The sequence below is a fragment of the Caulobacter sp. P1_D6 genome, assembly GCF_056406095.1.
Genome location: NZ_JBFUAW010000018.1, coordinates 1 through 56,133 on the forward strand (window position 1 = coordinate 1; position 56,133 = coordinate 56,133).

General features: G+C 68.4%; 49 protein-coding genes (1 of these 49 only partly in view). 23 read left to right on the forward strand and 26 right to left on the reverse strand.

Translation table 11 applies throughout. The annotated features are described in order from the left end of the window. Nucleotides 1–4,652 (reverse strand): beta strand repeat-containing protein (locus tag AC1DYP_RS11690; protein ID WP_477046471.1); only part of this gene is annotated, 4,652 nt, incomplete at its 3' end. 297 nt (nucleotides 4,653–4,949) lie between these two features. Here AC1DYP_RS11690 and AC1DYP_RS11695 point away from each other — a divergent pair. Together AC1DYP_RS11695 and AC1DYP_RS11700 are read left to right on the forward strand one after the other, a co-directional pair. Beyond that, on the forward strand, nucleotides 4,950–6,500 hold the full coding sequence (locus AC1DYP_RS11695; RefSeq protein ID WP_477046472.1) for a hypothetical protein: 1,551 nt from the start codon (nucleotides 4,950–4,952) through the stop codon (nucleotides 6,498–6,500). A gap of 29 nt (nucleotides 6,501–6,529) precedes the next feature. Further along, a complete protein-coding gene (locus AC1DYP_RS11700) occupies nucleotides 6,530–7,009 on the forward strand; it encodes a hypothetical protein (protein WP_477046473.1) in 480 nt (159 codons plus the stop codon). Between the two features lie 71 nt (nucleotides 7,010–7,080). On the opposite strand, the gene AC1DYP_RS11705 is transcribed toward AC1DYP_RS11700, so the two are convergent. From AC1DYP_RS11705 to AC1DYP_RS11735, 7 genes are all read right to left on the reverse strand, one after another. Then, entirely contained in the window at nucleotides 7,081–7,896 is an 816-nt protein-coding gene (locus tag AC1DYP_RS11705) for a DUF1521 domain-containing protein (protein WP_477046474.1), read from the reverse strand. Nucleotides 7,897–8,013: 117 nt separating this feature from the next. Then, nucleotides 8,014–8,823, reverse strand: coding sequence for a type III secretion system export apparatus subunit SctT (gene sctT / locus AC1DYP_RS11710; protein WP_477035589.1), 810 nt, complete (start codon nucleotides 8,821–8,823; stop codon nucleotides 8,014–8,016). Further along, the gene (gene sctS, locus AC1DYP_RS11715; protein ID WP_477035588.1) at nucleotides 8,823–9,095 is read right to left on the reverse strand and encodes a type III secretion system export apparatus subunit SctS; all 273 of its coding nucleotides are present in this window, start codon (nucleotides 9,093–9,095) and stop codon (nucleotides 8,823–8,825) included. The genes sctT and sctS overlap by 1 nt, the downstream gene beginning before the upstream one ends. A 10-nt stretch (nucleotides 9,096–9,105) precedes the next feature. Further along, nucleotides 9,106–9,768, reverse strand: coding sequence for a type III secretion system export apparatus subunit SctR (sctR, locus tag AC1DYP_RS11720; RefSeq protein WP_477035587.1), 663 nt, complete (start codon nucleotides 9,766–9,768; stop codon nucleotides 9,106–9,108). 6 nt (nucleotides 9,769–9,774) lie between these two features. Further along, the gene (locus AC1DYP_RS11725; RefSeq protein ID WP_477046475.1) at nucleotides 9,775–10,770 is read right to left on the reverse strand and encodes a FliM/FliN family flagellar motor switch protein; all 996 of its coding nucleotides are present in this window, start codon (nucleotides 10,768–10,770) and stop codon (nucleotides 9,775–9,777) included. Beyond that, nucleotides 10,767–11,420 carry a response regulator transcription factor gene (locus tag AC1DYP_RS11730; RefSeq protein WP_477035585.1) on the reverse strand — a complete coding sequence of 218 codons (654 nt, stop codon included), beginning with the start codon at nucleotides 11,418–11,420 and terminating at the stop codon, nucleotides 10,767–10,769. The genes AC1DYP_RS11725 and AC1DYP_RS11730 overlap by 4 nt, the downstream gene beginning before the upstream one ends. Next, on the reverse strand, nucleotides 11,417–12,502 hold the full coding sequence (locus tag AC1DYP_RS11735; protein ID WP_477046476.1) for a sensor histidine kinase: 1,086 nt from the start codon (nucleotides 12,500–12,502) through the stop codon (nucleotides 11,417–11,419). Before AC1DYP_RS11735 ends, AC1DYP_RS11730 begins: the two co-directional genes overlap by 4 nt. Nucleotides 12,503–12,606: 104 nt before the next feature. Here AC1DYP_RS11735 and AC1DYP_RS11740 point away from each other — a divergent pair, with 104 nt between their 5' ends. Both AC1DYP_RS11740 and AC1DYP_RS11745 read left to right on the forward strand, forming a co-directional pair. Beyond that, complete coding sequence (locus AC1DYP_RS11740; protein WP_477046477.1) at nucleotides 12,607–12,837, forward strand: hypothetical protein; 231 nt, start codon at nucleotides 12,607–12,609, stop codon at nucleotides 12,835–12,837. A gap of 18 nt (nucleotides 12,838–12,855) precedes the next feature. Further along, a complete protein-coding gene (locus AC1DYP_RS11745; protein WP_477046478.1) occupies nucleotides 12,856–13,518 on the forward strand; it encodes a hypothetical protein in 663 nt (220 codons plus the stop codon). Nucleotides 13,519–13,532: 14 nt separating this feature from the next. Here AC1DYP_RS11745 and AC1DYP_RS11750 read toward each other — a convergent pair whose 3' ends face one another. From AC1DYP_RS11750 to AC1DYP_RS11805, 12 genes are read right to left on the reverse strand one after another with little or no spacing between them, the layout of a single operon-like run. Continuing rightward, a complete protein-coding gene (locus AC1DYP_RS11750) occupies nucleotides 13,533–14,195 on the reverse strand; it encodes a hypothetical protein (RefSeq protein ID WP_477046479.1) in 663 nt (220 codons plus the stop codon). Continuing rightward, entirely contained in the window at nucleotides 14,192–14,689 is a 498-nt protein-coding gene (locus AC1DYP_RS11755) for a hypothetical protein (protein WP_477046480.1), read from the reverse strand. The genes AC1DYP_RS11750 and AC1DYP_RS11755 overlap by 4 nt, the downstream gene beginning before the upstream one ends. Further along, nucleotides 14,686–15,996: a FliI/YscN family ATPase gene (locus AC1DYP_RS11760; RefSeq protein ID WP_477046481.1), complete on the reverse strand. Its 1,311-nt coding sequence runs from the start codon at nucleotides 15,994–15,996 to the stop codon at nucleotides 14,686–14,688. The genes AC1DYP_RS11755 and AC1DYP_RS11760 overlap by 4 nt, the downstream gene beginning before the upstream one ends. Continuing rightward, entirely contained in the window at nucleotides 15,993–16,589 is a 597-nt protein-coding gene (locus AC1DYP_RS11765; protein WP_477046482.1) for a FliH/SctL family protein, read from the reverse strand. Before AC1DYP_RS11765 ends, AC1DYP_RS11760 begins: the two co-directional genes overlap by 4 nt. After that, on the reverse strand, nucleotides 16,586–17,155 hold the full coding sequence (locus tag AC1DYP_RS11770) for a hypothetical protein (protein ID WP_477046483.1): 570 nt from the start codon (nucleotides 17,153–17,155) through the stop codon (nucleotides 16,586–16,588). Before AC1DYP_RS11770 ends, AC1DYP_RS11765 begins: the two co-directional genes overlap by 4 nt. Further along, entirely contained in the window at nucleotides 17,152–17,892 is a 741-nt protein-coding gene (gene sctJ, locus AC1DYP_RS11775) for a type III secretion system inner membrane ring lipoprotein SctJ (protein ID WP_477046484.1), read from the reverse strand. Before sctJ ends, AC1DYP_RS11770 begins: the two co-directional genes overlap by 4 nt. A 10-nt stretch (nucleotides 17,893–17,902) precedes the next feature. Then, complete coding sequence (locus AC1DYP_RS11780; protein WP_477046485.1) at nucleotides 17,903–18,298, reverse strand: hypothetical protein; 396 nt, start codon at nucleotides 18,296–18,298, stop codon at nucleotides 17,903–17,905. Between the two features lie 25 nt (nucleotides 18,299–18,323). After that, the gene (locus AC1DYP_RS11785) at nucleotides 18,324–18,629 is read right to left on the reverse strand and encodes a hypothetical protein (RefSeq protein ID WP_035071105.1); all 306 of its coding nucleotides are present in this window, start codon (nucleotides 18,627–18,629) and stop codon (nucleotides 18,324–18,326) included. Between the two features lie 30 nt (nucleotides 18,630–18,659). After that, nucleotides 18,660–19,802, reverse strand: a complete 1,143-nt coding sequence (locus AC1DYP_RS11790; RefSeq protein WP_477046486.1) for a SctD/MshK family protein — start codon at nucleotides 19,800–19,802, stop codon at nucleotides 18,660–18,662. A gap of 5 nt (nucleotides 19,803–19,807) precedes the next feature. After that, nucleotides 19,808–21,715, reverse strand: a complete 1,908-nt coding sequence (gene sctC, locus AC1DYP_RS11795; RefSeq protein WP_477046487.1) for a type III secretion system outer membrane ring subunit SctC — start codon at nucleotides 21,713–21,715, stop codon at nucleotides 19,808–19,810. A gap of 13 nt (nucleotides 21,716–21,728) precedes the next feature. Further along, nucleotides 21,729–23,738, reverse strand: a complete 2,010-nt coding sequence (locus AC1DYP_RS11800; RefSeq protein ID WP_477046488.1) for an FHIPEP family type III secretion protein — start codon at nucleotides 23,736–23,738, stop codon at nucleotides 21,729–21,731. A 22-nt stretch (nucleotides 23,739–23,760) separates the two neighbouring features. After that, nucleotides 23,761–24,222 carry a lytic transglycosylase domain-containing protein gene (locus tag AC1DYP_RS11805; protein ID WP_477035571.1) on the reverse strand — a complete coding sequence of 154 codons (462 nt, stop codon included), beginning with the start codon at nucleotides 24,220–24,222 and terminating at the stop codon, nucleotides 23,761–23,763. A 501-nt stretch (nucleotides 24,223–24,723) separates the two neighbouring features. Between AC1DYP_RS11805 and sctU the strand changes: the two genes are divergently transcribed. The 6 genes from sctU to AC1DYP_RS11835 all read left to right on the forward strand — a co-directional run bounded on the left by sctU (nucleotide 24,724) and on the right by AC1DYP_RS11835 (nucleotide 29,150). Further along, nucleotides 24,724–25,896: a type III secretion system export apparatus subunit SctU gene (gene sctU / locus AC1DYP_RS11810; protein ID WP_477046489.1), complete on the forward strand. Its 1,173-nt coding sequence runs from the start codon at nucleotides 24,724–24,726 to the stop codon at nucleotides 25,894–25,896. Then, nucleotides 25,893–26,273 (forward strand): flagellar biosynthetic protein FliO, encoded by a 381-nt coding sequence (gene fliO / locus AC1DYP_RS11815; protein WP_477046490.1) that lies wholly within the window; start codon nucleotides 25,893–25,895, stop codon nucleotides 26,271–26,273. The genes sctU and fliO overlap by 4 nt, the downstream gene beginning before the upstream one ends. Nucleotides 26,274–26,364: 91 nt before the next feature. Continuing rightward, complete coding sequence (locus AC1DYP_RS11820) at nucleotides 26,365–27,048, forward strand: hypothetical protein (protein ID WP_477046491.1); 684 nt, start codon at nucleotides 26,365–26,367, stop codon at nucleotides 27,046–27,048. A 91-nt stretch (nucleotides 27,049–27,139) separates the two neighbouring features. Beyond that, nucleotides 27,140–27,913: a DUF6683 family protein gene (locus AC1DYP_RS11825; protein ID WP_477046492.1), complete on the forward strand. Its 774-nt coding sequence runs from the start codon at nucleotides 27,140–27,142 to the stop codon at nucleotides 27,911–27,913. Between the two features lie 20 nt (nucleotides 27,914–27,933). Continuing rightward, nucleotides 27,934–28,398: a hypothetical protein gene (locus AC1DYP_RS11830; RefSeq protein ID WP_477046493.1), complete on the forward strand. Its 465-nt coding sequence runs from the start codon at nucleotides 27,934–27,936 to the stop codon at nucleotides 28,396–28,398. After that, on the forward strand, nucleotides 28,395–29,150 hold the full coding sequence (locus AC1DYP_RS11835) for a DUF6683 family protein (RefSeq protein WP_477046494.1): 756 nt from the start codon (nucleotides 28,395–28,397) through the stop codon (nucleotides 29,148–29,150). The genes AC1DYP_RS11830 and AC1DYP_RS11835 overlap by 4 nt, the downstream gene beginning before the upstream one ends. 27 nt (nucleotides 29,151–29,177) lie before the next feature. Here the strand turns inward: AC1DYP_RS11835 and AC1DYP_RS11840 are convergent, their stop codons facing one another. The 3 genes from AC1DYP_RS11840 to AC1DYP_RS11850 all read right to left on the reverse strand — a co-directional run bounded on the left by AC1DYP_RS11840 (nucleotide 29,178) and on the right by AC1DYP_RS11850 (nucleotide 32,219). After that, complete coding sequence (locus tag AC1DYP_RS11840) at nucleotides 29,178–29,693, reverse strand: hypothetical protein (protein WP_477046495.1); 516 nt, start codon at nucleotides 29,691–29,693, stop codon at nucleotides 29,178–29,180. Further along, nucleotides 29,690–30,289: a hypothetical protein gene (locus AC1DYP_RS11845; protein WP_477046496.1), complete on the reverse strand. Its 600-nt coding sequence runs from the start codon at nucleotides 30,287–30,289 to the stop codon at nucleotides 29,690–29,692. The genes AC1DYP_RS11840 and AC1DYP_RS11845 overlap by 4 nt, the downstream gene beginning before the upstream one ends. Before the next feature lie 196 nt (nucleotides 30,290–30,485). Next, nucleotides 30,486–32,219 carry a LysM peptidoglycan-binding domain-containing protein gene (locus AC1DYP_RS11850; RefSeq protein ID WP_477046497.1) on the reverse strand — a complete coding sequence of 578 codons (1,734 nt, stop codon included), beginning with the start codon at nucleotides 32,217–32,219 and terminating at the stop codon, nucleotides 30,486–30,488. A 156-nt stretch (nucleotides 32,220–32,375) separates the two neighbouring features. On the opposite strand from AC1DYP_RS11850, the gene AC1DYP_RS11855 reads away from it, so the two are divergent. Further along, entirely contained in the window at nucleotides 32,376–33,515 is a 1,140-nt protein-coding gene (locus AC1DYP_RS11855) for a DNA/RNA non-specific endonuclease (protein WP_477046498.1), read from the forward strand. Between the two features lie 32 nt (nucleotides 33,516–33,547). Then, nucleotides 33,548–33,871: an antitoxin YezG family protein gene (locus AC1DYP_RS11860; protein ID WP_477035560.1), complete on the forward strand. Its 324-nt coding sequence runs from the start codon at nucleotides 33,548–33,550 to the stop codon at nucleotides 33,869–33,871. 807 nt (nucleotides 33,872–34,678) lie between these two features. On the opposite strand, the gene AC1DYP_RS11865 is transcribed toward AC1DYP_RS11860, so the two are convergent. Next, nucleotides 34,679–35,143: a GNAT family N-acetyltransferase gene (locus AC1DYP_RS11865; RefSeq protein ID WP_477046499.1), complete on the reverse strand. Its 465-nt coding sequence runs from the start codon at nucleotides 35,141–35,143 to the stop codon at nucleotides 34,679–34,681. Nucleotides 35,144–35,680: 537 nt separating this feature from the next. Here AC1DYP_RS11865 and kduI point away from each other — a divergent pair. The 8 genes from kduI (at nucleotide 35,681) to AC1DYP_RS11905 (ending at nucleotide 51,072) form a co-directional block, all read left to right on the forward strand. Then, nucleotides 35,681–36,550, forward strand: a complete 870-nt coding sequence (kduI, locus tag AC1DYP_RS11870; RefSeq protein WP_477046527.1) for a 5-dehydro-4-deoxy-D-glucuronate isomerase — start codon at nucleotides 35,681–35,683, stop codon at nucleotides 36,548–36,550. A gap of 53 nt (nucleotides 36,551–36,603) precedes the next feature. Continuing rightward, nucleotides 36,604–37,842 carry a glycoside hydrolase family 88/105 protein gene (locus AC1DYP_RS11875; protein WP_477046500.1) on the forward strand — a complete coding sequence of 413 codons (1,239 nt, stop codon included), beginning with the start codon at nucleotides 36,604–36,606 and terminating at the stop codon, nucleotides 37,840–37,842. Nucleotides 37,843–37,852: 10 nt separating this feature from the next. Next, complete coding sequence (locus AC1DYP_RS11880; RefSeq protein ID WP_477046501.1) at nucleotides 37,853–39,109, forward strand: DUF2264 domain-containing protein; 1,257 nt, start codon at nucleotides 37,853–37,855, stop codon at nucleotides 39,107–39,109. Nucleotides 39,110–39,201: 92 nt separating this feature from the next. Further along, nucleotides 39,202–40,008 (forward strand): IclR family transcriptional regulator, encoded by an 807-nt coding sequence (locus AC1DYP_RS11885; protein ID WP_477046502.1) that lies wholly within the window; start codon nucleotides 39,202–39,204, stop codon nucleotides 40,006–40,008. 294 nt (nucleotides 40,009–40,302) lie between these two features. Next, on the forward strand, nucleotides 40,303–43,206 hold the full coding sequence (locus tag AC1DYP_RS11890; RefSeq protein ID WP_477046503.1) for a TonB-dependent receptor: 2,904 nt from the start codon (nucleotides 40,303–40,305) through the stop codon (nucleotides 43,204–43,206). Nucleotides 43,207–43,425: 219 nt separating this feature from the next. Continuing rightward, entirely contained in the window at nucleotides 43,426–46,644 is a 3,219-nt protein-coding gene (locus tag AC1DYP_RS11895; RefSeq protein WP_477046504.1) for a glycoside hydrolase family 2 TIM barrel-domain containing protein, read from the forward strand. A 179-nt stretch (nucleotides 46,645–46,823) separates the two neighbouring features. After that, the gene (locus tag AC1DYP_RS11900; protein ID WP_477046505.1) at nucleotides 46,824–48,128 is read left to right on the forward strand and encodes an SWIM zinc finger family protein; all 1,305 of its coding nucleotides are present in this window, start codon (nucleotides 46,824–46,826) and stop codon (nucleotides 48,126–48,128) included. Beyond that, nucleotides 48,118–51,072 carry a DUF6493 family protein gene (locus AC1DYP_RS11905; protein WP_477046506.1) on the forward strand — a complete coding sequence of 985 codons (2,955 nt, stop codon included), beginning with the start codon at nucleotides 48,118–48,120 and terminating at the stop codon, nucleotides 51,070–51,072. Before AC1DYP_RS11900 ends, AC1DYP_RS11905 begins: the two co-directional genes overlap by 11 nt. A gap of 141 nt (nucleotides 51,073–51,213) precedes the next feature. Here AC1DYP_RS11905 and AC1DYP_RS11910 read toward each other — a convergent pair whose 3' ends face one another. Next, entirely contained in the window at nucleotides 51,214–51,813 is a 600-nt protein-coding gene (locus AC1DYP_RS11910; RefSeq protein WP_477046507.1) for an NADPH-dependent F420 reductase, read from the reverse strand. Between the two features lie 53 nt (nucleotides 51,814–51,866). Beyond that, on the reverse strand, nucleotides 51,867–52,601 hold the full coding sequence (locus tag AC1DYP_RS11915; protein ID WP_477046508.1) for an SDR family NAD(P)-dependent oxidoreductase: 735 nt from the start codon (nucleotides 52,599–52,601) through the stop codon (nucleotides 51,867–51,869). Between the two features lie 194 nt (nucleotides 52,602–52,795). Here AC1DYP_RS11915 and AC1DYP_RS11920 point away from each other — a divergent pair, with 194 nt between their 5' ends. From AC1DYP_RS11920 to AC1DYP_RS11930, 3 genes are all read left to right on the forward strand, one after another. Then, nucleotides 52,796–53,698, forward strand: coding sequence for a LysR family transcriptional regulator (locus tag AC1DYP_RS11920; RefSeq protein WP_477046509.1), 903 nt, complete (start codon nucleotides 52,796–52,798; stop codon nucleotides 53,696–53,698). 558 nt (nucleotides 53,699–54,256) lie between these two features. Then, nucleotides 54,257–54,928 (forward strand): MtnX-like HAD-IB family phosphatase, encoded by a 672-nt coding sequence (locus AC1DYP_RS11925; protein ID WP_477046510.1) that lies wholly within the window; start codon nucleotides 54,257–54,259, stop codon nucleotides 54,926–54,928. A gap of 14 nt (nucleotides 54,929–54,942) precedes the next feature. Further along, nucleotides 54,943–56,133: the 5' portion of an aspartate aminotransferase family protein gene (locus AC1DYP_RS11930; RefSeq protein WP_477046511.1), read on the forward strand. The gene runs 207 nt beyond the window's last position; the window shows 1,191 of its 1,398 coding nt (coding positions 1–1,191); its start codon is at nucleotides 54,943–54,945; its stop codon lies off the right edge, out of view.

Genomic DNA, 56,133 nt, shown 5'->3' on the forward strand with positions numbered 1-56,133 from the left:
GTTGGAGTTGGAGTTGGAGTCGGCGTGGGTGTCGGGGTTGGAGTTGGAGTYGGTGTCGGCGTGGGTGTTGGAGTCGGCGTCGGCGTCGGCGTGGGTGTCGGGGCGCGGCAGGATGGCGGCGGATTGGCGACCCTCGTGCAATCGACGGTCGAGCGCAGGAACCAAGAGTCCGGCGCGCCCCCCTCGAAACCTCCGCGGTGCAGGCGATACTCGTAGGGCCCGGCCACCACCGGCCCAGTCAGGGTGAAGAGGTCCGTCGTCGTGGTTGCGCCGTTGCGGGCGTCCACCACCAGGATGCCGTCGGCCTGGGTCACCGCGCCTAACCCGCCCGACCGGGTGATCCGCAGGAGCGATGTCCCCGTGCCGGCCCCGCTGTCGACGACCACCCTGTCGGACGGCGAATCGTCGACGCCCAGATAGGTGTTGAGCCCGATCAGCCCGGCGACCCCGGTGTAGTTGACGGTCGTCAGGGTCAGATAGTCCGCCAGTTGCGTGACGTCGCCGGTCGGCGCGGCGAACAGCACCGAACTGGCGTCGTTGACGAGGTTGGTCAGGTTCGAGGAGCCGCTCATGTTCCAGGTAGTGTCGGCGGCGAGCGTCACGTTCGAGACGCTGCCCGGCGCCGTATAGGCCGATCCGTCTAGTACGGAATTGCGAACCACGATCGTCGCCGCGCCCGCGACGGCGGCCGGCGCGGCGGCGAGGGCCGAGAGCGCGAGCGGCTCGTCGGGCGGCGGTTCATCGGGCAAGGGGGCGATGGGCGTGGTGTCTTCGGGCGTGTCGACCGGTCCGGTGATCGGCGGTTCGGCGCCGGTGATCGGGGCGAAGTCGTCGATCATGGCGACGCGCAGCCACTCGCCGCCGCCGCTGACGGCCATGTCGGTCAGGCTGATCGAGCCCGCCCCGGCGACGGCGATCGTGGGGCCCGAGACGTTCACCAGCACACCGTCGCTCAGGTTCGCCGTCGACGACTCGGTCTCGCCCAGCACGAACAGGGCCGAGGCGCCGGTCCCAGTCACGGAGACGGTCGAGCCGAACGAGTCCACCCGCCCGCCGTTCTCGGCCACCAGGCCGTGCGCGTTGGCGCCGCTGGTCGTGATCCGGCTCCGGTCGCGCAGGGTCACCGAGCTCGGCGCACTACGGGCAAGGACGCCATGCGCCAGGTCTCCGGAGGTCGTGACCGTCGTGCGTTCGGCCACCACCGTCCCGGCCGACAGGGCGCGCAGTCCCACCGCGCGCGACCCCGAGGTGGTGATCGCGGTGGTCTTGAGGTTCACGGTCGCGGGCGCTTCGAGGAAATGCTGCTGGGCCTGGGCCCCGTAGGCGTAGTCGCCTTCGGTGGTCACGGTCAGGCCCGAGCCTGTGACGTCGGCGGCGAACTGCGGCCCGGGCTGTTCGACTGTGGCGTAGAGTCCCAGCGACGAGAGGCCTCGCGTATGGATGACGTTGTCGGTCAGCCGTAGCGAGCCGCCGTCGTCGGAGACCGCGCCCATCCCAGCTATGCCGTAGGTGTCCACGCTGGTGGCGTTGGCGATCAGCAGGCCCCCGGGATTGCGCGCCGTCAGTCCGTGAGGATACGACGACGGGCGGACCGAATCCCCATGCGTCTCGACCGAACCGCCCTGCAGGGTGATTGTCGAGCCCAGGTCGGCCAGCGCGCCGATGGCGTTGTCGGTTCCCAGGGTGACGATGGCGACATTGGTCGCGGTGATCGTGGCGTTTCCGGCGGTCAGGCCCGGCGAGTCCCGCAGCTCCGTGGTGATCGAGCCGCCAGTGACGGTGACGTCCGCTCCCGCCGCGGACCGGACGCCGTAACCCGGTCCCGCCGTCCCGCGGACACTGGTGTCCGTGAGGGTGGCGAGCGAGCCCGCGCCCTCGACGTTGACGGCCGCGGGCCCCACGATCGTGCTGTCGCGAAACCGCGCCTCGCCGCCGAGGATCACGTTCACGGCGAACGCGCGGTTGCCGGTCACCGAAAACACCGTGTCGCGGATGTCGGCCAGGGAGCCGGCGTCCTGGACTGACAGACCGTGGCCGAACTGGCCGCTCGCGGTGATGCTGCTGCCGGCCCCGCTCATCGTCAGTTGGCCGCCGCTGACGACACGGGCAGGCGCCGAGGGGTCGGCCGTGGCCCCGGCACCCGTGGTGGTGAGACTGGTTCCGACCAAGTCGATCCTGCCGCCGAGCTCGGCGCGGGCGGCGCTCCCGTAGGTCCCCGACGCGCTGGCGAAGATGCCGGCGCCGGTGATCTGGCTGCCTGTCCCGCTGGCGATCAGCGCATGGCTGCCGATCGTGCCCCCCGAGGCCTGCACGCCGGTTGTCGTGATCCGCGTTCCGCCCGAAAGCGCGACAACGCCATTATCCGTGGCCCTCACGCCGAAGGCGCCGCGCGAGGCGGTGCTGATCTCGCCGCCGACGACATCGATGCGGCTGCCGGCGCCGTCGGCCGTCAGCCCGTAATTGAGCGTTCCGTTCACGCCGCCGGTGACCGTGACGACGACGTCCGTCAACGACGCCGTCCCGCCGTCACGCGCCTCGACCGCCACCATGTCCGAGCCGGTCGTGGTCCCCAGGCCCAGGGTGAGCGAGCCGCCCGTCGCGACGATCCGGCTGCCGGCGCCGGTCGCGACCAAGCCCCGCAGCCCCGCGGCCGTCTGGACGGTGCTGATCGTCGTCCCGTCGAAGGTGATCGACGCGCCGCCCTCGGCCCGCGCGGCGGTGGAATTGCGCGTCTGCGTGCTCAGCGATCCCCGCAGGACCGTGATTTCGCTCCCTGGCCCGACCGCGAGCAGGCCGTTGTTCGAGGTTCCCGAAAGCCCGCCCCGGACACTGACGGCGCTGTCGGTCAGCGAAATCCCGCCGCCGCCTTCGGCGCGCACCGCCAGCAGGTTGCTGAAGGAAAGGGTTCCGGTGGTCGGTCCCAGCGTCAAGGTCCCGCTGTCGAACGTGACGCGGCTGCCGGCCCCGATGGCGATCAGCCCCGCCTGGCCGTTGGTCAGCGCCGTGGTGGTCGAGGCCGTGCGGATCGTGCTGCCGGTGAGAGTCACCACGCCCGCCGACTCGGCCAGGACGCCCGTCGTCGTCGCGGCGTTGAGATTGATCGCCAGCGCGCCGCCGTCGATCACGCCTTGAGCCAGCGCATGAAGGCCGTTGGACTGAGCGCCGTCGACCTGGATCGTCTCGTTGGCGGCGGTGACCAGGGAGCCTTGGCCTTCGCTGCGGACACCGTCGCTCTGGGTCCCCAACAGGCGGATCAGGCCGCTGTCGCCCGTCGGCCCCGTGACGTCGTCGACATTGAGCCAGATCTTGCCGCCGGAGAGCGCGAAGGCGCCGTGCGCGCCCGTGGCTCCGGAGGTCACGTACTGGGCGGGACTGGTCGCCAGGGCGCCCGACGCCGTGACGGGCTTGCCGAAGGTCGTCGGCTGGGCCGGATTGGTTCCGACCTTGACGCCCGTATAGATCGAGTCCCCCGACGAGGTGACCACCGAGGCGGCGTCGCTGGCGTAGAGCCCGTAGGCTCCGGTTCCGGAGGTGATGATGGTCGTCGGATCGAGGTCCACCCGTCCGCCATTCAGGGCCGTCGCGCCATAGGCGTTCGCGCCCAGCGTGGTGATGCTCGAATTGAGAACCTGGACGGTAGCCCCGTCCGCCCGAACGCCGTTGCCGGTGCTGACGATGACGCCGTCCTGGAAGGTCGCGGTAGAGCCGCCGACGACCCGAAGGCCGTCGCCGCCAGCCGTTATGCGGGCGTTGACCGCGTTGATCGCGCCGCCGCTGCTGGCGTGCAGCCCGTGGTCCGTCGCACCGACCGTGGCCTGCACGGTGTCTCCCCGCAGATTGACTACGCCTCCGTCGGCGAGGACGCCGATCGCGTTGGCGCCGGTGGCCGTCGTGTTGAGGTTGACGGCGGTGATCGTGCCGTTTGACGCAACGCGCAGGGCACTGCTCGACGAGGTGATCGATCCGCCGAGCAGGCTGATCGCGCCGCCGTCGAGGGCCGCGGCGCCGTAGGAGCCGAAGTTGGAAGCGACGACCGTGGTCTGGGTCGCCGAGATGGTCGAGCCGGCGCCGCTGGCGACCAGGCCGCTGGCGCTATTTCCCGAACCGGTCAGCGACGAGCCGGTCAGGGTGATCGCTCCACCGTTGATGGCGTGGGCGCCCAGCGAAGTGTCGCCGCTGGTCTTGATGGTCTCGCCGGCGGCGGCGATCTTAGAACCGGCGCCGTCGGCCCGCAGGCCGTGGCTGGTGGCGCCGAGCGTCGTGATCAGGCCGGAAACGCCGGTGGCCGCCCCGGTGCTGGGATTGACGTTCAGCCAGACCTGGCCGCCGTTCAGGGCATAGACGCCATAGGCGTCCGTCGCGCCGGAGCTCACATACTGACTGGGATTGGTCGCGGGGGTCACGCCGTTGGCTTGAACGGGCACGCCGGACGCGTTGGTCTTCACCCCGGTGTAGATGGAATCGGCCGACGAGGTGACGACGGACGCGGCGTCAGGCGCCGACAGGCCGTAGGCCTCGGTCGCCGAGGTGATGATGGGGGCGGGGGCGCCGACGTCCTGCCGGCCGTGGGCGGGCGTCGTTGTCGCCATGGCGAGGGCCAGGATCGAGCTGGTCGCGAACAGGCGATCCAGACCGCGAGCTCGCGCCGCCATCATTTCGAGGCGACCTCGCCGGCGTGGACCTAGCTCGGGCTCAGCCGATGGGGACATTGGGCGTCTCCCGTTTCCCGCCGTCCTTTCTTGATCCGAAGCGCCTGGGCCTCAATCGGGCCGATTGCCCAGAACCGTGCACGCTAAACCTGTAGATGTGTGTCTACGTCAGGTGGAGGCCGCGCCGGCGATGCGCCTCCAAAATGGACGCGCTAGGGATTTCCCTAACTGGCGCGTTCCGCGGTCAGCGAGGAAATTGCGGGCGCCGCCGAGGTCGGCGGCCCGCCCGGGAGTTTCACCATGCTCGACGCCGCCGGCTCGACCACGATCCGCCAGTCGCCCCCTCCGGCGCCGCCGGCGGCCCCGCCTTCGACGCAGCCCGCGAAGGACGCCGTCGACACCGTCCACAAGTCGATGGAAAGCGGTTTCCTCAACCCGATCACCAACGGCGACGTGAAGAACGCCGTCGGCGCCCTGACCGGACTGGACGCGAACAACGCCCGCGTGGCGATCAGCGAGTTGGCCAAGGACGGCACGCTGGACAAGCTGGCCTCCGAGATCAACGACGGCAAGACGTTCGGCCTGGGCGGCCTGTCGGCGGACGAGAAACGCGACTTCTTCGCCGAGATGGCCAAGGACCTGGGCGGGGCCGAGCTGAAGTCGCTGTCGGACGCCTTCGCCAAGGCCGGCGGCGACTATCACGGCAAGGCGGACGTCGAGGACCTGGGCAAGGCCATCGCCACCCACGCCACGGCCGACGCCAAGCTGGACTACGTCAAGGCCCAGGCGGGCTCGACCCTGGACCACGCCGCCGACACCACCAGCCCGTTCACCCTGGGCGGCTCGATCCGGGTGACCAGCCACGGCGACGCCGAGGCCGCGGCGGTGGGCCAGGTGCTGGCCAGCCTGAAGGGCAATCCGGCCGTCGCCGAGCAGGCGCTCAAGACGCTCAGCCCCGAGCAGCTGAACGGGGTTCTGGCGGCCTCGATCCATCGCGAGGAGATGGACACCACGACCGTCACGATGGGCGGTGGAGCGCACAGCAACAGCACCACGCTGGACACCTCGACCTACAAGGGGATCCTGGAAGCCGGGGCCCAGTCGACCGACGCCGACTTCAAGGCGCGGCTGTTCGCCGAGGGCTCGGCGGTGCTCAGGAGCGTCCCGCAGCAGAACCTGCTGCTGGGCGTCAGCGTCATGGACCGCGACGCGGCGACCCGGACTATGGCCGAGGGTCTGACGACGGTGCTCAAGAGCGACGTGTCGGGCGTGATGCGCGAGCTGTCGTTCAACGCCGAGACCCGCGACGGCACCGCCTTCGCCACCTACGCCAAGCAGATGCTGAACGACAAGCAGACCGAGCCCCTGGCCGACATGATGCAGCAGCTGCAGGTGGGCGGCGCCAAGAACGAGAACCCGATCAACCGGTTCGAGACCACCACCCAGGTGACCCTGCCCGACGGGACCAAGGTCGACCGCTATGAGAACGCCGCGGCCCTGGGGCACTATGTCGGCGGCGTGCAGGCGGCCGCCGCCTCGATCACCACCGACCGCAAGGAACAGGCCGAGCTGCTGACCGCCGTGCTGAAGAGCGGCCTGACCCTGGTCGACAAGTCGGGGATCGGCGGCAAGGGCGTCGGCACGGCCGCCGCCGTGGCCAAGGAATGGGTGACCATCGGCACGAACGCGGCGCTCAAGGCGATCCAGGACGATCCTTCGGCCGCCGGCAAGGCGCTGGACCTGGCCGCGGTGCCCACCGATCCCAAGACCGGCGAGGAAGCGGTGGGCAGCAATTCCAAGAGCGCCTACAACACCGCCCTGGACACCGTCGTGCGGCAGGCCAAGCCCTGACGCCGGCGGTTCGTCGCCGTCGAGAGCCGATGACCCGATCGACCGCCTTGCTCGCGCCGTTGCTGGCGATGACGACCCTGGGCCTGGCCGCTTGCGGCCAGGCGCCGGCGGTTCGCACCCCCGCGCCGCCGCCGGGGTTCGTCGACGCCCGCACGCTGCCGCTCGGCCAGGCCTCGGCCGGCGACTATGACCGCGTGCTGGAGACGGGCCTGGCCGCCGAGCCGGAGATCTGGCGCGCCCCCAACGTCAGCACCAAGGTCTATCGCGCGCCCGCCGACCTGGGGCGCGAGGCGATCGCGAGCTATTACGGGAAGGCCGCTGTCGAGAGCGGCTGGGTCGTCGACCCCGCCCTGACACCGCAGGCCCGTTCCGCGCTGGCCGGTCAGTACTGGTCGTTCGGCTACAGGTCCGGCGAGCGCCGGTTCATGGTCGCCGGAGTCGAACCCGGCCCCGCGCTGGGGCCGCCCTCGGCGGGCCTGCCGGTCGTGGTCCGCACCAACGCCGACTAGCCGCACTCGAGACACGAAAATCCCGGACCCGCTGGACGGATCCGGGATCGTCGAACGCGCGGCGCGAGGGTTCAGAAACGCGTCGCATCCAACAGCGGGAAGGCGGCGAAGCCCTTGGCGGCGGCGGTCGTCGAAACCTCCGCGTCGGCCTTGATCAGATTGCCCATCAGCCACCCGGTCAGCATCAGGCCGAGGGTCGAGTTGAACGCCTCCAGCGCCTCGCGCAGGCCTTCGGCGCCTGGCTTGGTCAGGTCGAAGTCCGCCTGGCCGACGGCGGCTCCGGTGATCGAGCTGTCCCAACCCGTGCGCGCCGCGTCGTTCTCGTTGATCACCAGACCGTTGTCATGGGCCGCGTCGAGCGCGTAGCCGCTGCCGCCCAGCGAGACCTTCAGGTCGCCCTTGGTCTGCTCGCTGACGCCGTCGACCACCAAGGCTTGGTCGCCGCGCGTGACGACGATCTGCTCGGCATAGGTCATGTTGTTCCACTTGGACGTTTCGGTATTGATCGTGATCTTCGTTCCGTTCTCGAGCACGAAGGTGGTCGTACCCCAGAAGTCGCCGGTGTTCTGGCCGTTGTAGCTCACGTGCGGGTCGCCCCAGATGCGGGTGGCGTTGCCGTCGGCGTCACGGATGACGACCTCGGAACTGGCTTCGTTGATAGACAGGGTGTTGCCGTCCCCCAGGTCGATCTCGGCCTTGCCGCTTTCGGGCATGGCGGCGGTGAACTTCGGCTGGCTGGGCGCCGCCTGGAAGAACCCGCCGGCCATCAGGCCCAGCGTGAACTGCATGGCGCCGAACGCCTGCAGGCCCTGGCCCATCGAGGCGCCGATCCCCGTCAGCAAGCCGGTGTTCACGGCGGTCGTCCAGGCCGTGTTGATGTTGGTCATCCTTCAACCCCTGTCCATCGAGCTGGCCGCGTCCTGCGACCTCGATGGACAGTTGGCGCCTTGCGCGACGGTCCCGCTAGCTGGGGCGAACCCCATCAGGGTATTCCCTAGCGTAGGTTAGAGCGGCTTTCCCGACATCGCCTTCAGCACCTGCAGGATGGTCGAGGGGCGCGCGCCGATCTCGTTCAGCAGCAGTTGCACCAGGCCCGTCAGCATCGCCAGGATCACGGCCGTGGCGATCCACGACTTGATGGCCAGGCCCAGCGCGAAGACGTTCAACTGCGGCGCATAGCGGTTGATCAGTCCAAGGCCGCCGTCGACCAGATAGAGAATGGCCAGGGCGGGCGTGGCCAGCATCACCGCCAGCACCATCAGCCGCGAGAATTCGCCCTCGAACAGCGACAGGCTGCGCAAGGACAGCACCGGCGTCAGGCTGCCGATCGGCCAGATCGCGTAGCTGTCGAGGATCGTGCCGACCAGCAGCAGCAACCCGCCCGAGAACATGAAGACGAAGTTGGCCAGCCGGGCCAGGAACTCGCCGTTCAGCGAGGTCTGGTGGCCGCTCAGCGGATCGACGATCTGGGCCATGGTCGCCCCGACCTTGGCGTCGATGATCTGGCCCGCCGCCTCGAAGGCCCACAACATGGTCCCGAAGAAGAAGCCGATCACCACCCCGATCAGCGCCTCCTTGCCGAAGATCAGGATCCACTGGACCGTCGGCAGGTCGCTCTGGGCGATGTGCGGCTGCAGGGTGACGACGATCAGCCCGAAGGCCAGGAAGATCGAGTTGCGCACCAGCGGCGGCACGGTCTCGGGCGACAGCAGGGGCAGCAGCATGAAGGCCGCGGCGATCCGTGTCGCGCCGACCGCCAGCACCATGGTGTTGGCGAAGATCGCGCTCAGCCAGTCCGGCGCCGTCTCCGGCATCAGCGGCGGACCATGGCCGGGAACTCGGTGAACACCCGGTCGCCGAACCGGTAGAGCGTGCCGCCCAGCAGGCTGGCGGTCAGGAAGATCGTCAGGACGATGGCAAAGAACTTGGCGGCGTACTGCAGGGTCTGCTCCTGCAGCTGGGTGGCCGACTGGACGATGGCCACCGCCACGCCGACCACCGAGGCGGCGATGATCGGCGGCGCCGACAGCATCAGCACCATCCACAGCGCCTGGTTCACCAGCTCGATGGCCTGGGAGTTCATCATGGGAGGGACCTCACGTGTAGGACAGGACCAGGCCGTGGGCGAGCTTCACCCAGCCGTCGATCAGCACGAACAGCAGCAGCTTGAAGGGCAGGGACACCGTCGTCGGCGACAGCATCATCATCCCCATCGCCAGCAGGATGTTGGACACCACCAGGTCGATGATCAAGAACGGCAGGAAGATCAGGAAGCCGATCTGGAAGGCGGCCGCCAACTCCGAGACGGTGAAGGCCGGCACCACCACGATGAAGTCGCGCTGGGTCATCGTGCGGGCCTTTTCCGGGCCGTTGATGCGCTGGGCGGTCTTCAGGAAGAAGGCCCGCTCGCGCGGCGTCGAGTGCTTCATCAGGAAGGCGCGCAGGGGCTCCTTGGCCTTGTCGGCGTAGGTGAACAGCGCCTGGGTGTCGCTGCTGACCGCAGCGACCGGTTTGACGCCCTGGTTGGCGGCGGCCATCTGCTGACCGACTGGATACATCACGTACAGGGTCAGGATCAGGGCCAGGCCGTTGAGCACGATGTTGGGCGGCACCTGCTGCAGGCCCAGCGCGTTGCGCAGCAGGCTGAGGGTGACGACGATCTTGGTGAAGGACGTGACCATCACCGCCACGAACGGCGCCAGGGCCAGCAGGATGACGGTGATGAGGGCCGAGCCGGGGGTGAACGACGACAGGTCCATCCGAGGTCAGGCTCCCTTCGCCAGTTGTTCGATCAGCACGCCGTAGGCCTCGCCCACGGCCACCAGCCGTCCCGTGGCGATGGGGTGGTCCCCGGCCAGCAGGACGGCGGCGGTGTCGCGCGCCGACCCGCCCAGCACCACCGTCGAGCCGGGGCGCAGGCCGGTCAGTTCCGACAGCGGCAGGCTTGCCTCGCCCAGCATCACCTTGAGGGCGACGGGCAGGTCGGCGGGCGCGATGGGAGACGTGTCGGGAGCGGCGGTCTCGGCCGGTTGCACGGCGGCGTCCATGGGCGGCGCGGTCATGGCGCTCTCCTCGAGGGTGATGACGGTGAAGCGGCGATCGGCGGGATCGAACCGGCCGGTCAGGCGGCGATCGGGCAGGATCAGGCGGGCGTCGCCCGGCTGGCGGGGACCCCAGGCCGTGAGCACGATGTCGCCGATCCGCAGGGCGGCGACCCGGGCGGCGGCCACCACGGCGGCGTCCAGCACCAGCCGTCCGGGGATCGGCACGGCCTGGTGGGCGCCGTCGGCCGACAGGTCGATCGCCGGCGGCGGCCAGGCGGCGGACGCGGTGAGCGCGACATGGAAGACGATACGGGTCGACGCCGCCTCGGCGTCGCGCGTCAGGTCCAGGGCGATGGCGACGCCGGTGTCTGGCGACTGGCGGGAGATGTCGCTCGGTTCGAGGCTGAGGCCGGTGATCGTCTCGATCGCCGCCAGCACCGGCTCCAGGCGGTCCAGCGCCACGAGCAGGGCGGCGTCGTCCTCGGGAACGAACGGAGCGCCGTCCAGGTCGACGATCGCCAGGCGCGGCGCGTCGGGCTCGGCGCCGAACAGGATCCAGGAACCGGTCGGCGGCTGCGTCAGGCTGGTGGCGATCTTCAGGCCGGAAACGGGGAGGGCGGACAGCACCGCCAGGGCGCGGTTGCGGGCCGCGACCTCGGCGGCGTCGAAGGTCTCCAGACCCCGCACCAGGGGTTCGGCGTCGAGCACGTCGGTCATGCGTCGCCGTCCGTCGTGCCGGTGATGGCCATCCGGACCAGCTCGGTCAGGCTGGCGGCCTCCATCTTGGTCATGATCCGCGAACGGTGCAGCTCGACGGTCTTGGGGCTGATGCCCAGCTCGTAGGCGATGATCTTGTTGACCTTGCCGGCGACCACCAGGGCCATCACCTCGCGCTCCCGCTCGGTCAGGCTGGCGACGCGGCGGGCGTAGAGGTCCTGGCCGGGCGTCGTGGCCGGATGCAGGCGGGCGAAGGCCAGGCCGAGGGCTTCCTCCAGCGCCGCCTCCTGGAACGGCTTCTCCAGGAAGGTGATCGCGCCCTTCTTCATCGCCTCCACCGCCAGGGGCACGTCGGCGTGGCCGGTCATGAAGATCACCGGCCGCTCGCAGCCGCGCGCCTTGACCGCGTCCAGCAGCTCCAGGCCCGACATGGTCGGCATCCGCACGTCGAACAGCAGGCAGGCGTCGGTCGGCGGATCGCCGGCGTCGAGGAAGGCCTGCGGGTCGTCGTAGGTCGTCACCGCGTAGCCCAGGCTCTCCAGCCACCAGGCGGCCGACTGGCGGAACTCGCCGTGGTCGTCGACCAGGCAGACCGCGCCGAGGCTGCGGGGCGGCTCCGAACGCGACGCGGCGTCTTGAGCGGGGGTCATGGTTCATCCTCCTGGCGCGCCGTCGGCAGCGCGATGTGGAACAGGCTTCCCCCCGAAGTCTTGGCCCCTCCTTGCTCGCGGGTGTGCCAGAGGCGTCCGCGATGCAGTTCGATGATCGAGCGGCAAATCCCCAGGCCCACGCCCATGCCGCCCGGCTTGGTCGAGAAGAACGGCGAGAACATCCGGCCGGCGGCTTCTTCCGAGACGCCGGGGCCGGTGTCGGCCACCGTCAGCTCGACCATCCGCGTCGAGCCGTCCATGCGGCGACCGGCGATGGTGAGGCGGCGGGGCTGGGGTTCGCCGCGCATGGCGTCCAGGCCGTTGCGGGACAGGTTGACCAGCACCTGCTGGATCATCACCGCGTCGCCCAGCACCGGCGGCAGGTCGTCGTCGAACAGGGCTTGGGCCGAAACCCGGTCGCGGGCGATCTCCCAGTCCAGCAGGTCCAGGGTGGCGCGAGCCAGGCGGGGCAGGTCCAGCGGCTCGACCTGGGGCTGGCGCTGCTCGACGAACGACCGCATGCGCTGGATGACGCCCGAGGCGTACAGCGCCTGGTCGGCGGCCTTGTCCAGGGCTTCGACGCCGTCGGTCACGGTCAGGGCGTCGCGCGACAGCCGGGCCTTCAGCCCACGCACGATGTTGGCGATCGAGCCGATCGGCTGGTTCAGCTCGTGGGCGATCATGGTCGCCATCTCGCCCACCGACATCACCCGCGAGGTCAGCAGCAGGCGCTCGCGGTCGGCCAAACGGCGGGCCTCGGCCTCCTGGCGCTCGGCGGCGTCGGAGAGCTTCAGATACAGGCGGCCGTCGGCGCTTCGCCCCGGCCGAGCCTGCAGCACGGTCTCGTCGCCGTCGAGCGACAGGGGCGCGGTCTCGCCGCGCTTCGCCGCTCCGAGCGCGGCGTCCAGGGCGGGCGGCGCCAAGTCTCCCGGCGCGAGGTCGGGCATCAGCCGGGCGAAGGCGTCCGTGCGCCAGACCAGGCGGGGCGGCGCGCCCTCGAACGCCCCGACCGCCAGGTCCAGGGCGGCGAACGCGGCCTCGGCCGGATCCAGGTCCGGCGCGTGCAGGCGCAGGGCCCTCATGGCCGGGGCCCATGGCTGACCGGCGCGACGTTCGGTCTCGCTAGGGAAAACCCGAATAGCGCCCAGGCGTTGTCAGTCGTATCCAGAGCGTGAAGGAGTCCGCCATGTCCACCATCCGCATCGACGCCAACGCCGTCTCCGGCGTCTGGGCCCGGGGCCTGGACAGCGCCTCGCCGTCCGCCTCCGGTCGTCAGGGCCAGGCGTTCGGCGACTTCTCGGCCTTCTCGCGCCAGGACGGGGCCTTGAGCCTCTCCTCCAGCCATCGCGATCTGGACAACACGGCCCGCGCGGTCAGCGACCGCCTCACCGACACCCGCGACAACGGCTTCGGCTGAGGCTAGCCTTCCGGCGTCATGGCCGAACGCATCCTCAAGGCCGAACCGGACTGGTTCGGCGCCGCCCAGGCCCTGGTCGAGGGGCTGCAGGCGCAATCCACCCTCGACGGCCGGGTCGACGTGCTTGAGCGCGTCTGCCTCGACCTGGGCGAAGCGCTGTATCCTGGCTTCGCCAAGCTGCTGGCCGCCGTCGACCATTTCGGCGACCAGGCGGTCAAGGCGCTGGTCGCCGACGCCCTGGCCCAGGCCCTGATGACCGCGCGCCTGCCCTCGACGCGGCTGCCGGCCTGGGGCGCGGGCGGCTTCGCGGGGCTGGGCGGCGTGGACGGTCCGCTGCGCACCAACAGCCGCAACGTCGGACCGCTGGAATTTCTGTGCGTCTGGCTGGTGCGCGACGTCAGCGACGAGGCCCTGAGCGGCGAGGCCTTCGAGACCGCCGCGACCTATCTGATCGACCTGATCTCGGCCTCGCCGCGCGCCGCGGCCCTCTATGTCGACAAGCTGCGCGCCGACGCCGGCGATCCGACCGAGGGCCTGCACAACGCCCAGACCCGGCGGCTGATCGAGACGCTGGCCGAGCGCTGGGCGGCCGGGGACGCACCGGCCGAGGTGGCCCGCGCCGTGGCCCGCGCGGCCGAGGCCGACCGGGGCGCCGCGCGCTGGGGTCTCCCGCTCCGCTGACCGCGTCCGGCTCATCACCGCACCTTCGGGATCAGGCGCTCGAAGTCGCCGTCATCCGCCTCGACCAGCATGTCGGCCAGGGTCAGGCCGCGCACCTCCAGGCGCTTGCGCAGGGTCTCCAGCGCCTTGGTCACCTCGGGCGTGGCGTTGGGGTGGGCGGCCAGGGTCAGGGACAGCGACCCGTCCGCGCCGCGCGCCAGCGCCAGGCCGGTCAGGGGCGAGCCGCGGTCGGTCACGCCCATCGCCACGCCCTTGGACGGATTGCCGCCGGCGGCCAGCCAAGCCTTCTCCATGGCGGCGGCGAAGGCCTCGATCTCCGCGCCCGTGGCCCCGGCCGGCATCTGGATCACGACGGGCTCGGCCGCGCCGTGGGACGTCGCGCCCGGCGTGCCGACGCCCTCGACCGGCGCCTTGTCGGTCGTGGCGGCGTCGCCGGCGCCCTTGAAGTCGTGCGCGGGGCCGAACAGGGCCGACAGGTTAGCGCCGTCCTCCGTGCGCTCCTCATCCCTATGCTCGGCGCGGGACGGCTGGCGGGCCGTGGGCTCACGCCGCTCGGCGGCGCGTTGCAGGGCGGCGTTGAACTCGGCGCCGCGCCAGGGCGTGGCGGGCTCGCTGGCCGCGAACCGCTGGGGCGGAGTCGAGCGCTCGGTGGTCGAGACGTCGCGGGTATGGGTCATGTCATGGCTCTCCGGGCGCGCAGGAATCGGACGACGCTCAGCTCCTCGATTTCCTGCTGCTGTCGTTCATCGCGTTCGGCCAGCAGGTCCGAGCGGGCGCGGTCACGTTGGCCGCTCATGGCCTCGAACCGTCCCTGGGCGCGGACCAGCGCGCGCAGGGCGGCGTCCAGGTCTTCGCGCGCCAGTTGGACCGCGATACGCTCCTGGTCGCGCTGGGCGACATCGCGGGTCCGGGCGTCGGCGACCATCTCGCGGCGAGCCAGGGCGGTCTCGACCATGGCGGCCGAACCGGACAGGCCCTCGGCGAACCAGGTGTCGAGGCGGGCCAAGGCGGCGTCGTGCGCCGCGATCGCCGCGTTGCGGACAGCCAGGGCGTGTTCGGCGGCTGCCAGGATGTCGCGGGCCGCGACAGCCTCTAGGCGGGCGACCTCCACCCGGCGCTCGCGCAGGCGGACCACCGGGGTCAGGATGTCCAGCTGGCGACGCGGGTTCATGCGGCGGTCTCCGCCAGGGTCGCCAGGGCGTCGGCCACGGCGATACGGTCGTGCGGACCTTGGCGCAGCAGGGCCTCGATGGCCGGCCGCTTAGCGATGGCGACGTCGGCCAGCGGGTCGCCGCCGGCCTTGTACTCGCCGATCTGCAGCAGGAACTCGATGTCGGCGTACTTGGCCATCCAGCCGCGGACCTTGGACGCCTGGGCCTGGTGGTCGGCCGAGGCCACGCGCGGGAAGACGCGGCTGAGGCTGGCGGCGATGTCGATCGCCGGATAGTGGCCGGCCTGGCCCAGCTTGCGCGACAGATAGATGTGGCCGTCCAGGATCGAGCGCACTTCCTCGCCGACCGGATCGCCGCCGTCCTCGTCCTCGATCAGCACGGTGTAGAAGGCGGTGATCGCCCCGCCCTCGGCTGCGCCGGCCCGCTCGAACAGCCGAGGCAGCTCGGCGAACACCGAGGGCGGAAAGCCCCGGCGCACGGCGGGCTCGCCCACCGACAGACCGATTTCGCGCAGGGCGCGGGCGAAGCGGGTGACGCTGTCCATCTGCAGCATCACCTTCAGGCCCCGGGCCCGGAAGCCCTCGGCGATGGCGGTGGCCACGTGGGCGGCGCGGACCCGCTCCATGGCCGGCCGGTCCGAGGTCGAGACGATCACCACCGAGCGGGCCAGCCCCTCGGGACCCAGGCAGTCGTCGAGGAACTCGCGCACCTCGCGGCCGCGTTCGCCGATCAGGGCGATGACGTTGACGTCGGCCTGGGCGTGGCGGGCGAACATGCCCAGCAGGGTCGACTTGCCGCCGCCGGCCATGGCGAACACCCCGACCCGCTGGCCTTCGCCGGTGGTCAGCAGGGTGTCGACGCTGCGCACGCCGGTGGCGAACACGCTGTCGATCGGTGAGCGCGCCAAGGGGTTTGGGGCTTCGCCATAGACGGCCTGCGGGCGCAGCGGGCCGGTGATCGGGCCCAGGCCGTCCAGCGGCTCGCCATGAGCGTCCAGCACCCGGCCCAGCAGGCCGTCGCCGACGCCGATCTCGCTGCGGCGCGGCCCGGCCAGCACCTCGGCGTCGATCGACAGGCCTTCCAGCCGGGTCAGGGGCGTCAGGATGGCCGCGCCGTCCTGGAAGCCGACCACCTGGGCCTTGACCTGGCCGCCGGTGGCGCGGTCGATGATCTCGCACTCCTGGCCGATACGGGCGTCAAGGCCGGTGGCGCGGATCGTGGTGCCGAACGCCTGGACCACGCGACCACGCCGCTCGACGGTGCGGGCGTGGCGGAGGGCGTCGCGCAGGAGGTCCGGCGTGCTCATGCGGCGGCCTCGTCACGGGCGGCGAACACGGTTTCCAGCGCCTTCAACTGGACGTCAAGTCCGGCGTGGGTGCGGCCCGACGGCGTGTCGAGCACGCAGTCGCCGGCCGGCAGGTCGGGGTCGGCGTGAACCTCGATCCGCGCCCCGATCGGCCACAGGCGACGGCTGACGGCGCCGACCGCGTCGGGCGCCACGCGGACGCCGATCGGCTCCTCGGGCAGGAGGTCGCGGGCGGCCTGCTCGGCCAGGGCGGCCAGCACCTCGTCGGCCGCGAGGCCGGCGGCGATGTGGCGGACGATGTCCAGCGCCAGGGTGGCGGACGAGGCGCGCAGGCGGGCGCGTTCGGCCTGCAGGGCGTTATGGACGGCGGCCAGGGTCTCGGCGGTTTCTCGGGCGGCCTTGGCGACGCCCTCGGCGTGGCCTTGGGCGAAGCCCTCGGCGGTCGCGGCGTCACGGGCGGCCTGGCGATGGGCCTCCAGGCCGGCGACGATCTCGGCGGCCTGGGTCAGGTGGGCGACGTCCTCGCGGCGCAGGATCGGGTCGTCGGTCAGCAGGACGGAGGAGGGGGCGGAGGCGAGCAGCAGGTAGCTCATGCGGCGGTCTCCATCAGGCCGGCCTCGATGGCCATCAGGCTGCCCCGCGCGGCGKGCTGGGCGGCCTGGCCGACGGCGATCGGCAGCGGCCAGGGCTGGGCGTCCAGCAGGCGGGCCAAGCGGGCCGAAAGGGCCGGGCGGTCGGCCAGGCCGGACAACAGCACCGCCGCGCCCAGGTCGCGCAGGCTCTCGTCGCTGGCCAAGGCGGTGTCGCAGGGCGAAGGGGGGATCAGGCCGGGCGGCGTGGCCAACACCGCGTCCAGCGTCGCTTCGCCCAGCCGGCGGGCCAGACGGGCCAGCACCCGGCCGTCGATCGTGCGGTGCAGGGCCGGCGTGCAGGCCATGGCCCCGGCCAGGTGGACGAACAGCTCGCGGCGCTCGAGCGGCCAGGACGCCCAGTCGGGCAAGGCGGCGACGTCGGCGAAACCGACCGCCGGAGTCGGGCCGCGTCCCGTCCGCTCGGCCAGCCGACGCGACAGCCGGCGCGCGCGACCGCTGAGCGTCGACGGCCCGTCGAGCACGCGCGCCTGGGCGACGATCCGGGCACGGGCGTCCGCGCCGCTCATGCCGCCGGCCTCTCGGTCTCGACGGCGCGCAGCCGGGGCCGGGCCTTCTTCTTGGTCCGCCGGGTCAGCAGGTAGGCGCCGACGCCGCCCAGGGCCAAGACCACGGCGATGGCCGGCACGGTCAGGGACTTCACCGCCGAGGGCTGGGCCGTGGTCATCACCGGCTTGGCCGGGAACATCACCACCGTCACCTTGTCGTAGGGCAGGCCCTCGATCGAGTTGGTGACCAGCGCCTTGATCGAGCCGACCTGGCCGGACAGATCGACGTCGGGGTTGTGGCGGATGAACACCGAGGCCGAGGACGGCTTCTGGGTCTCGGCCAGGGGATCGGCCTCGGGCACGGCGATGTGCACCCGGGCCTGGACCACGCCGTCGATCGACGAGATGGTCTGGCTCAGCTCCTGGCTCAGGCCGTACATCAGCCGCGCCCGCTGCTCCATCGGCGAGGAGACGAAGCCCTCCTTCTTGAAGACGTCGCCCAGGCTCTCGAACTTGTCGCGGGGATAGCCCTGGTCGTGCAGTACGGCCACCGCGGACGAGAACTGCTCGGGCCGCGTCTTGAGGGCCCAGACCTTGCCGTCCTTGCTGCTTTTCGCGGCCGAGACGCCCGAGTTCTGGAGCACGGCGACCATCTCGTTGGCCTCGCGCTCGGAGAGGTCGCCGTAGAGCTCCTTCTCGGCGCAGGCCGAGAGGAGCAGCGAGGTGGCGGCCAGGGCGGCCAGGAGGCTCCTGCGCATGGCTCGCCTCCTAGGCCTGTTGCCTGAACAGCTGCTGCAGGCCGTCGGACGTGCGGTTGGCGATGTTCGAGGTCAGTTGGCAGTTGAACATGAACTCGTGGCACTGGACGGTCAGGCCGATCATCTCGCCGGGCGTGATCGCCGCGCCCTTGGCCTCGGCGGCCTTGGCGTGGGCCGCCAGGTTCGAGGCCTGGCCGTTGACGAACTCCAACTGGTTGAAGATGCCCTTCATGGCCGGAGCCAGGGCTTCGGGACCGCCAAGCCCCGAAGGGGCCTGGGCGCCGGCCGTGTGCAGCGCGTTCTGGAACTGGACCGCGTCGGTCATGGTCGCGCCGTAGCCGACCTGGGTGACCTGGGCTTCCTGCGGGGCGACCATGGCCGCCGCCGATACGGGATCGAAGGACATGACGTCTCTTTCGACTTGAGGACCGCTAGTTCTTGCGGGCCATGGTTTCGAGGGCCCGGCCGACGCTGTCGACCGAGGTGGATTCCGAATTGGCCATGAAGTTCATGCGCAGGCTTTCGGCGGTGAGCATGGCCATGACCGAGGGCTTGTCTTCGCCGCCCGGGCCGATCTGGTCGGCCAGTTCGGTGATCTTGACCGCCTGGGCGTCGAGGGTCTGGCCCCAGGCATGGGCCATGGCTTCGAACCATGTGCCGGGACGGTTCTTGTTGTTCGTGCCCTGGAGGGTGGAGGCTAGGGAGAGGTTGCCAAATCCCTGGATTTCGTCGGCCATCGTCTTGCTCCTTCTCGGTTGGTTGGGGTTTCAGAACATCAGCTTGGTTTGGGCGCCGCCCTTCTCGACGGTCACCGCCTGGCTCTCGACGGCGACGATCCGGTCGCCGGTCGGCAGCATGGATCCGGCGAAGTAGCGGGACCCGTCGGCGGTCGCGACGTAGCCGGCGTCGCCGCCGACCACGGACACCACCCGCTTGGCCGGGCCTTCGTCGAAGACCTTGCCGAAGCGGTCGCCGCCGCCGTCGGCGCGGCTGATGTCCAGGGCGCGCAGGCCCCGGACGTCGGTCAGCGCCACCTTCTGCACCTTGGCGACCTGGTCGGCCGGGCCGGTGACCTGCACCTGCACCCGCGCCAGGCCGTTGGGCCGGGCGGTGGCGGCCAGGCCGTTGGCCATGAAGACGTCCTCGACGTTCTGGGCCAGGGACTCGCTGGTCTGGACCTCGATGCGGGCTGGGACGTCGCGGGTGTCGACGATCTGACGCAGGCGGTCCTTGTCGGACTCGCGGTTCAGCACGCCGGCGATCACCAGCTTGTCGCCTTCGCCCGTCTTGACCGCCAGGGCGCCGTAGCCCTGCTCGCGCAGCAGGGCGTGGACCTGGCTGGCGTTGGCATGGTGTCCGCCCCAGATGGGGGCGTTGGCGGCGGCGTAGGTCACGCAGGCCAGGGCGGCGCCGAACACCAGGCCGGGCACGAGGTGCGGCGTGCCGCGCACGAAGGTCACGGCGCGGTCGAACAGGCGGCGGGCCAGGGTCTCGCCGTAGTCGTGATCGACCTCCGTCAGGTCGTGGCCGGCGGCGGGCGGGGCCGTGGTCAGCAGCCGCTCGGCCTCGGCCCAGCGGGGACTGCCCTCGATGCCGATGGCCACCGCGTTGTCGCCGATCAGCAGCGGCAGATAGAACGGCAGCACGGCCCGGGACGGGGCGGTCAGGACGTGGCCGAGCATCTCGGCGCCGCCTTCCAGGATGTCGATGTCGGCGGCGTCCTCCCGCGCCGTCAGGCGAACGCGGATTCCTTTCGCGCTGGGATCGCGCAGGACGATGTCGGCGTCGAAGCCATGGCCGAGGTCCACCGGCTCGCCGTCGCCGAGCGGGGCCGATGCGCCCCGCACGCGGCCGGCCAGAACCTTGAGGACGAGAGCTTCCGAGGAGGTTTCGAGGGCTGTGTCGAACATGGCGCCTAACCGGGGTTGGGGATGGGTTGCATCGTGCCGCTCGGCGGGGCCGCCGGCGGGGTGGGGGCGGGTTGCGGAGCCGCGCGGCTTCTGGCGGCGCGGGGCGGCTTCTTGCGCTCGACGGGCAGGGGCGGAGCCGAGGGCAGGGGCGCGTTCTCGAAGCCCGAGGCCGGGGCGTCGTAGCGTAGGCCCGCTTGGGTGGTGGAGCGCGCCGAGCCGATCGGGGCGAGGCGCGGGGTGATCAGGAACATCCGCTCGATCCGGCCGCTGCTGCGCGACTGAACCTTGAACAGGGCGCCCAGGCCCGGAATGCTGCCCAGCACGGGAACCCGGGTGGTGCCGGTGGTGTCGGACTGCACGGTCATGCCGCCCAGCAGCAGGCTTTGCCCCTCGACGATCATGGCCTGGGTGTTGAGCGCCGAGCGGCGGACCACGGGGATGTTGTCGACGGTGGCGTTGGTCAGCGCGCCGTCCTCGATGCTGACCAGCATGCGGATGCGGGTCTGGTTGTTGTCGCGCGTGACGTGGGGGGTGACGCGCAAGGTGGTGCCGCTGCTGACGTTGAACAGGTCGACGTCGCGCTCGCCGGCCAGGCGGACGTAGAAGTCGCGGGTGTTCTCGAACACCGCCTCGACGTTGGACAGGGTGACGATCTGCGGTCGCGAGACCACGCGGGCCACGCCCTCGGTCTCCAGGGCGTTGAGCCGGGCCGAGAAATAGTCGCCGTCGCCGATGATCGTCGAGGCCACCAGGCCGGCGACCGATTTGGGCGAGGTGTTGCCACGGACCAGGTTGCTGTCTTCCAGGCCGGGCGGCGCGTTGGGGCCGCGGCCGAACTGGATGCCGCCGTTGCCGTCGTCGAACCGCCAGTTGATCCCAAGGTCGCGGGCCTTGGTGGTGTCGATGTCGATGATCGCCGCCTCGATCTCCAGCAGCTGGGGCTCGACGTCGAGGGCGCGGACCAACTCTTCGTAGGCCGACATCCGCTCGGCCACGTCGCGGACGATGACGGCGTTCAGGCGTGAGTCCGCCTGGATGCGGATCGGGTTCTGCGGCGAGTAGACGCCGGTCTGCTCGCTGGCCAGCGGCAGGCCCAGCGTGCCCTGGTCGTTGGCGTAGCCGGGCCCGGAGGGGTTGGGCGTGCCCAGCGTCGCCAGGCCCTGGCCGCGCAGGCCTTGGACGGCGGCCGGGATCAGGCTTTCGCTGCGGGCGCTGGAGCCGGCGCGCTCGTTGGGGTCGGAATTGACCAGCGAGCGCACGATCGAGGCGACGCCGGGAATGGTCACCTGCTTGGAGCCGACGGTCAGGTTCACGTCGTCGGCCCAGCCGTAGCGCAGGTAGAACACCCGGTACTGCAGGGTGGGCGAGGCGGCCTCGGCCTGGGCTCCGCCGCGCGCCAGTTCGTCGACCTGCTGCAGGAAGCGCGGCGCGCCCGAGGCCAGCAGCATGTCGCCGGTGGCGCGCAGGGTGTTGCGGTTGTCCATCAGGCCCAGTTGCCGGGCCGCGCGGTCGACGCGCCGCGAGGCCGAGGCCGAGATCGGGAAGCTGCGGCTCGACAGCTGCGAGGCGGTGTAAACATAGGCCGCGCCGCCGTCGTAGTAGGTGACCAGGTCGAAGGCCTTGGAGACGTCGGCGTCGATCTTGGCGGCCGGGCCGCGGAAGACGCCGTTGATCGTGCCGGCCACCGAGGACGAGATCACCACCGGCACGCCGATCTGGCTGTAGAAGTTCTGCAGGAACTGGCTGATCGGCTGCTCGCGCGCCGTCAGGTCCACCGTGCGCGAGCCCAGGGGGACGTCGCCGGCGACGGCGACGGGAGGCGGGATCAGCAGGGCGGCGCCGAGGCCGGCCGCGAGGAAGGTCTTGTTCCAAGAGCGACGGGGTGCGGTTACGTGGTCCGGTCGTAGGTGCATTCCGTCTCCAGGGTCAGGCCGCCGCGGGCGCGCTTTGGGGTGGTTCGGGATCGTTCGGCACGACGGTCAGCGGATCGCGCGGGAAGGCGACGCGGCCGACGATGTCGAGCTTCAGGGTGGGCAGCAGTTCGTGGAACGACAGCACGCCCAGATCGAAACGGGCGGGCTCGATCAGCTTGCGCACATGCCGGCGCAGGTCGATGGCGGCCAGCAGGACGGGCGCGCCGGTGTCGTCCACCTTGGCCAGGATGGCGTCGGTGACCCGGCGCGACATCTCCGGATCCAGCGCCAGCTGCTGGGCGCCGCCACCGGTGCGGATGGCTTCGCGCAGGTGCTGCTCCAGCGGCGGCTCCAGCACGATGGCCTTGAGATCCTCATTGGGGGCGTAGCGGTGGCTGATCTGGCGGCGCAGGGCGACCCGCGCGAACTCGGTCAGGGCGAAGGGGTCCTTTTCGCGCTGGCCGGCGTCGGCCAGGGATTCCAGGATGTCGCGCAGGTTCCGCAGCGGGACCTCCTCCTCGGCCAGACGGCGCATGACCTCGGCGATGCGGGCCAGGGGCAGGGCGCGGGCGGCTTCCTTGACCACCTCGGGATAGTCGGCCCCGGCGCGGTTCAGCAGGGTGCTGGCTTCCTGGATGCCGACGAACAGGCCGGTGTTGCGGCGCAAGGCCTGGCGCACGGCCTCCTGCAGGGCGGCTAGGTCCGCCGGGTCGGCCAGTTCGCCCGCGCCGATCGGGGCCTCGAAGGCCAGCAGTCGCCAGCGGGCCGGGCCGGCCGCCTCGCCGTAGTGGAACGAGGCGCGGGGCAGGGCGACGCCCAGCCGGACCTCGAAGCCCTCGAGCACCTCTTCCAGCGCGCGGGCCAGGACCGCGCTCTCGTGCCGGCGGACGCCGTCGCCGTCCAGCTCCAGCAGCAGCGGCACGATCGGCTGGGCGTCGGGGGTGCGGGTCTGGGCGGCCACGGGAGGGGCCTTGGTCTCGTCGGCCAGCACGCGTCCCGGGAGGAACCGCTTGGTCAGCTTGGACCGCAGGTCGACGTCCAGCAGGGCGCCGGTGACCAGGGCCACGCCGCCCAGCAGCAGGAACACCGGGGCCGGGAAGCCGGGCACCAGGGCCAGCAGCCAGCAGATGCCGCCCGCCACCAGGAACACGCGCGGCTGGGCGGAGAACTGCCGACGCACCGCGTCGCCCAGGTGGCTCTCGCTGTCCTCGTCGGTGGTGCGGGTGACGATCAGGCCGGCGGCCATGGCCCCCAGCAGGGCCGGGATCTGGGTGACCATGCCGTCGCCGATGGTCAGGATCGAGTACTTGTGGATCGCCGCGCCGAACTCCAGGCCCTGCTGGATCATGCCGATGGCCAGGCCGCCCAGCAGGTTGATCACCACGATGATAATGCTGGCGATGGCGTCGCCTTTGACGAACTTCATCGCGCCATCGAGGCTGCCGTGGAGCTTGCTCTCCATCTCCAGCACGCGCCGGCGGCGCTTGGCCTCGTCCTTGTCGATCATGCCCGAGCGCAGGTCGCTGTCGATCGACAGCTGCTTGCCCGGCATGGCGTCCAGGCTGAAGCGGGCGGCCACTTCGGCGACGCGCTCGGCGCCCTTGGCGATGACGATGAACTGCACGACGGTGATGATCAGGAACACCACCAGCCCGACCACCAGATTGCCTCCGGCCACCAGGGTGCCGAAGGTGTCGATGATGTGCCCGGCGTGGCCCTCGATCAGGATCATCCGGGTCGTGGCGATCGACAAGGCCAACCGGTAGAGGGTGGTGATCAGCAGCAGGCTGGGAAAGACCGAGAACTCGACGATGGTCGAGATGTAGATCGCCACCAGCAGCAGCATCACGCCGAAGCAGATGTTGACCGCCACCAGGGTGTCCAGCGCCAGGGCGGGCAGGGGCAGGATCATCAGGCCGACGATGGCCACCACCCCGGCCACCAGGAACAGGTCGCTGAACCGCGCGACCAGGCCTTGATTGGGACGGCGCTGAAGGCGCTTGAGATAGGATTCGACGCTCATCGTTTCCGTCCCTCCGTTCCCGCTACTGGGCGCCGCGCGCCGAAACGAAGGTGCGGTACTGCCCCATGACGCTGGTCACGTAGCCCTGGGTCTCGGCATAGGGCGGGGTCTTGAGGCCATACTTGATCACCGCGCCTTCGCCGGCGTTGTAGGCGGCCAGCACCAGTTCCAGGTTGTTGCCGAAGCGATGCTGCAGGTTCTTCAGATAGGCCGCGCCGGTGCGGATGTTGATCATCGGGTCGCTGAGCTCGACCAGCGGCTCACGAACGCCGAAGCGCTTGGCGGTGGCGGGCATGATCTGCATCAGGCCGCGGGCGCCCTTGGGCGAGACGGCGGCGGCGTTGCCCCGGGATTCCACGTGCATGACGGCGCGCAGGAAATCAGGATCGATGTCGTAGTCGCGGGCGACCGCGGCGGTCTGGCTCGCGTAGAGCGCGGTTCCGGTCAAACCCCGAGACGCCACCACGATCGGGGTCGCGGTCATTCGCCCCGCAGAGATCACGGCGGTGGCCGTGACGGGCGCATCATAGAGCCTGAGCTGCTCGGATGCCGCCGTTGGTTGAGTTTCAGCCTTGCAATCGGCGAGCGCCAAGGAAAACTTCTCGTTGAGCGCTTGGGTCGAACTGAATTTCAACCCGTCGTCCGTCTCGCATTCATAAGCAAGTGCTGGACATGATGCGAGTAATATTAAACAGGCGATAGGAGGCGCTACGCAGAACTTACGCATACATTAGTCCCTTTATGTAGCGCCCCGTCTGTGTTCCCAACGATTGAAAGGTTAACTTTCGTCTATCTAGCCTGTCAACTGCGCAATCGTGACAATTTTTAGGTACAGTATACTGATATTATGGCGGGATAATCCAAGCTTAAGCTTTCGCTATTCTATGGTTGAGCTTGTCATCTTTCCGCCCCAATTGGATACCAACTCGCTATTTTCGTAGGCCGATCAACGGTCAAGGACCCACGTTCTTCGCGGACGCACGCTATGGCTGAGAAGAACGATGGTGGTGACAAAACCGAAAAGCCGACACCCAAGCGCCTCTCCGACGCCCGCAAGAAGGGCGACGTCCCCAAGAGCAAGGACGTCACTTCGACGGCGGTTCTGGGGGGCTGGCTGCTGCTGGGGCTGATGGTGACCGGCTTCGCGTTCGACCGACTCGGCGGGCTATTCGACGAAATCTTCGCCGTCATGGATCGGCCGTTCGCCGAGGCCTGGCCGATCGCCGGCGCGGCGGCGGGGAAGGCGTTCGTGTCGATCACCGCGATGCTGCTGCTGCCGATCGCGATCTTCGGGATGCTGGTCGAATTCGCCCAGGTCGGGCCCGTCTTCACGCTCGAGAAGATGAGCCCGAAGATGTCGCACATGAACCCCGGCGAGGGGCTCAAGCGGATGTTCAACACCGACAACCTGTTCGAGGTGGTCAAGTCGCTGGCCAAGACCCTGCTGTTGGTGGTGCTGACCTGGATCGTGGCCGTGGCGGCCTTCGACAAGCTGATGGCCGTGCCGACAGGCGAGGCCGACGGCGCCCTGGCGGCTTACGGCGGGATCACGTTCCAGCTGCTGGCCGGCACGGTGGGGGTGTTCCTGTTCGTGTCGATGCTGGACTTCGCCTACCAGAAGTTCTCGTTCACCAAGAAGATGCGGATGAGCCGGCGCGATATCCGGCAGGAGATGAAGGACTCCGAGGGCGACCCTCACGTGAAGGCCCATCGCCGCCAATTGCACCAGGAATGGGCGCAGCAGAACGCGGTGCAGGCGGCGCGGGACGCCTCGGTGCTGGTGGTCAACCCCACCCACATCGCCTGCGCCCTGGCCTATGACCCGGCCGAGCACGCCGTGCCGGTGCTGCTGGGCAAGGGGGAGGGGCTGATCGCCCAGGCCATGCGCGAGGCGGCCGAGGCCGGCGGCGTGCCGATCATCCGCAATGTCGAGTTGGCCCGGGCGCTGCGCGACAAGGTCGCCGTCGACGACATCATCCCGCAGGACCTGTTCGCGGCCGTGGCCGAGGTGATCCTCTGGGCGCGAAGGCTGCGCGAGGAGCCGGCGGCTGAACCTTCGCCCGGCGATGACCGTTCAGCCTCCGAAGGGGTCGTCTCCGGCCCGACGTTCCCACCGCCGCCCGAAGGCGGTTATCGTCCTGACCAGGAGCCCTCGTGAACGTCGCCAGCGCGCTGCTCGAACTGCTGACCGTCGCCTTCGCCCTGGCCATCGTGCTGGGCCTGGCGTTTTTCTCGCTCAAGCTTCTGAAGCGCTTCCAGACCGGCGCGCCCAGCGACGACCAGATCCGCTACCTGCGCGCCTTGCCGGTGGGCCAACGCGAGCGCCTGACCCTGGTGGCCTATCGCGACGAGGTGTTCCTGCTGGGCGTCACCGCCGGGCAGATCACCGTCCTGGATCGCCGGGCCCGCACCGCCGAGGAACTGGCGGCCGAAGCCGTCGCCGCGGAGCGGGCCAGGAGCCGCGCCGCTCAGCCGTCCATGGCCGTACGACAATTGATAGGGAAAACCCTAGCTAGGGAACGCCCCAACTTCTGAGCGCTGAAACAAGATGGTTCTCTGACCCTGCCGGGCGACGGAGCGACGCTCCTTCCGCCCTCCGAGCAAACCGGATCAAAGGAGTGTCGACATGTCTTTCTTGGGAATTGGCGGCGGCGGTAACCTCTTCGGCAGCATCGCCAACATCGCTCTGCAAGGCGCGCTGGGCGTCATGACCGGCGGCGCCTCGCTGATGGTCACCACGGCTCTGAAGACCGTCATGACCGCCATCGGCGACCAGGTGCTGCAGCAGATCGGCCAGAAGCTGGGTCTGCCGCAGGGCGCGATCGACCTGGCCCAGGCCGCCTTCCACACCGCCGCCGGCGATCCGGGCGGCGCGGTCCAGAACATCAGCGAAGCCGCCCAGGGCCTGGGTTCGGCCGCGGGTCTGAACCAGTTCGAAACCGGCGAAATCGAGCGCCAGGCCTTCGACGGCGCCGCGTTCCTCCGCGACCAGACCCTGGACCAGCTGCAAGGCGGCACGGACGCCGACGGCAAGCCGCGCGGCAAGAGCGCCCTGGCGGCGGCGAGCGGCGAAAGCTTCCTGGTCAAGCTCGCCATCGCGCTGGGCACGGTCGTCGACTCCAAGATGGACAAGATGGTCGCCAAGGCCGGCGAGATCGACAAGGCCGGCAGCGGCGGCAAGTCTCAGACCGCCAAGCTGACCGCCGAACTCTCGGCTCTGGGCCAGGAGGTCAACATGATCTCCACCGCCCTGAACAACGCGATCAAGTCCCTGGGCGAATCGGCCTCCACCCTGGCCCGTAAGTCCTAGAACCTACCGCGCCTCGAGCGCCAGGGCGGCGGAGGAAACTCCGCCGCCCCAGTGCGTTCAAGGCTTAGGACCAACGTACGAGGAGACCCGCATGCGTTTGAAGTTCAAGGTCGCCCTGGCGCTCGCGACGGGTCTAGCCCTGACATCGCCCGTGCTCGCGCAGGACTTTCCGGCGCCCTTCGCGGGTCTCATGCAGTCCGAAACCAATCGGATGCTGATGGACAATCTCCGCAACCGTAATCTGGGCCTGCTCGACTCTCCACGCGCGGGAGGGCTCTCCGCCCCGCAAGCGGGGGCCCAGCCCAATCGTTTCGCGGCCACGCCTGGAACGGCCTCCGTCACGACCCGCTATCGCGCATCGCCGCAGGTCAGCGCCCGGGTCCGCAAGCAATTTTCCGACTACATGGCCAAGCAGGCGGGCGCCGAGGGCGGCCAGAAGATCGCCGCCGCCATGGAGCGCACCGATCCGGTCCAGAACTGGGCGCGGCTGGTCAACAGCGACGGTCTTCGCCCCGGCGACACCGCCGACGCCCTGGCCGGCTATTGGGTGCTCAACTGGATGATCGCCAATCGCGGCGACAACACCCGCCTCCAGACCCTCGCCGTGCGCGAACAGGTCCGGCCGATCATCGCCAGCAATCCGGGTTACGCGCGGCTCAACGAGGCTCAGCGCCAGGAATTCGCCGAGGTGCTGATGCTGAACTTCCTGGTCCAGCACGCGGCCTACACGGACGCCCTGCAGCGACACGACGACTCGACCGCGCGTCGCCTGGGCGACTCGGCCGTGGCGCGCTTCCGCAACGAGATGGGCATCGACCTGCGGCAGATCACGCTGACCGAGAACGGGTTCGTGCGGCGACGCTGAGGTTCCGCAAGGAGGAGAAGATGCGCATAGACACCCGTGTCGCCGAGGCGGCCGATCCGACACCTCCTCGCGTCGATGACGCGACGCTGGCGGTGGAGACGTTCCGCAACTCCGGCCGCCTCGACACCGAGCTTCTTCGGCTGGCGCCGCGTGGTGACCTCGCCCGGGCCCTGGCTTCCCCGCCGCCGGCCGAGCGCGGCGCGCTTGAAGGCGCGCTCGGGGAAGCCGGCTTGGGCGGGCTGGTCGACGGCGTGCTGGGCGCGGCTGTCGATGTCGCCGACGTCGCGGCCGATCCGCTGGTCGAAACGCCTTCCGAACAGAGCGCCGAGGCGATGCAGGGCGACGTGCAGGCCCGCTGGCTGTCGGACCTGCGCGGCCAAGCGGAGCTGGACGCGGCCCTCTCGCCCTTTGCCAAGCTCGACCGTCCCGTGGCCGGCCTGGCCGCCGCGACAAGCGTCCGCGCGATCGCCGATCTGGACTCATGAAGGCTCTTGCCAGGCTCGCGCTGATCGTCGCGGCGATGCTGAGCAGCGCGGCGGGCGGCCAAGCCCTGGCCCAGGATTTCTCCGGCATCGCAGGCCAGTACATGGACTTCGGGGCGTCGGCGATGGCGGTCGGCCAGCTGAATAACGTGCTGGGCTCGACGGTCCAGGGCGGCGGGAACGGCAATCGGCGAGCCGGCGGCGGCACGGTGGCGTCGGGTTCGCGGCAGACCGTAGACACCCGCTATCGCGCCTCGCCCGTCGTCTCGACCCGCGTGCGAGGGCAGTTCGCCGATTTCGTGGCCAAGGCCGACCCGGTCAACGCCGACCGCCTACGCCAGACCGTCCAGCAGAAGGACTTGTTGGGCCTCTGGGAAAAGCACGTGTCCGTCGACGGTCTGCGTCGCGGAGACGTGGCGGACGCCATGACCGCCTATTGGGTTCAGAATTGGCAGATCGCCAACAACGTACCGTTCGCGAATCGCGGCCAGGTGCAGGCCGTGCGGGGGCAGATCTTCCGGATCCTCGGCGCCGATCCGGCCTTCGCGCGTCTCGATGACGCCGGCAAACAGGAGGCGGCCGAGGTGTTCATGCTCAACTTCGTGGCCCAGGGTTCGGCGGTTTCGGACGCCACGACCAGGGCGGACAAGGGTTTGAGCAATCGGTTGTCCGAGGCCGCGGTCGCGCGTTTCCGCAACGCGCTGCACGTCGATCCGCGGCAATTGAAGCTGACCCAGGCCGGCTTCGCGCGCTGAGGCGCATGGCGCGTCGGGACCCCAGGCCTAGGTCGCGCCGCGCAGGTCCTGGGTCGCGCCGTCGATGATCCGGACGAACTGCTCCACCGCGTCGGCGCGGGCCGCGCCGGGGGCGGGTTCGCGCTGCAGGCCGGCGGCGATGGCGCGGATCAGCGGCTCGACCAGGGCGCCCGGCGTCATGTGCGGCTTGGTCGTCGCCTGGGCCCGCAGTTCGCGAGCGAAGTCGGTCAGCACCCGCTCGATCCGGCCCACGTCGACCGGCGACGTGGCCGACAACCGGCCGGCGACGGTCTGACCGCTCTGGGCCGCCAGGGTGCGCAGGTCGCCGCCCACCTGGGCCATGCTGCTCTGGCCATGCTCGGCCCAGGTCTGGGCCAGGGCGCCCGCGCGATCGCCGCCGTGCAGGGGATCGACCAGGGCCGCGCCGGTGATCGTTGCCATGGCCTCCAGCGCCAGCCGCGCCACCCCGGCCCGCGCGGCCGTGGTCGAGGGGGTGGAGGTCGAGAGCTCGGCGCCGGCCGTGCGTTCGATGGGACGGATCATGAGGTCGCCGCCTCCACCTTGGTGACCCGAAGGCCTGGTTTGAGCGCGTCCCAACCGACCACGGCGCCGATGGCCTGGATGCTGTTGCGGCCGTCCGCCAGCTCCTCGTTCTCGCCGTCGAAAGTGAGGATCGCCGTCGAACGCCCGCCTTGCCGCACGGCGAACCGCGCCCAGGGATAGCCCTCGACGATCTCCAGTTGGGCGTCCGGATAGGCGGCGCGGAGATCGGCGACGGTGGCTCCCGGCTGCATGGCGACGGCTCCCTTGGATGCGGCCCGGACGTAACGGCCCGACAGGACGGCGCCGACGCCGCAGCCCTGGAAGTCGGTGCTGACGATCGCGCCCTGAGGGGCGATATCGACCTTCACGCCGGCGGGACGAGCGGCCAGGTCCTGGGCGCTGACCGACAGGTTGGTCCCCTCGAACGGCACGACCTTGGCGTCGATCGTCTGGCCGTTCAGCGGGCCCTCGGCCTCGATCTCGCAATCGGCCGCGGCGGCGGCCCCGTCGGCCGAGCTCGAGCCGCCCTTGAGGCTGACGCGCCAACCCGCGCCGGCGGGCGTCAAGATCAGGGTCGCGCGCCGGTCGCCTTGCATCGCATAGGCGCCGGCGGGTGACGCGGCGGTCGTCTGTTCGCGAGCGGATCCGGCGGCGGCATCAGACGGGGGGGGATCGACGGCCGCCGCCGGGCGCTCGCAACCGGCCGAGACCAGTGCAAGGACGAACAGGGAGAACAGGCGAGGGGGCATCACGCCAGAACGCGAGGCGGGCCCGAGGGTTCTCATGCGGCGCTCATCGGTCGAGCATGGCCAGGGCGTCGCGCCGCTCGTCGGCGAACCGGGCGGCGACCGAGGCCTGGACCTGGGCCGAGGCGCTGGTGAAATAGGCCAGGGCGCCGCTGGCGTCGCGCTTGCCGCGTTCGTCGTAGATCGCGTTGATCAGGGCGCGGTCATAGGCCTGGCCGTCGGACGGCTTGACCCCTTGCGCCTCGACCCTGGCCATCGCCTTGACGATGGCGTTGGTCTCCGGGCCGTGCTGCACCGAGGTCGACCAGGCGACGTCCTTCAGGGCGTTCGAACGCGTCGAGAGGTCCAGACCGGCGGCCGCCTGCACATGCGCGACCTGCACGTCGTAGTGGGTGCGCTGGATGTAGGCGTGCTGGGCGGCCTCGAACCTTTCCGGTTCGCGCGCCGCGATCGCCTTCCAGGCCGCGGTGAAGCTGGCCGAACCCGGGCTGACGCCGCCGAACTCGGCCGCCCAGGCGCGACCCTCGTTGGCCAGGAACTGCTGCGGGCGTCCCAGGTTTCCGGCCAGCTGGTAGGTGCCGTACGACACGCCGCCCGGATCGCCGCTGCCCGAGGACACCGTGCCGGGACCCCGTCCTCCGGTCTCGTACCGCTCAGACAAAGCGCCCAGAGCGGTGTCGCCGCCGCCGGGCGTCGGTTGGGCGGTTCCGCCGGGCGGACCGTGACGATCGACGTCGACCAGCACGTAGTTGAAGGTCTTCTGGTCGCCCAGGCCGTTCCAGAACGCCTGGAAGTCGCCGGGTTTCAGCGTCTGGCAGCCGGCCGAGCCGGTATTGGTGTTGCCGCCGGCGTGGAACAGGAACGAATTGTCGGTGCTCTGGCCCTTGCCCCGAGGATCGTTGGCGTCGATGCGGCCGTCGTGATTGGTGTCGCGCTCGACGCCCAGGGGGCCGGTCGGCCGCAGCACGTCGCCCAGATTGCCGCTGTGGCTCTTCTGGAAGCTGATCGTGCCCTCGGCCATGCGGCCCAGCTCCAACCGGCCGTCGCCGTTGAAGTCCGAACCGTAGCGGCCGTCGTACTGGCTGGACGGTTCGGTGTTGGCCGAGAACTCCTTCACGGTCCCGCCCGCGCCGTTGGCTTGCAGCACCACGATCCGGTCGTCATAGGCGCCCTTGCCGCCGTTGGCGTTGACGGCGGTGTCGTCGCGCAGGCCCAGGATCACCTGCCGCCCCGCGGCCAGGTCGGCCTTGGCCTCGGCGCTGCCGTAGGCGTTCACATAGCCCGCGTAGAGCTCGTACTTCTGGCTGGCGCTGAGGCCCGCCGTCGAGGGCAGGACGCCGGTGGTCTGGCCGGTGGTCTGGGTCTGGACCGACGTGGAAGGAAGGGGCGTCGAGGGGGACGGCGTCGCGCCGGCGCCCGGGACGAGCAGTTCCTGGCCCACATGGATCAGGTTCGGATTGGCCAGGTGGTTGGCCTGGGCGATCGCCTGCCAGGAGACACCGAACTTCTCGCCGATCTTCGACAGGTTGTCGCCGTCGGCCACCCGATAGGATCGTGCTTCGCCGGCGCCCGGCGGCAGGGCGATCGTCTGTCCCGGCCGGATCAGGTTGGGATTGACGATCTGGGGGTTGGCGCGGAGCAGCGCGTCCAGCGACACACCGCGTTCGGCCGCGATGCCCGACAGCGTCTCGCCCGGCTTGACCAGATGTTCGTCGGGCGAGGACCCGGACGGCCCGCCGCTGCTGACGGAAGTCTGGGTGTTCAGGGACACGCTGGTCATCGGGACGCTCCTCGCACGGACAACTGTCCTGGACGCTACGCCCCGCGATCGCCCCGCATAACTAGGGAAGACCCTAGCTAGGGAAGCTCCCAGCTAGCTGCCGTTCCCCCGCGAGATCATCGTCGACCGTGAACATCGGCGAAATGGAGCCACGCCATGGCTGGTCTCAATGTCGCGGCTTCGGCCGAAGCCTCCACGCGGTTCGCGTCCGCGCAGGTCGGGGTATCGGCCCAGGCTTCCGGGCTGCTGGCCAGCAGCCGCACCGGCGGCCAGCTCAACACCAGCGCGCTAGCCGAACAGTTGGCGGAGGTGGCCAAGTCCGACCCCGCAAAGGCCCAGGCTTTACGCGATGAGATCAACGCGGGCCTGTCGCCCGCCGACCAGAAGCGGCTGGCCGACGACACCGAGGCCGCGACCTCCGCCCAGCGCACCGAACTGATCCTGGACCTGGGTCAGATGGCGCTGGACGTGGCCGGCCTGATCGACCCGACCCCGATCTCGGACGGCGCCAACGGGATCATCTCGCTGTTCCGCGGCGACTTCCTGGGCGCGGGCCTGTCGGCGGTCAGCATGATCCCGTACATCGGCGACGCGGCCAAGCTGGGCAAGTTGGGGCATTGGGCCGAGACGGCCGCCAAGGCCGCGGACCTGGCCAAGGTCGACGGCGCCTTCGCCCAGGCCGCCCGTCCGGCGCTGGAAAAGCTGAAGGGGGCCATCGACGCCCTGCCGCTGGACAAGCTGCCGACCAGCGCCCGCGAGACCTTGGAGGGGGCCAGCCGCAAGCTGGACGAGGCGCTGTCGGTGCGGCCGCGCGTCGAACTGGAGCAGGGCGCCAAGGGCGGCTGGAACGCCCAGCTGAACGGGCCGCTGCAGCCCAACACCGAGTACGTGGTCAGCGGCCGCTACACCTACTACACCGACGCCAAGGGCCGGGTGGAGCAGGTGACCGGCACGCTGGATCTCAAGCATGCCGACCGCAACGGCTACCAGCAGGGCAAGGCCGGTCGGGAGGGCGGGATCAAGGACGGCCAGGCCGGAGACGAGGGCGGCCACCTGATCGCGGCGATCTTCAACGGCCCCGGCGAGCAGATCAACTACCACGCCATGGACGGCGCGCTGAACCAGCGCGGCTGGAAGGCGATGGAGACCGAATGGTCGGGCGCGCTGAAGGAGGGCAAGACCGTCGACGTCGAGATCAAGGCGGTGTTCGACGGCGACTCCAAACGCCCTGAAGCGTTCAGGGTGGAGTACGTGATTGACGGCAAGCCCTCGACCCGCACCTTCTTCAACGACTAGAATCCGCAATGCGCAGCACGGACGGAAGCGTCATGGCCGATCTCGACACCCCCGAAGGCATCTATCGCCACGTCGGCCAGGCCCTGGCCGACAGCGTCGCCGAGCCCTGGTCGGAAATCCGTCTGCGGATCGACGTGATCGACGGCTCGGTCGGCCTGACCGGCGACTACACGCGGGCCGCCTCCGGCGAGACGGCCGATCTGGACGTCCGCAAGCTGGATTATTCGGTCTCGAAAGCGGTGCGCAACCTGCACCGCCTGACCGCCTCCAGCGCCCACGAGCCTTGGTCCAAGGCGGTGTTCGCCGTGAAGGCCGACGGCGCCTTCGACCTCAAATACGACTACGCCCCGGCCTGAGGCCGTGGCGTTCGAGGTCAGGAGTCGGGATCGAAGTTGAAATAGATCGGGTTCGACAATCCGACCATGTTTCCACTCGGGGCCATCGAGCCCGGGACCTCGGTGGAGGCTCTTTCGCTCGGCGAACGCTTCCCGCCGAAACCCGCACCTATCATCGGCTGGGGCGGCCGTTCTTTATCGACAAGGTGCCGAACAACTTCTGGCATATCGGCTGATCCACCTGATCTCGCCGCGCGCGACGATCATCGATGTACGGCGCGAGCCCATGACCCGTTGCTTTGGTGTGACGGACTGAGCTGCTGTTGATCCCAACGTCCGCGAGCGGGTGTAGGAATATTTTCCTATGCGTGGCGGCCAGCATGGTCGCAAACCGGGTCGATCCATCTCAGGTGAAGGAATATATTCCTATATGTGTGGTGGGGCACAATTGGCCGTTTTTCATGCCTCCGAAGCCTATCCGAAAATTGACCTCAGCTCGCAACTGACTGGAAACTCGCGGGAGCTGGCTTCAAAAATCCGCTGCAAACTATTGCGCTGCGCCTTCCGACGCCGACAGGATCGCGGGATCCAGTGTCAAAAACTGCGACTGCCAACACTGAAGTTGTCGCTGACTTCAATAAGATCGACTCTAATTCGTAGGATTATTTTCCTACCGAACTTTGGCCATTGCGTGATTGGGGCCTTGAGTGATGCGGTTCTGAATGTCCGGTTTCTGGAGCGATCCCAATGTCGGCTCTTGGCGCGGGTTCGCCGAAAGGATGTGAGCGCTGGCGAAGGTCCCGTTCGAGAGAGGCGGGCCGGTCTGCTTCAGAGGCAACGGGTCATGAAGACGCTGTTCGGGTCAGGTTTGTAGGGTCCAAAGGGCGCGCAATCCGAAAAGCCATTGCGGGCATAGAGGGCCCGGGCGGCGACGAAGAAGTCGCTGGCCCCGGTCTCCAGGCTCAGACGTGAGAGGCCCAGCGCGGCCGCGTGGCCCAGAATATGGTCCAGGATGGCCTGGCCGACCCGGCGACGCCGGAAGGCGGCGGCGGTGTGCATCGACTTGATCTCGCCGTGTCCCTCATCCAATCGCTTGACCGCGCCCACGCCGGCTAGGTCCTCGCCGTCCCAGGCGGCGAAGAAGTCGAGATCGGCCTCCCGCATGGCGTCCAGCGGCATGACGTGGCAGCTCTCCTCCGGAGCGGTCGAGCGCATGGCGGCGAAGTGGCCGGCTAATAGGGCGGCGACCCTGGCGTCGTCGAAGTCGCCGGGAACGATGCGGAACGCGGTCATGGTCAGGTCGTCATGCTGTTGATGATCGGATGGTGGGTGGGAATGTCCAGGAATTCCCGATCCGGTTGCAGGTCGTCTTGCTGGACATATGCGAGAGTCTGCTGGTGGCGCCAGCCAGAACCTTCCGCCCGTGCAGAGGGCTCAACATAGCTGTGCGACGGCTGACGTGCCGACGCTAAACCGCCTCGCTCGGCGCCCCATCAGATCTCATCGGGTCTTGTTGACGTGACAGGGACTTTGGCAAAAGCGTCACGAATCGTCGATGGCGAATTTGATTATCGATACATGCTTCTCCAGAAGCGCGGTGGGTAATGCTTGCTGCAGGCGGCGTCACGCCAATGCGCCTGTGTCTGCTCATTCCGATTTATGGTCTTGCGTTTCAATTTTCCAATTATAGTATCAATACAAGAGCAAGTGGTCGGCGGTTTGCGCGCGGGTCGGGAGGGATGAGTGGCCAGCGGCGTGAGCCTAAAGCCTTGCGGCGTGAGCAAGGGGCGCCGTTGGGCGGCTCGGCCGGGCGCGGGCGCGGCCGGCGATGTGAGCGCTTCCTCCTCGGGGCCCTTCGCCAAGGTCTACTACGCCACCCATCCGGACATGATGGACGGCGCGGCCTCGCAAGACCTGCGCGACCGTTACCTCGTCGATCGTTTGTTCGCGCCCGACACGCTGACCCTCAACTACCTGCACCAGGAACGGCTGGTGATCGGCGGGGCGGCGCCGCTCCTCCAAGAGCTCGTCCTGCCGGTTCAAACCGAGCCGACTTCCCAAAGCGGAGCGCCCTTTCTGGCGTCACGGGAAATGGGGGTCGTCAATGTCGGCGAGGGCCCCGGGCGTGTCACGGTGGATGGGGCGGTCCATCAGCTCGACCCGCTGGACGCGCTCTATATTGGCCGAGGCGCGGCGGACGTGCGTTTCGCAAGCCGTGACTCGGCCGCCCCGGCACGGTTCTATCTGGCTTCGACGCCCGCCCACGCGGCCTACGAGACCCGCGCGCTGTCGACCCGCGCGGCCATTCCGCTGGAACGCGGCGCGCCGGAGACCTCCAATCATCGCATCATCTATCAACTGGTCGTGCCGGGCGTCTGCGCCTCGGCCCAACTCCTTCTGGGCCTGACCATCCTCAAGCCCGGCAGCGTGTGGAACACCATGCCGCCCCACCTGCATGACCGGCGTTCCGAGGCCTATTTCTATTTTCAGCTGAGCCCCGAGGATCGCGTCTTCCACTTCATGGGCGCGCCGGACGAGACGCGTCACCTTGTGGTGGCCAACGAGCAGGCGGTGATCTGCCCGCCTTGGTCGGTGCACTGCGGGGCGGCCACCTCCAACTACGCCTTTATCTGGGCGATGGGGGGCGAGAACCTCGACTATCACGACATGGATGTCCTCGACATCTGTCAGCTTCGATAGGGGGCGCGATGAAGCGCGCGCCCCGCCACTCATTCCCAAGGAAAAGTTCCTCCATGACGTCCCTGGCTCACACCGCGCTCGCCTTGGCGATCTTGACCGCGTCCCTGGCGCCCTCTGCGACGCTGGCCGCGACCGCCGCTGCGTCCCAGGCGGCCAGCCGCATCCCGTATGCGCGGACCGAGGTGATGGGTCTGGCCGTGAAGGTCGCCGACTATCAACTGGCGACCATGGCCGCCGGATACATTCCGCCCAACACCTCGCGCGACACCGCCGATCCGAAGGGCTGGGTGCAGGGCGCGCTGTTCGTGGGTCTGACCGACCTGGCCGATCGCTCGTCGAATCCGGCCTACCGGCAAGCCATCCTCGCCAGGGGGCTGGCCAACCAGTGGGAACTGGGCAAACGCTTCTATCACGCCGACGATCACGTGATCGGCCAAGCCTATCTTTGGGCGGCGCAGAACGGCGCAGGCGCCGAGGCGATCGCGCCTCTGCGCCAGCGGTTCGACGCCATCCTGACCTATCCGCCCAAGGTGGGATTGGAGCACGCTGAATACACCGATCCGCGCGGCGTGGACTGCGACCAGCGCTGGTGCTGGAGCGATGCGCTGTTCATGGCGCCGGCCACCTGGCTCGAGCTGTCGAAAGTCAGCGGCGATCCGCGCTACGCCGCCTACGCCAAGTCGGAGTTCGCCGCGGTCACCGCCTTTCTCTATGACCGCGACGAACATCTCTACTACCGGGACTCGCGGTTCTTCACCCGGCGGGGTCCCGATGGGGAGAAGGTGTTCTGGAGCCGGGGCGACGGCTGGGTGGTGGCGGGCCTGGCCCGTATGATCCCACTTCTGCCAGCCGGCGATCCTGACCGGGTCAAGATGGAGGCGGTCTTCAAGGAGATGGCCGGCAAGCTGAAGGCGATCCAGAAGCCCGACGGCTACTGGTCGCCGTCCTTGCTCTCGGACCCGGCCAAATCGCCCCCGGAATCCAGCGGCACCGCCTTCTTCACCTATGGCCTGGCCTGGGGGATCAAGTCCGGCCTGCTGGACCGGGCGAGCTTCGAGCCCACGGTGCGCAAGGGCTGGGCGGCCCTGACGCGCGCGGTCCATCCCGACGGCAAGTTCGGCTACGTGCAGCCCGTGTCCGACCGTCCCGAAAGCGTCAGCTATGACGACACCCAGTTCTATGGCGTGGGCGCGTTCCTGCTAGCGGCAACGGCGGTGGCGGACCTGGATTTGGCGCCCGCCAAGGATCCGACCGTTCAGGTCCCGCGGACACAACCCAACACCGGCCATTGAGGGGGCTTCCATGCACAAGCGCGATTTCCTGAAGACGGCCCTGGTGGGGGCTGCGGGGCTGGCGGGTTCCGGCGCGGCGCAGGCCGCGCCCGCCAAGACCCCGTCCAAGACCGATCGGGCCTACATGAGCGGCCTGCTGCAATCGATCGCCGAACCGGTCCTGTCGGCGATGTCGCAGGGGCGACTTAAGGAGGCCTTTCCGCTGGAGCTCAGCCCGACCTGGGACGGGCGCGAAAAGAGCGTGGCCTATCTGGAATGCTTTGGCAGGCTGATCTCGGGACTGTCGCCATGGCTGAGCCTGCCGCAGGACGACACCCCCGAGGGCCGCACGCGCAAACGCCTGACCGAGCAGGCGCTGCAAAGCTATGTCCACGCCGTGGATCCCTCGAGCCCCGACTATCTGACCTGGCGCGGTCACGGTCAGGCCCTGGTCGATTCCGCCTATTTCACCCAGGCTCTGCTGCGCGCGCCCAAGGCGCTGTGGGAGCCCCTGGACGCGACGACCAAGAAACGCATCGTCGAGGAGATCAAGGGGCTGCGGCGGGTCAACCCGCCCTTTATCAACTGGCTGCTGTTCGCGGCGATGAATGAGGCGTTCCTGCTGTCGATCGGCGAGGAGTCCGACCCCATGCGGCTGAACACCGCCGTGCGCAAGATCGACGAGTGGTACATCGGCGACGGCTGGATCCAGGACGGCGCGACTTTCCACTTCGACTATTACAGCTCCTTTGTGATGCACCCGATGATGGTCCAGGTGCTGGAGGTCATGGAGGCCCACAAGGCGCCGTTCTGGAAGGACGACCTGACCAAATGGCGCGAACTGGCCGTCAAGCGCGCCCAGCGCTACAGCGAGCATCTGGAGCGGTTCATCTCTCCGGAAGGAACCTTCCCGCCGTTTGGCCGGTCGCTGACCTATCGCACCGCGGTTTTTCAGCCCTTGGCGCTACTGGCCTGGCGCAAGCAACTGCCGGCCAAGATCTCGGAAGGGCAGGTGCGGTCGGCGCTGTCGGCCGTGCACAAGGCCGTGTTCAGCGAGCCGAGCAATTTCACGCCGGACGGCTTCCTGACCATCGGTTTTGTGGGCCACCATCCGACCTTGGGCGATTGGTATTCAAACAACGGCAGCATGTACATAACCACCGAGAGCTTCCTGGCGCTGGGCCTTGCGCCTGACGACAGCTTCTGGACGGCGCCTGCTGAGCCATGGACTCAAAAGCTCGCCTTCGCCGGCAAGGCGTTCCCGAAGGATTACGCCGTCGATTTCTAGGGCATGGCGAGGGGGTGGGGTTTTCAAAGGGAACGTTGAAGCGTATCAACTACCGGAACGGCGCGTCGCGCCGATGCCGAGAGTTGCCTTAGATGTCTCAGTCCATCGACATCGCCATTGACGACGATGAAGCGGATCAAGCTTCTTCTCCGCGCACCAGCGCCGGAGCGCTGACCCTCTTCAAGGGGTTGGAGGTGCTCAGCCGCGTGGCCAAGGGCGATGCAACCCTTGGCCAGATGGCCAAGGCCCTGAAGCTGAACAAGACCACCGTCCACCGCCTGGCCTCGACCCTGGTGGAGGCTGGCTTTCTGTCCTTCAACGCTCGCGAGGGCTATGCGCTGGGCACCAAGCTGCTGGAGCTCGGCTATGCCGCCTCCCAACAGATCACCCTGACCCGCGTCAGCCGCGAGCATCTGCGCCAGCTGTCGATCGACACCGGCGACACGGTCAACCTGGGCGTCCTGGAACGCGACCAGGTGCACTACATCGACAAGATTCCTGGTTCGCGCCGCATCGAGGTGCGCTGCGTGGTCGGCGAGCGCCAGCCCCTTCGCCACACGGGGCTTGGCAAGGCGCTCCTGCTTGACGAGAGCGAGGAGGTCTGGCGCGAGGTCTTCCTGCGCGAGGCGGCCATCTATCCGCGCTACCGCTACGATCTTCGCCAGTGGCTGGAGGTCATGCGGGCCTATCGCGCCAAGGGTTCGGCCCTGGATCTGGACGAGAACGAAGATCATATCCGCTGCGTGGCCGCCCCGATCCGCGACATGAGCGGCAAGATCGTCGCGGCGGTCTCGGTCTCGTCGATCGCCCAGTACATGGACGACGCGCGAATCGAAACCGTGACCGCCTACGTCAAGGAAGCCACCGCCAAGATCAGCGCGGAGTTCGGCTACCGATAGGGTGGGGCGGGCGCGGTCTGCGACTGCTTGCGTTTCAGTTTTTGACCTTTGTTCGCGGAGCAGTGTTGCGCCAACGCAACGTTCTGCGTGTCCGAACGCGATTTGGCTGAACAATATTACAAATGCCGTTCCCATAGCTGCGCGCTTGTGTCGATATGCGTGACAGAAAATCCAGAGGCGCTCAGCGTCCGGGGTGAGGAAACAAGTTCGCGTACGTCACGCGCCTCCTGACGCCGGCAGACCGCCTTTTGATTGTCGGCCGCCACTTTGCTCCAACGCAAGGCGAGCGGGCGGGTGCTGCGCGGCAAGACCGCAATGGGGAGGAATAACATCGTGAAGAAGAAGCTTCTGCTGACGACGATTTTGACCATGGGAATGGGCGGGGTCACCGCGGCCTGGGCCCAAGAGGCGGCGACGCCAGCTGTCGCCGCCACCGACACCGTCGAAGAGGTCGTGGTGACCGGCTTCCGCTCCTCGCTGGAGAAGGCGCTGACCCTGAAGCGTGACGCGATCGCCGTCCGAGACTCGATCGTCGCCGAAGACATCGGCAAGTTCCCCGAGGCCAACGTCGCCGAAGCCCTGCAGCGCATTCCCGGGATCTACATGACCCGCGATGGCGCCTCCAACGAAGGCCAACGGATCGCCATCCGGGGCCTGGGCCCTGAGTATACGGTGACGACCGTCAATGGCGCTCCGGTCCATACGACCTCCTCGACCAATGTCGGCGGCTCGTCGCGCGACTTCAACTACGACGTCTTCGCCTCCGAGCTGTTCGGCCGCGTGGACTTTTACAAGACGCCCCTGGCTGAACTCGAAGAAGGCGGCGTCGGCGGCGTGGTCGATCTTCAAACGCCAAGGCCGTTCGACGGCGCCGGCGGCCAGGTTCTGCGCTTCAACGCCGTGGCCTCCTACAACACCGCGTCCAAGAAGATGGACCCCAACGTCTTCGGGCTGTTCTCCAAGACCTGGAACAACTGGGGCTTCCTGATCGGTGTCGCCCACTCGACCAGCGTCAACATGAAGTCGGGTTTCGAGGCGACGGGCGGCTACAACAGCAACTATCTGGCTGGCCACCCCGTGCCCGTCGACACCAAGACGCCCCCGACCCTGCGCAATGGTCCCTTCAACATGGCGCTGGACTGGGCCGATCCGCGCGCGGCGGGCATGCTCGGTAACCGAACGGCGATCGACAACGCCTATCTGTCGCGCTTCTACCGCTACTACGGCGCTGAAAACACGCGCGACCGCGATGGCCTGGTGTCTTCGCTGCAGTACAACAACGACAAGCTGGATGTGAGCCTCGACGTCCTGGCGTCGCATCTCCAGGACTCGCGTGACGAATTCACCTTCGGCCTGCCGATCCGCAATTCGGCCACCACCAACATGGCCGCGCGCCCGGGCACCGCGGGTCACAACGGCCTCGTGCCGATCAACGTCAGCATCGTCGACGGCAATCTGCTCCAGGGAACGTTCGGCAACACGTCTTATCTGGGCGAGAGCTACTACTATAACGCCGAGACCAAGTTCGGGTACGCCGGCCTCAACGCCAAGTACCAAGTCAACGATTCCTTGAGACTGACGGGCCAACTGGCGGCATCGGACAGCCGAGCGTTCTACGACAACAAGCGCATCGTCTCGAACATCTACGGCGTGACCTCCACCCTCGACTGGGGGAATGACCGGGTCTATCCGGGGCTCTCGGCGCCGGGCGTCGACTTCACCAACCCGGCCAATTTCGAAGATTTCAGCACGGCCGTGGACTGGAACCGCGAAGTGGACACCGAGCGGGTCGCCAAGCTGGTGGCCGACTGGGACTATGGGCTGGGCGACTGGAAGGGTCACCTGAAGGCTGGCCTGTCATACGTCGATACGACCAAGCAAAAGACCAAGCGTAACGGAACCTCGATCGTTCAGGCTCGCCTGGCCGCGATCGGCGCCGCGGGGCTGCGCGCTTCGATGCTGCATTACGTGCCGCTTGATAACCTCGTCATCGGCGACAATTACCCGCAGCAATGGGCCACTTTCTCGCGTGGCTACGTGATCAACGCCCTTGATCCGGTCGGCGCGGCCATGGCCTCGCCGGTCGATCTCTCCAGCAGCTTTACCGCCGACGAGCAGGTCAGCACCGCCTTTATCCAGTCGGATTTCATCGGGCAGGTTCTTGACCGGGAACTGCGTATCAACGCCGGCGTGCGTTATTCGCAAACCGACATGACCATCGACAACTTCAAGAAGACGGGGACCGGCGGCGCCTATCAGCCCAATACCGAAGAGAGCAGCTACGACAACACCCTGCCTTCTGTCAGCTTTGCCTATGACGTGATCCCGAATGTGGTCTGGCGCGGTTCCTGGGGCAAGACGATCACGCGCGCCTCGTTGTCGCGTATCGCGGCCCAGACGGTCATTCCCAATATCTACAACACCTATGCGACCTCGGGTAATCCTGACCTGAAGCCGGAAATTTCGACGAACTGGGATACGACGGTTGAGTGGTACTTCGGACGCGGCGGCATTCTGAGCGCGGGTTACTTCAAGAAGAAACTGGAAGATACGACGATCGCTCAGCGCTCGGTAGTGCCGTTCTCCAGCCTGGGCCTTCCGGACGAGTCGCTGGCCATCATTTGGCAGACCCAAAATGGGCATGTTGACCCAAACCTCCCCATCGATGTGGACACCTTCATCAATGGAGGCACGGTCAACCTCGACGGTCTGGAGTTCGCCTATCAGCAGTCCTTCGATTTCCTGCCCGCGCCGTGGGACGGTTTTGGCGCGCTCGCCAGCTACACCAAGGTCAATTCGAAGAGCAACGATCTGAAGTATCGTAAGCAGGATGGGTCGATCGACATGGTCAACCGCATCCCGAAATATTCGTACAGCCTGACCGGTTACTACGAGAAGGGCCCGCTGGGCGCGCGACTGACCTACAACTACAAGGCCCGCAACATCATCGACACCAATCCGGATGGTTCGGATCTGGAGCGCTGGCATGCCGGAGCCGGCTACCTTGACGGCAACGTCAGCTACAAGATCAGTGACGCCCTCGAACTGCGTCTCGATGTCCTGAACCTCACCAACACGTTGGGCTTCGACTACTTCGAAGACGTCGCGGGCCGCTACGGCAACGGTAAGAAGACCCGCCTCGATTACGCCAAGTATGACGGCCGAACGATCAAGTTCGGCGTGCGCGGCAAGTTCTAGACCCCGTTAGCGAGACCTTCCCTCTCGCGGATCATGGCTTGTCAGCGTCCCCCGCTGGCAAACCTCACTGGCCGGTGCGGACCAAGGGTCCCCACCGGCCTTTTCTTCTCCAAGGGTAGGGGGCCGACGCCGGCCCCGCCGCCAAGCATGGGCGTTGACGCCGCCCCGCAGCTAATTGTCTGATGAATGAACCGGACTCGATCCGGCGGGAGGGTGCGTATGAAGAAGCTCTTGTTGGCCAGCGTCGCCTGGCTTGGCCTGGCGGGGATCGGCGCGGCCGCCGAGCCGCCGCGCGTGCAGCCGGTGCAGGTGGACGCCTCGCGCCCCGACTGGGAGAACCCGGCGGTCTATGCACGCGGCAAGCTGGCCGCCAACGCCACGCACTTCCCGTTCGAGAGCCGCGAGGCGGCCCTGGCCGGCGACCAGACCCGCTCGGAGCGCTACCAGTCGCTGGACGGTCAATGGTCATTCGCCTTCTCGCCCTCGTCCGACGCCGTGCCCGAGGGCTTCGAGAAGCCGGACTATGACGTCTCGGCCTGGAAGACGATCAAGGTCCCGGCCATGTGGCAGACCGAGGGCTACGACCAGCCGCGCTACAACAACATCACCTATCCGTTCCCCGCCAATCGGCCGCTGATCCCCCACGCCACCAATCCGGTTGGCTCGTATCGGCGGACCTTCGAGATCCCGGCTGGCTGGTCCGGTCAGGACGTGATCCTGCACATCGGCGCGGCCGGCTCGGCCTATCGCGTTTGGGTCAACGGCCAGGAGGCCGGCTATTCCGAGGACTCCAAACTCCCCAGCGAGTTCGACGTCACCAAGCTGCTCACGCCAGGAAAGACCAACATCGTCGCCATCCAGATCCACCGCTGGTCGGACGGATCCTACCTAGAGGACCAGGACTTCTGGCGGGTCTCTGGCATCGAGCGCTCGGTGTATCTGAAGGCGGCCCCCAAGGCCCGCCTGACCGACCTGTTCGTCCATGCCGGTCTCGACAAGGCCTATCGCGACGGCACGCTGTCGATCGACGTGGCGCTCACCAGGCGCGACCAGCCCGTCACCGTGAGGATGACCCTGCTCGACGGAGACAAGGCCGTCCTGACCAAGGCGGCCAAGGTCGCGGCCGGCGCGGCCAGGGCGGAGACGCTGTCGGCGACCGTTCCCGGCGTCCGTCAATGGACCGCCGAGACGCCCAACCTCTACACCCTGCTGGTCGAGGTTCTCGACGCCCAGGGCCAGGTCCTCCAGGCCACGCCCCAGCGCGTCGGCTTCCGCACCGTCGAGATCAAGGATGGCCGGGTGGCGGTCAACGGCCGCCCGATCGTCATCCGCGGCGTCAATCGCCACGAGCACGATCCGGAGACCTTCCACGTGATGTCGGAAGCCTCGATGCGTCGCGACATCGAGTTGATGAAGCGCAACAACATCAACGCCGTGCGCACCTCGCACTATCCCAATGACGAGCGCTGGTACGCCCTGGCCGACGAGTACGGCCTGTATGTGATGGACGAGGCGGACATCGAGAGCCACGCCTACATGGACTACGCCAACAATCACCCCGAATTGAGGCCCAAGCTGCAGATCGGCTTCGATCCGGCCTGGGAAGGCGCCCATGTCAGCCGCGTGCTCAACATGGTCGAGCGCGACAAGAACCACCCCTCGGTGATCTTCTGGTCGCTGGGCAACGAGGCCGGCATCGGACCCAATTTCGAGAAGGCCGCCGCCGAGGCGCGCAAGCGCGATCCGTCACGTCTGATCTCCTACCTGGGCTGGGGCACCTTGGACTGGGAGCACGCGCCCAACGCCTATGTCGACATCTACGCGCCCATGTACGACGACATCGAGAAGATGGTCGATTGGGCGCTGGATCCCACCCGCACCCAGCCGATGATCCAGTGCGAATATTCCCACATGCAGGGCAACTCCGGCGGGAACTTCAAGGAGTACTGGGACACCATCTACAAGTACGACAAGCTGCAGGGCGGCTTCATCTGGGACTGGGTCGATCAGTCGATGTACCGCTACGCCAAGGACGGCCGGCGCTACTGGGGCGATGGCGGCGAGTATGGGCCCAACCCCGGCGGCGACGTCGAGTTCGGCGACGGCCTGATCCAACCCGACCGTACGCTCAATCCGCATGTCTACGAGGTCCAGAAGGTCCTCTCGCCGATCCAGTTCGAGGGCTTCGATCCGGCGACCGGCGCGGTGACGGTGCGCAACCGCCACGACTTCCGCGACCTGTCGGGTTTCGCCTTCGAGTGGTCGCTGCAGGAGAATGGCGTGATTATCGCGTCGGGGCCGCTGGCTGACCTGGCGACCAAGGCGCGGGCCACCCAGGCGATCACCCTTCCGCTGCCCAAGGTCGAGCCCAAGGCCGGGGCCGAATACTTCGTCACCATCCGCGCCAAGGCCAAGGCGGGGTCCGTGCCGCTGACGCCGGAAGGCTATGTGGTCGGCTGGGAGCAGTTCGCCTTGGGGCCGCCGACGGCCGCGACGGTCGTGGCGGCCAACGGCTCGGTCGATCTGAAGGAAACCGCCGAGAGCATCTCGTTGTCAGCTGGCGGCGCCAGCCTGACGCTGGACCGGAAGACGGGCTTGCTCACCGGCTACGGCAAGGCCGGATCGGCGTTGCTGAGCGGCGGCGCGCCTAACTTCTTCCGGGCCGAGACCGACAACGACACCCTGACCAGGACGGTGTCGCAGCAGACGCCGTGGAAGGTCATGACCAAGGGCCGGGAGGTCCGCTCGATCACCGCCCGCCGGCTGCCGGGCGGCGAAGCGGAGATTGTCGTCGACCACGAACTCGGCGCGGGCGCGGCGCGCTTTGTCACCACCTATAAGATGAGCGGCGACGGGGCCGTGGATGTCGACGGCCTGCTGACGCCGCTGAAGAGCGACCTTCCGCCGCCGGTTCGGGTGGGCCTGGCGTTCTCGATGCCCACGAGCTTCAAGACGGTCGAGTGGTACGGTCGCGGCCCGCACGAGAGCTATGTCGATCGCAAGACCAGCGCGCCGATCGGCCTGTGGCGGGGGCTGATCGCCGAGCAGAACCACGACTACATGCGGCCGCAGGACACCGGCAACAAAGTCGACGTCCGCTGGATGGAGGTGTCGGGCGAGGGCAGGGGGCTGCGGGTTCGGGGCCAGGCGCCGCTGATGATGACCGTCCTGGCCTTCCCCTATTCCGATCTTTACCGCCGCCCTGAGGGAACGTGGAAGAGCACCGACATCGTGCCGCATGGCGAGGTCTCGCTGCTGGTCGACGGGGCCCAGTGGGGCGTCGGCGGCGACACAGCCTGGAACCATGTCGGCCAGCCGCACATGCAATACCGCACCCGCCTGGAGCCGACGCGCCTGGCTTTCCGGCTGGAGCCGTTCGAGGGTGAAGGCACGACTCCAAACAAGGCCGGCCTCGCGCGCGCCACGGAGGTTCAGTAGTCGCGCGTGCCGTCCAGTCACCCCACTCGCCAAGGAGAGGCCGCCCATGCTGCGCTCGCTCCACTCGGGGTGGTCGGTGAACCTGAATGGTCTAGTATGCTGACCGGCATCTGTCTTTTGGGGGAAAGAACCTGTCCGCGGCTATCGACTTCACCTATCGCTACGCTTCCCCTTCGCGGATGGAGCCCAGCGGACGAGGCTCCCCGCGGCTGTCGCTGGCGACCTGCAACGCCGACCACGCCCAGCCCTATTTCTTCGACGGCCGCCTGCGCCATCCGCGGATGGTCGGCGAGATGCTCTATGTGCTGAGCGACGTCGTCCGCACGCACTTCTTCCTGCCGCGGCCCGCCCTGCTTGATCCCGTGTTGACCAGCACCGAGGACATCCTGCGGCTGGAGGGCTTCAGCGGATGCTGCGGCGTCTACGCCCGGGTCGACCTGCCAGCCTCGGCTTTCGACGGTGAGCGCCAAGGTCGAGGCACGACCAATGTCGATTTCAATGTCGAGATGCGCAACGCCCTGCTGCGCCTGCGTGACGACGAGGAGGTCGCCTTCGCCGTCGGCGCCGACGAGGTCGTGCTTAGCCGGGGCGCCGAACGCACGGTCGAAAAGAAGGTCAAGCTGCCGCTGCGCTGGATCAAGGGGTTCAGCGAGGTGCAGGCCTATCAGCCCCGACTGGACCTCAAGATGGAGGTGACCGCGGCCGAAGCCTTGCGGTTCGTCCGGAGCTTGCCGCAGGCCTCGCGGCCGAAGATGCCCAGCTACGCCGCGTCGGTGGGCCGGTCCATACGGCTCAGCCAGCGCCCGCAGAAGGGCGCCGTGCCGATCCTGGGAACCCATCGGGTGAAGATCATCGAGCCGCTGCTGCTGCGCGCCAAAAGCCTGAAGGTGTGGGCCGACGACGACAGCGGCGCCAGCGCCTGGGAGGTCTGCTATCCTCAAGGCAGCTTCTCCCTGATGATCAGCCCCGAGGTCTATCGCGGCTTTTCCGGGGAGGGGCAGGTGCTGTCGGCGCTGGCCAGGCCGCCGTCGGACAACGCCATCGCGCAGGTGCGCGCCAGCCTCAAGTGGCAGTCGCGCCTTGACCCCAATGGGCTGGCCGCTTCGCTTGGAATGGATGCGGGCGAGGTGAAGGACGCGCTGGCGGTTCTGGGCGCGCGAGGCCTGGCCGGCTTCGACGCCAATGCGCAGCAGTACTTCCACCGCGAGCTGCCGTTCGACCTCGCCAAGGTCGAGGAGATGCAGCCGCGGCTCGGTAACGCCCGCCAGCTGGTCGAGGAAGGGAAGGTCCGATCCCTCGGCGGCGGAGGCGGCTTGACCTTCGCGGTTCAGGGGACGGGGACCGAGCACCGTGTGCGGCTGTCCGATGAGCAGGACACCTGCACCTGTCCCTGGTTCAGCAAGCACCAGGGGCAGCGCGGCCCCTGCAAGCACATCCTGGCCGCGTCGCTCGTGCAGCAGGGAGCGGACGGCGATGACGCCTGAGATGCTGGAGGACCTGATCCTCGGGGAAGGCGACGCCTGGCCGCTGCAGCGGGCCTGCGCCGACCTCGACGAGAAGGCGCGGGCGAAACTGTCCTCGGCGGCGCAGAAGCTGCATCGGCAGCTGAGCGCCTGCAAGGCCGGCGAAACCGCGTCCGAGCGCTTGAAGGCGCTGCTGGCGCAACGGGGCAAGGAGGGGGCCTGGAGATTCTACAGCGCGCCGGAGAACAACAAAGCCGCGGTGGCCCTGTTCGCGCTCGGTCCCCTTTCGGCGCTGAAGAAGCGCGGCCTGCATGTGTGGGGCGAACAGCCGGTGGCCGAGCGCATCCTGACGGACCGCCGTCCGCCCTGGATCGACGAGTGGATCGCCCACGAACTGGAGCAGGACTTCACCTGGCTTGACCTGCCCACGATCCTGTCCTGGATGAAGAGCGGCGTCTGCCGCAAGCCGGAGGTCGACGGCTACTACGGCAAGTTCGCCGCCTACCTGATGCGCGCTCGCGACTGGGGCAAGCCGGACACGACGCCGCCGCCACCGCCGCTCAGCCAGCAACTGATCGACGAGCCGATCCTGCTGGAGGACGTGTGGGCGCTGTTCAAGATCGAAACCATCGCCTTCAACACCAACGGCTGGCTCACCAGCGGCGCGCCCCCCGGTTACGAGACCTGGCCCGAAGCCCTGGTGAAGCTGTCGACGCAAGGCAGGCTCGATCGGGAGCGGCTGCTGCGCGCGGCCTTGGACGGCCTGCGGCTGGACATCAAGGAGAACCAGCTCGCCGGCTTCCATCGCTTCTACGTCCAGATGACGCCGACCTCGGAGGAATTGCTGCGGCATCAGCCGCTCTACATCGACCTGCTGTGCCATTCGGTCGGCCACGTAGCGAAGTTCGCGATCGAGATGCTGACCAAGGTCGAGAAGTTGGGCGCGCTGGATGCAGATCCCGTGCTGCGCGAGATCCAGGGCGTGTTCGCCGGCGCCGGCAAGGGCAACGCCATGGCCGCGCTGACGCTGGTCCAGCGCACGGCGGCGCGTGACGAAGACGCGCGGGCGCGATGCCTGTCGGCGACCGTCGAGGCCCTCCGCCACGCGAACGCGGACGTGCAGGCCAAGGCGTTGACCTTGCTGGAGGCGAGCGTCGGGCGGCTGGAGGCCGCGCACCTCCAGCTGATCGCCGAACTCGAAGGCTTCGTCGCCGCCAGCAATAGGGTCCGGCTGCTGGCCCTGGTGGGTCAGGATCCGGCCACGGCGCCGGCGGGACGCGCGGAACGGGTTGCGGCCGCCGGCGCGCTGTCCGCCCTGTCGGGCGCGCCGCCGGAAGCCTACGTTCCGATCGGCGGCGACGTCGTCGGCCGGACGGTGTTGTCCCCAGAGATGGAACTGACGCCGATTCCGTCGGTCGACGCGCTGATCGACGCGGTGCTGCATGCGGTCGAGGTCGTGGACGGCCCGGACGAGATCGAGCGGATCGTCGACGCGATCAGCCGCTTCGCCGGCCGCCCGCCAGCTGATTTCGAGCAGCGCGTCGCCCCGCTGGTCCATCGTCTCGAGCACGGGCGCACGGGGGCGAACGGCCTCGGGGTCGTCCGGGTCGGCGCGGGCCTGGCGTTGGTCGATCTGATCTTCAGCTGGGCGCACGGCCGGCTGTACCGGACGGAATTCGAGCGCTCGATATACTATACGCAGGACGACGCCTTCGAGCCGATGATCGCCCATTTGCGGGCGGTCGCCGAGCGGGCGGCGCGGCGGGAGAGCCGGACGCTGCTGTCCGCGCCCACGCACCACGGCGGATGGATCGATCCGCTGGTCTGGATGGATCGTCTGCACGAGCTCGCCCCTGTCGCCGGACTTGGCCGGACGATGGACTTCCGCCTGTCGCTGCTGCGGCTGGCGCCGGACAACCGCGACAAAGCCCTCGAGCGGGCCGGCTCGCTGCCCGCGCCGCTGCGCCGGATCGTGATCTTCGCGCTGGGCGGCGAGGCCCCGCCGGCCAAGGAAGACCGCAACGCCTACGCCGCTCTGATCACCGCCGCCCGCTGCCGCGCGCCGCTGGCGGACTGGAGCGCGGCCTTCGCGCCGCTGGGCGTCGAGGACGACTGGCCCGACGGCCTGAAGCCTGCGCAGTATGGCTGGCGCGCCGCCCACAAGACCGGCCAGCATCAACAGATGCGCTGGAAGACGCCGGAGTTCCACGTCACGGTGGAGCGCGGCGGCGAGACGACGGACAGGGCGGTCCCGGGCGGGCTGATCGCCCGCCTGCGTACCACCTTGCAAGGTCCGCTGGTGGCGAAGTGGAGCGAGCTGCCCACGGCCGCGCTGTGCCGGCGGTCGGAGGCCAAGCACTTCTCGGGCGACCTGAACACGGTCTGGGTCACCCAATGGCTTGCCTATCTCTGGCCGCAGAATCCCGCCGGGGCGCAGATCAAGGGAGCCGCGAAACTGGCGGACAGGATCGACGAGAACAGCAGCAATTGGATGCCCGGGTTCGGATTTCTCCACTCGCTGTTTCAGAAGAACCGCCCCTGGGGCGAGGTCGGGCACCTGCTGCTCTGCCTGGGCCTGATCGGCAAGGACGCCGACGTCAAAGGTCTGGCCGTCGACGCTCTGATCGAGGGGATCGAGGGCCGGGTGTTCGACCCCCGTCTGTTCGCCGAGGTGATGGCGCGGCTGGGCGAAGGCAAATGGGGCAAGCTCAACCGGCTGGGGGAGGGGCTGCTGCAAGTCGTGCAGGTTTCAACCCTGCATGCCGAGGTGGTCTGCGAGGCCTTGGAAGCCTGGCTTCCGCGCCTCGACTTCGAGGAACGGAGCGCGATCCACGTGCTCCAGGTTCTTCTGGAGGCGCGGGCGCTGACCGGACGGCCCCTCGCGGCTTCGGCGCAGGCCGCGCTGCGTGAAGTTGGTGGGAGCGGGAAAGCGGCGAGGTTGGCGAAGGATCTATTGCGCGCCTGATTCAGCTTCGCGAATGGGCATGCATGAAGGTCGTAGTTCTTGATGATCCGAAAGTCCGCCTGGCGCGCCCAGCCGGAGACCAAAGAGGTGGGGGCGGGAAGGGCGCTGAAACACCCCTCCCACAATTGGACTGCAAGTCCGCTACTGCTCCTTCTTGAACATGTTCTGGAAGATGAGCGGACCCCAGGCGGACCCGCGGGCGTGAACCAGCGCGCCGCCCTCGTCGAACCGCCCCAGATTGACGGGGGCGAAGCCGAGCTGTTTGGCCAGGGCCGCCACGGGCGCGACCGCATCTTCATCGTCGCTCGCGAGGAAGACGACGCGGTGGCCGCCCACGACGACCGGATCCGCCGCCAGGGCGGTGGCGCCCAAGTGGTTGAAGCCCTTCACGACCTTGGCGCCGGCGTAGAGCTTGGCGACGAACGCGGAGGACAGCAGGCCGTCCATCTCTTCCAGCGGGACCTGCGAGTTCGTCGCGTCGACGAGGGTCTTGCCTTCCCAACTCGACAGAACTCTGGCGACATCCCGATGAGACTCGGAACGGACAGCCAGGAATATCGTGTCGGCCTTGAGGGCGTCCTGCAGGGACTTGGCGATGACCGTCGGGCCGATAGCCCTTGCCTGCGGCGCCAGGGCCTCGGGCGCGTGGCGACTAGCGACGGCCACCTCGATGTTCCTGCGGGCGAAGGCGTGGGCCAGGGCCTGGCCGATCTTGCCGAAACCTATGATCGCATAGCTCATGATGGTTCTCCTGTGGTGTTGGGATCAGCCGCTCGGGGCGATCCGGCGCGAATTCAGATGGCCGAGAAGCCGCCGTCGACCGCCAGCTCCACCCCGTTCACGAAGCTCGAATCGTCCGAAGCCAGGAACAGCGCGGCGGCCGCGATTTCCTCGGCACGGCCCATCGTTCCCCTGGGGATCAGGGACTCGAACATTTTCTTGGCCTCTTCGGTCAGGACCTGATCCTGCATCGGCGTGGCGATCGGCCCCGGATGCAGCACATTCACCCGGATGTTCCGGCCCTTCAGTTCGTTGAGCCACCCGCGTGCGAAGGCGTGCAGGGCCGCCTTGCTGGCCGCATACACGCTGTAGCCCGGAAAGCCTTTGAGAGAGGCGACCGACCCGGTCATGAAGATCGACCCGCCGTCGTTGAACAGCGGCAAGGCCTTCTGCACTGTGAAGAGCGTGCCACGCGTGTTCAGGCCGAAGGTCGTATCGAAGTGCTGCTCGGTGATCTCCCCAAGCGGGACGGCTTCGCCGGTGCCCGCGCTCGCGTAGAGCACGTCGATCTTGCCCTTCTCGCGCTTGACCGTGTCGAACAGGCGGTCGAGGTCGTCGAGATTGGCCGCGTCGCCGCGCACGCCCGTTACGTTGCGGCCGATCACCTTCACCGCATCGTCCAGCGCCTCCTGCCGCCGGCCGGTGATGAACACGTAAGCTCCTTCCTCGACGAAGCGTTTGGCGCTGGCCAGCGCCATGCCGCTCGTTCCACCCGTGACGACCGCCACCTTACCGTCAAGCTTGCCCATGACCTTCTCCTTCGAGGTTCCGTTTGGTCGTCCGATGACGATCCGAGAGCCTCGAAATAGGTCTGCCAAGCCTGGGCGTTCAGTGCGGAACAGCGCACATCGGTGGTGCGAAAACGATCCGCATGATTGGTGGAGCTCTATTGTAATGGAGGCGCGGCCGTTGAAAGTTGCGCGTCACGGTGCAAGATCGCACCATGACCATGATCGACTGGGACGATATTCGATACTTCCTGGCCGTCGGGCGTGGCGGCTCGGTCAGGGCGGCCGCCGAGCGTCTCGGCGTGAACCACGCGACCGTGCTCCGGCGCATCGCTCAGCTCGAGCAACGGCTCGGGGTGCAAGTCTTCGAGAAGCGGCCGTCGGGCTACCGCCTGACCGCCGCTGGCGAGGAAGTCGTCGAGTTCGCCGAGCAGATGGAGGCGTCGTCTCACCAGCTGGAGACGCGCGTCTTCGGGCGCGACCAGAGTGCGCGCGGCCTGCTGCGGGTCACGTTGCCGCCGTTTCTGGCGACCCACCTTCTCATGCCGGACCTGGCCGATTTCGCCCGCCTGCATCCGGACATCGAGATCGAGATCCTATCGACCGGCGAGGTGGCTAACCTGACCAACCGGGAGGCCGATGTTGCGATCCGCTTCGTCGTCGACCGCAAGACTCTGCCGCTTAATCTCCACGGCCTGGTGGGTCCGCAACTGGCCGGCGGGGTCTATCTGTCCCGCGATCTGCTGGCCAAGTGGCGTGCGGGCGCGGTAGCTCCCATCCGGCCGATCGTCATCAACGATCGCGGCGTCCCCGACTGGGCCAACGCGGGCGAGGTCCGCGCGGCCGGGGCGCCTTTCAGGGCGCCGGACGCCGAGGCGCAGGTCGCCGCGGTGCGGCAAGGAATCGGGATGACAAGACTGCCGTGCTTCGTCGGCGACGCCGACCCCTTGCTGGCGAGGGCGCCGGGCATCGAGCCACGCCTAAACGGCGCGCTCTGGATCCTCACCCAGGGCGAGACGCGCAAGACCAAGCGCGTACGGCTTTTCATAGAATTCGTGTCCCTGAGGCTCGCCGGCTACGCACCGCTGCTTACGGGACTGTCCGCATCCGGCGACTGACGCGCGGACGACGCCGTCGCCACCTCCGACTGAAGGTCCGGAATGTGGAGCTGCTCCAAAGGCAGCTGCTGGCGCTCAGATGGCGTAGCAGATGTTGCGTTCTATCTACCTCTCAGTCCGACACTGCGGTTAGCAGCCCAACGCGCTTTCCTCCGTGCGGGGCGGCGGACATCGAGCAAATGCTGAAGCCGCGTCCGATCTCGCATCGCTGGATCTCCCAGTAGTTGATGTGCAGCTTCATCTGCCGGGCGATGAAGCTTGCCGGTTGGCCTGCTGACCCCAATTGACGTTGAACGTCACGCGCCGGGGCGGGCTCTCAGTTTAACGCCGTCCCGTCCCGAAATCCGGGGCCGAGGATCTGCCGTGGCGGGTCGATGATCATCGCGAGAACGCTCGGCTCTTCTTGGGGGCGGGGCGCTGAAGATACATGGCTTGCGGTCGCAAAGGGCAAGGCCGCAGAGCCCCGAGACGGCGCGCGAAAAAATCGGTGAGGGGGCCGAACACGCACGGCGTCATTGGCTCAAGCGGCGCCGAGGCGTCTGAAGCCATGGCGAGTGAATGCGAGTATTCTGCGATTTCGACGGCACGATCGCCAAGCTCGACACCACCGATCTTGTCCTGACCCGTCTGGCCGACCCGGCGTGGGAAGTGCTCGAGGCGCGCTGGACCCGCGGCGAGATCACCGCCGCCGAGTGCATGCGCGGCCAGATCGCCCTGATCGGCGGCGACGATGCGGCGCTGGATGCGGTGCTCGACAGCGTCGAGTTGGCCGACGGCTTCGTCGAGTTCGTCGCCTGGTGCGAGGCCAGCGCCGTGCCCCTGACCGTGGTCAGCGACGGAGTCGACCGGTTCATCGCCCCGATCCTGGGACGCCACGGCCTGGATCACCTGCCGGTGGTCGCCAACGTCCTGGTCGGCGAGGCAGGCGCGCGCGGCTTGGAACAGCCCTGGGCGCGCGCCGGCTGCGCGGCGGGTTCGGGCGTCTGCAAGTGCCAGGTGGCGACGGGCGACGAGACCGTCAACGCGCTCGACGGCCCGCTGGTCTTCATTGGTGACGGGCGTTCGGACTTCTGCGTCTCCAACCGCGCCGACCTGCTGTTCGCCCGCGACAAGCTGGCCGCCTACGCCCGCTCGCGGGCCATGCCCCATCACGAATTCTCCGATTTCCACACCATCACGACGACGCTCGCGGCCGCTCACGACCGCATGGCGCGCCGCGCCGCCATCTGACTGGAGCCGCCTTCATGTACGACGCCGACAATACCGCTCAAGTCCTCGACGAAGCCGCCCTGCGCGCGCTCGAGGCCCAGTACTGTTCCTACGGCGACACGGTGCACTACCTGCCCGATCCCAAGTTCTTCGACGGGTGCAAAGGCTCGTTCATGTACGACAGCCAGGGCCGCAAGTTCCTGGACCTGCAGATGTGGTACTCGGCGGTCAATTTCGGCTACCGCAACCCGCGTCTCAACGCCGTGGCCCACCGCCAGCTCGACACCCTGCCGCAGGTGGCCAGCCAGTACCTGCACCGCGAGAAGGTCGAACTGGCGGCGATGATCGCCCAGGACGCCGAAAAGAAGTTCGGTCGCAAGGGCCGGGTTCACTTCAATGTCGGCGGCGCCCAGGCCGTCGAGGACTCGCTGAAGCTGGTGCGCAACGCCAGCAACGGCAAGCAGCTGATGTTCGCCTTCGAGGGGGGCTATCACGGCCGCACCCTGGGCGCCTCGGCGATCACCTCGTCCTACCGCTATCGCCGGCGTTTCGGCCACTTCAGCGATCGCGCGCAGTTCATCGAGTTCCCGTACCACTTCCGCGGCCCCAAGGGCATGAGCAAGGAAGAGTACGGCGAGGCCTGCGTCGCCAAGTTCGCTCGGCTGTTCGAGACAGAATACAACGGCGTCCTCGACACCAAGACCGGCCAGGCCGAATACGCCGCCTTCTATATCGAGCCCATCCAAGGCACCGGCGGCTACGTCATCCCGCCGCCCAACTTCTTCATCGAGCTGAAGAAGGTCCTCGACCAGCACGGGATCCTGCTGGTGGTCGACGAAATCCAGATGGGCATGTATCGGACCGGCAAGCTGTGGTCGATCGAGCACTTCGGCGTGCAGCCCGACGTGCTGGTGTTCGGCAAGGCCCTGACCAACGGACTGAACCCGCTGTCGGGCGTCTGGGCCCGCGAGGAGCTGATCAACCCGGAGATCTTCCCGCCCGGCTCGACCCACTCGACCTTCAATTCCAACCCAATGGGCACGGCGGTGGCGCTGGAGGCCCTGCGGATGACGTCCGAGGTAGATTACGGCGCGGCCGTGATGGAGAAGGGCGCCTACTTCCTGGAGGGCCTGAAGGACCTGCAGAAGCGCTGGCCGCAGATCGGCGACGTCGACGGCCTGGGCCTGGCCCTGCGCGCCGAGATCTGCGAGGCCGACGGCTTCACC

What these genes read in the sequence shown, in the direction of transcription:
- AC1DYP_RS11695 (WP_477046472.1), top strand. Translation starts at nt 4,950, where the DNA reads ATGCTCGACGCCGCCGGCTCGACCACGATCCGCCAGTCGCCCCCTCCG.
- AC1DYP_RS11700 (WP_477046473.1), top strand. Translation starts at nt 6,530, where the DNA reads ATGACCCGATCGACCGCCTTGCTCGCGCCGTTGCTGGCGATGACGACC.
- AC1DYP_RS11705 (WP_477046474.1), bottom strand. Translation starts at nt 7,896, where the DNA reads ATGACCAACATCAACACGGCCTGGACGACCGCCGTGAACACCGGCTTG.
- sctT (WP_477035589.1), bottom strand. Translation starts at nt 8,823, where the DNA reads ATGCCGGAGACGGCGCCGGACTGGCTGAGCGCGATCTTCGCCAACACC.
- sctS (WP_477035588.1), bottom strand. Translation starts at nt 9,095, where the DNA reads ATGATGAACTCCCAGGCCATCGAGCTGGTGAACCAGGCGCTGTGGATG.
- sctR (WP_477035587.1), bottom strand. Translation starts at nt 9,768, where the DNA reads ATGGACCTGTCGTCGTTCACCCCCGGCTCGGCCCTCATCACCGTCATC.
- AC1DYP_RS11725 (WP_477046475.1), bottom strand. Translation starts at nt 10,770, where the DNA reads ATGACCGACGTGCTCGACGCCGAACCCCTGGTGCGGGGTCTGGAGACC.
- AC1DYP_RS11730 (WP_477035585.1), bottom strand. Translation starts at nt 11,420, where the DNA reads ATGACCCCCGCTCAAGACGCCGCGTCGCGTTCGGAGCCGCCCCGCAGC.
- AC1DYP_RS11735 (WP_477046476.1), bottom strand. Translation starts at nt 12,502, where the DNA reads ATGAGGGCCCTGCGCCTGCACGCGCCGGACCTGGATCCGGCCGAGGCC.
- AC1DYP_RS11740 (WP_477046477.1), top strand. Translation starts at nt 12,607, where the DNA reads ATGTCCACCATCCGCATCGACGCCAACGCCGTCTCCGGCGTCTGGGCC.
- AC1DYP_RS11745 (WP_477046478.1), top strand. Translation starts at nt 12,856, where the DNA reads ATGGCCGAACGCATCCTCAAGGCCGAACCGGACTGGTTCGGCGCCGCC.
- AC1DYP_RS11750 (WP_477046479.1), bottom strand. Translation starts at nt 14,195, where the DNA reads ATGACCCATACCCGCGACGTCTCGACCACCGAGCGCTCGACTCCGCCC.
- AC1DYP_RS11755 (WP_477046480.1), bottom strand. Translation starts at nt 14,689, where the DNA reads ATGAACCCGCGTCGCCAGCTGGACATCCTGACCCCGGTGGTCCGCCTG.
- AC1DYP_RS11760 (WP_477046481.1), bottom strand. Translation starts at nt 15,996, where the DNA reads ATGAGCACGCCGGACCTCCTGCGCGACGCCCTCCGCCACGCCCGCACC.
- AC1DYP_RS11765 (WP_477046482.1), bottom strand. Translation starts at nt 16,589, where the DNA reads ATGAGCTACCTGCTGCTCGCCTCCGCCCCCTCCTCCGTCCTGCTGACC.
- sctJ (WP_477046484.1), bottom strand. Translation starts at nt 17,892, where the DNA reads ATGCGCAGGAGCCTCCTGGCCGCCCTGGCCGCCACCTCGCTGCTCCTC.
- AC1DYP_RS11780 (WP_477046485.1), bottom strand. Translation starts at nt 18,298, where the DNA reads ATGTCCTTCGATCCCGTATCGGCGGCGGCCATGGTCGCCCCGCAGGAA.
- AC1DYP_RS11785 (WP_035071105.1), bottom strand. Translation starts at nt 18,629, where the DNA reads ATGGCCGACGAAATCCAGGGATTTGGCAACCTCTCCCTAGCCTCCACC.
- AC1DYP_RS11790 (WP_477046486.1), bottom strand. Translation starts at nt 19,802, where the DNA reads ATGTTCGACACAGCCCTCGAAACCTCCTCGGAAGCTCTCGTCCTCAAG.
- sctC (WP_477046487.1), bottom strand. Translation starts at nt 21,715, where the DNA reads ATGCACCTACGACCGGACCACGTAACCGCACCCCGTCGCTCTTGGAAC.
- AC1DYP_RS11800 (WP_477046488.1), bottom strand. Translation starts at nt 23,738, where the DNA reads ATGAGCGTCGAATCCTATCTCAAGCGCCTTCAGCGCCGTCCCAATCAA.
- AC1DYP_RS11805 (WP_477035571.1), bottom strand. Translation starts at nt 24,222, where the DNA reads ATGACCGCGACCCCGATCGTGGTGGCGTCTCGGGGTTTGACCGGAACC.
- sctU (WP_477046489.1), top strand. Translation starts at nt 24,724, where the DNA reads ATGGCTGAGAAGAACGATGGTGGTGACAAAACCGAAAAGCCGACACCC.
- AC1DYP_RS11820 (WP_477046491.1), top strand. Translation starts at nt 26,365, where the DNA reads ATGTCTTTCTTGGGAATTGGCGGCGGCGGTAACCTCTTCGGCAGCATC.
- AC1DYP_RS11825 (WP_477046492.1), top strand. Translation starts at nt 27,140, where the DNA reads ATGCGTTTGAAGTTCAAGGTCGCCCTGGCGCTCGCGACGGGTCTAGCC.
- AC1DYP_RS11830 (WP_477046493.1), top strand. Translation starts at nt 27,934, where the DNA reads ATGCGCATAGACACCCGTGTCGCCGAGGCGGCCGATCCGACACCTCCT.
- AC1DYP_RS11835 (WP_477046494.1), top strand. Translation starts at nt 28,395, where the DNA reads ATGAAGGCTCTTGCCAGGCTCGCGCTGATCGTCGCGGCGATGCTGAGC.
- AC1DYP_RS11840 (WP_477046495.1), bottom strand. Translation starts at nt 29,693, where the DNA reads ATGATCCGTCCCATCGAACGCACGGCCGGCGCCGAGCTCTCGACCTCC.
- AC1DYP_RS11845 (WP_477046496.1), bottom strand. Translation starts at nt 30,289, where the DNA reads ATGCAAGGCGACCGGCGCGCGACCCTGATCTTGACGCCCGCCGGCGCG.
- AC1DYP_RS11850 (WP_477046497.1), bottom strand. Translation starts at nt 32,219, where the DNA reads ATGACCAGCGTGTCCCTGAACACCCAGACTTCCGTCAGCAGCGGCGGG.
- AC1DYP_RS11855 (WP_477046498.1), top strand. Translation starts at nt 32,376, where the DNA reads ATGGCTGGTCTCAATGTCGCGGCTTCGGCCGAAGCCTCCACGCGGTTC.
- AC1DYP_RS11860 (WP_477035560.1), top strand. Translation starts at nt 33,548, where the DNA reads ATGGCCGATCTCGACACCCCCGAAGGCATCTATCGCCACGTCGGCCAG.
- AC1DYP_RS11865 (WP_477046499.1), bottom strand. Translation starts at nt 35,143, where the DNA reads ATGACCGCGTTCCGCATCGTTCCCGGCGACTTCGACGACGCCAGGGTC.
- AC1DYP_RS11875 (WP_477046500.1), top strand. Translation starts at nt 36,604, where the DNA reads ATGACGTCCCTGGCTCACACCGCGCTCGCCTTGGCGATCTTGACCGCG.
- AC1DYP_RS11880 (WP_477046501.1), top strand. Translation starts at nt 37,853, where the DNA reads ATGCACAAGCGCGATTTCCTGAAGACGGCCCTGGTGGGGGCTGCGGGG.
- AC1DYP_RS11885 (WP_477046502.1), top strand. Translation starts at nt 39,202, where the DNA reads ATGTCTCAGTCCATCGACATCGCCATTGACGACGATGAAGCGGATCAA.
- AC1DYP_RS11895 (WP_477046504.1), top strand. Translation starts at nt 43,426, where the DNA reads ATGAAGAAGCTCTTGTTGGCCAGCGTCGCCTGGCTTGGCCTGGCGGGG.
- AC1DYP_RS11900 (WP_477046505.1), top strand. Translation starts at nt 46,824, where the DNA reads ATGGAGCCCAGCGGACGAGGCTCCCCGCGGCTGTCGCTGGCGACCTGC.
- AC1DYP_RS11905 (WP_477046506.1), top strand. Translation starts at nt 48,118, where the DNA reads ATGACGCCTGAGATGCTGGAGGACCTGATCCTCGGGGAAGGCGACGCC.
- AC1DYP_RS11910 (WP_477046507.1), bottom strand. Translation starts at nt 51,813, where the DNA reads ATGAGCTATGCGATCATAGGTTTCGGCAAGATCGGCCAGGCCCTGGCC.
- AC1DYP_RS11915 (WP_477046508.1), bottom strand. Translation starts at nt 52,601, where the DNA reads ATGGGCAAGCTTGACGGTAAGGTGGCGGTCGTCACGGGTGGAACGAGC.
- AC1DYP_RS11920 (WP_477046509.1), top strand. Translation starts at nt 52,796, where the DNA reads ATGACCATGATCGACTGGGACGATATTCGATACTTCCTGGCCGTCGGG.
- AC1DYP_RS11925 (WP_477046510.1), top strand. Translation starts at nt 54,257, where the DNA reads ATGCGAGTATTCTGCGATTTCGACGGCACGATCGCCAAGCTCGACACC.